The following is a 43,419-nucleotide window of genomic DNA, read 5'->3' on the forward strand; positions in this document are numbered from 1 at the left end:
ATCCATCTCTCCTCGTTGTGAAACGAGGGGGCAGTTCTTTATTTCGTTAGGGGGTCAGTTTCTCATTTCGCCTGACAGGCGGAAAGTAGGAGCCTTTCCTAAGCTTTGGAATGCGAAGCTCAACCGTTCCTGCCCGCGTTTCCCAATCGCGGTCGCGGTAGCCATTGCGTTGGACACGTCGCAGCGGGTTCTTCTCACCATGAGCCGCCCCAGTCGCCGCCCCTACCTCCAACTCCATCAGCCGTTCAGCGGCAAAGCCGATCATCTCACGTAGAATTATCGGCGTCAGGGGTCATCTCCACGAGCGTGCGCAGGTCCATTATGTCGTTGGTCATCGATGTTTCCTTCGTATTAGGTTGTGTGTAAGCAACCCAACCATACCGGAGATTATCGATGACCGCCCGCAAAGCCGCTCACTCGCTACAGCGCTATTGTCGGCGCGCTCGCGAGCGGCTTCGCTACCGCAGAGCTACACCATCTCCCGGGACACGATCACGGGGTCTGCATGATGTCGCGGTTTTGAACCGATTCACATCGCCCAGTCGCCGACCGCTGAAAGATCATGGAAGCGAAGCGGTGCCTTGATTTTGCCAGTCTTTACAAACGTCACCGTCGTGAGTGGAGCAGGAGGCTGAAGGCTCTGAGGTTACCAAGGTATTTATCTCCTATCATTGATCGCAGGAACCATCTCGGCGGCGCCAAGTTTGACTGCTGGAGCCGCCGGATCGCTCTTGCTCTGCCCCCCTCCCCAAGGCTTTGACTTTGCTAAACTGGCAGCGCCACCTGCCTGCGTGCCTAAACGCGCGATAGTCCTCCAGCCGCCAAGCGGGCCTCGAGGAACCCTTGAACGTAAAGATCCGCTTTACTAGATGAATTTCAGCCGGGTGCACAATGGTGATCCGGTAATGCTGAGCTGGCGTCAAGGACGCTTCGAACTTGGCGCTTGTCTTGTATCCATGTTGCTTCAAAGGAGGATGTGGCTATGAGAACCACGACTTTTGACTTCTCTCCCCTGTTCCGGTCGAGCGTTGGCTTCGATCGGCTGCTTGGCGCTCTCGAGGCGGCAAGCCGTATCGAAACGATCGACAACTGGCCGCCCTATGACATCGTCAAGACCGGCGATGACGACTATCGCATCACAATGGCGGTCGCCGGCTTCTCTCAGGACCAGTTGAGCATCACGCAGGAGCAGAATATGCTTCTTGTGTCGGGCCAGAAGGCGAACGACCAGGACGGCGAGTATCTGCACCGCGGGATCGCGGGGCGATCGTTCCAACGTCGCTTTGAACTCGCTGACCATGTGAAGGTGACTGGTGCCAACCTCGCCGAAGGTCTGCTCACCGTCGGTCTCAAGCGTGAGGTTCCCGAAGAAATGAAGCCTCGCTTGATCGAGATCAAGAGCGATCTGGCTCTTCCTGGGAACGACGACACCAAGCAGATCGAAGGCGACAAGGTCGCAGCCTGACCAACAACATCAGAGACGACGGCAGGCGCCGGGCGGCACCCGGCGCCCACTTCGGCGTTTGGCTTAGGAACAGAAAGGAGGAACATATGACCATTCGCGATCTGATCCCTTGGGGCCGCAACAACGGCCACTGGACACCCACGGCCTTCAATGAAAACCGCGAGCCGTTGCTCTCCCTGCACAGAGAGGTTAACCGGCTGTTCGACGACGTTTTCCGCGGCTTCGGTGTAGGCCTTCCCTCACTGAATGGCGGTGTCAGTTTCGGTAACGTATGGCCGAGCGTCGAGATCTCCGACCAGGACAATGAGATCAAGGTGACGGCCGAAGTGCCCGGCCTGGACGAGAAGGACATAGAGGTCCTGCTCAATGACGGTGTCCTGACACTGAGAGGCGAGAAACGCTCAGAAACCGAGGACAAGGAACGGCAGCTTTCCGAGCGCTATTATGGGCGCTTTGAGCGGAGAATTCCTCTCGCCTACGAGGTCGAGGAGGACAAGGTTGACGCTCAGTTCAAGAACGGCCTTCTGACCGTCGTGCTGCCGAAGACGGAGAAGGCGCAGTCGAGGGTGAAACGCATCGCCATCAGGCACTGAACCTACGTGGGCGGCTGCGCATCAGGCGGCCGTCCAGGTCCTTCGCCATCGCGGGAGGGATGAAGCATGGAGAAAATCGTAAGAGAATACGCTACCCCTACTGACTTATTCACCGGGCTGGGCCACTCAAATGATAACTGCCGGCGCAGCACCGCACGGTCCACCTTTCCAGGCGACGCAGTAGCGCGCATTTATAAGCCGGCGCGCTCGTTAACGACATCTGGTACAGCTCTCACCAATGGCTGGCGGCTTGCCTTCGAACGTCGCAGCCGCCCGTTCCTCGATCCTCTCATCGGCTATACCGGATGCAGGGATCCGCTGCCACAGGTGGAGCTGAGCTTCCCGACGCTCCGATCCGCCGTCAGCTATGCGCAGCGGCATGGGCTGACCTATGTGGTACAGCGCAGACCTGACAAGCGTCCTGCCGGGGCAAAGGGAGAGGCAACCCGCCGAGGACACAAGCCATCTGTGGCATTCACCGAAGCCACCTTGGATCGGCTGGAGCTTGGTTCCCTTCAGCAAGATTACGGGAAAGTCCTGGACGATGCGGATGATGACCGCAAGGCGGCTCGGCCGGCGACATGTTGCTCGCCAATGGAAGTGGTCAACGACCCGACACTGTCCTTGTCGGAGAAGCGGTCGATCCTGATGAACTGGGCGTGGGCCGGGTATCTCGTCGATCAGGCGACAAGCGAGGGTATACCGGAATACAGGCGGCCGTCCCGGCTGGATGAGGTCGAGCAGGCACTGCTCTCATTGGAACGACAGGCGGGCCGCAAAGAGGACGCTGTGGAGCGAGAAGCTGCGTGAGGTTGGCCATGGATCCTCATGTCGTCTTCATGTGTCAGAAAGTGCTGCCAAACCCCTTTGTGCTGACAATTGCCGCCGCCGCACGCGCTCACGCGCTGAATGCGGGTGCGGAACCACGAGTAACGGCAGCCAACGCAAGTACCGCCGAGATCGCCTTGCAGGAGATCGCCAACGGCGCGTTCGCCAATCACGAACTGGCGCCTTTTCTGACTGATCAAATGCTCGCGGCAAAGCTGGCGGCGCCTGCGGTCCCACGAACGAATTCAGTTAACGTCGGGGTATCGGGTCCCACCGGGGGCTCTTTGGCGGATGCGCCCGTCCATTGAACTTGCAACGGAGAAGGCTGGAAAAAATCGAAGGAGCAGACGATGGTGCTGACAACCAAAAGAGCTTGCAAGGATGCCGCCGTGATGACACTCGCTTTAGCGACCGCCGCGTTCACGCCCGGCAGCATACCTGCGCAGTTGGGGGCGACGGCATCGTCTTCCACCTCCCTGCCGACACTCGCGCCAATGCTGGAAGATGTGACGCCGGCAGTGGTCAACATCTCGGTCCTGACGCGGACACCGATCCAGGACAATCCCCTATATGCCGACCCGAACTTTCGACGCTTCTTCAGCCTGCCTGAACAGCGGCCGCAGACAAAAATGAGCGCCGGCTCTGGTGTCATCGTCGACGCCACCAGAGGTTATGTTATCACCAACCACCACGTCATCGAGGGTGGAAGTGAGATCTCAGTAACGCTCAAGGATGGTCGTCAGCTTGCATCCGAACTGATCGGCAGTGACGAGGAAACCGACATTGCTCTCTTGAGGGTAGAACCTGACAATCTGAGCGCCATCGTGATCGGAGACTCAGACAATCTCAAGGTCGGAGACTATGTAGTCGCGATCGGAAATCCCTTCGGTCTTGGCCAGACCGTCACCTCCGGCATTGTCAGCGCCCTGGGGCGCGGCGGACTCAACATCGAGTCCTATGAGGACTTCATCCAGACGGACGCCTCCATCAATCCCGGCAATTCGGGAGGAGCCTTGGTGACCTTGGATGGCAAGCTGATCGGTATCAATACCGCGATTATTAGTCCGGCCGGCGCCAATGTCGGCATCGGCTTTGCTGTTCCGAGCAATATTGCGGTGTCCGTCATGCAGCAACTGGCAGCCCATGGGGAGGTGAGGCGCGGCAGGCTGGGCATTGGCATTCAGGACCTAACACCTGATCTTGCCGGGGCCCTGCAGGTAAGTGGATTGCGGGGTGCACTTGTCGCTAATGTTGAGGCTGGATCATCCGCCGAACAGGCTGGCTTGCGGCCTGGAGACGTGGTGACTGCTGTTGACGGGCGCGACGTTCAAAGTGCGCGGGATCTCAGAAATCACATCGGCCTGATGCCCGTGGACAGCAAAGTGGTTCTATCTGTAAGGCGCGGCGATGAGGAGCTTGCTATAGAAGTTGTCATAACGGCTGACAATCTGGCTTCCATAGACGCAGCCGGGACGCCGCTGGACGGCGTCACCTTCAGCCGGGCGGCAGACGGGGCCGGATTGATGATCGAGCGAATCGATTCAGGCAGCCCGGCAGACCGTGCCGGATTGCGGCAGGGAGACATCCTCGTAAGCGTCAATCGCAGCCGCGTGGAGTCGGTAGAGGCGCTGCAGAAAGCAATTGCTGCCCGGCCATCCACGCTTGTTTTAGAGATCATCCGAGATGGGAGGCACCTGCTCCTGATCGCCAAATGATGTCTGACGGGCGGCCTAGCGGGCGGGAAGAGGCCGCACCGGATCAGATTGCGCACCGGCTGGCGCCATTTACTAGATAAACTCATCCAGTTGATTTGCCGCTTCAAGAAATGGAGGTGATGGCATGTTGCTGTTCAACCAACCGATCTTTCTCGACAGGGGCCGATATGTTCAGGAGATCGCGACCCTTGAAGATGCACTCGATTACCTGGAGGAATGGCCGGAAAACAAGCGCGACCTTGCCTACGAGACAGTAGCAAGCGCTTGCCTGAAGGCCTACGCCGGCGTCTTTCCGCAAGACGCAGCCGAGGCGGCATTCCGAAAGTTCGCGCGAAGGAATGGCATTCTCACCAGTGGTGATCTCCTGCCCCTCCTTTCCCGCCGTAGCCACGGGCACAATGTCGGGGGACGTTGACTGGTGCGACTTGGGAGGTGGCGAGGCATCAACATCTTGATGCTTCGCACCCGCTTTCCTAAATCAAAACTGCTTCCGCATCCCGGCAAGCTTGATGGCATCTTGGTCCTGCTGAACAGGTGAAGGCATATGTCTTTGTCTCCTTGGCGCGACATGTCGTGCGTCTCTTCTTCCTCATGCCGCGCCAGCCCCGCGGCATTCAACAGCGACCAGTGCTTCAGACACGGCCGGTGCGGGTTTCGATCTACCTTGCTTGTTGAAGGAGGTTGTTCATCATGAAGATTGCACAAATCGCTCCGCTCGCTGAACGTGTTCCGCCCAAGCTCTACGGGGGGACTGAGCGGATTGTGTCGTACTTGACCGAGGAGCTTGTTCGGCAGGGCCATGAGGTGACGCTCTTTGCCAGCGGTGACTCGATTACCGAGGCTGAACTTGTTGCCACTTCTCCCACTGCGCTCAGGCTTGATCCCGCTGTAAAGGATCCACTGCCTCATCACATGATCATGCTGGAGGAAGTCCGCAGACGGGCGTCGAAGTTCGACGTCCTGCACTTCCACATCGACCTCCTTCATTACCCGATGCTGGCTCAGATCGACATTCCGGCTCTCACGACGCTCCACGGGCGTCTCGACCTGCCTGATCTGCAGCCGTTCTACGCTTACTTCCCCGACCGACCGCTGGTTTCGATTTCCGACGATCAGCGCAAGCCAATGCCGCCTGTAAACTGGGCAGGCACAGTCTATCACGGGCTACGGCGCGACGTACTGCCGTTCACAGAGAATCCGGTAGGCGACTACGTGGCCTTCCTGGGCAGGATCTCTCCCGAAAAACGGCCCGACCGAGCCATCGAGATTGCCAAAAGAGCCGGCGTGAAGCTCAAGATGGCGGCCAAGGTGGACGACGCCGACCGCGACTACTGGACTTCAGTGATCGAGCCAATGGTGCGCCAGAGCCCAAACGTCGAATTCATTGGGGAAATCGGCGAGCACGATAAAGCGAGCTTCCTCGGCAATGCCAGGGCTCTGCTCTTTCCGATCGACTGGCCAGAGCCGTTTGGACTGGTGATGATTGAGGCAATGGCATGCGGCACGCCGGTCATCGCATTCCGCAACGGCTCGGTACCGGAAATCGTCGACCACGGCATGTCGGGAATGATTGTAAGCGACATCCAGTCGGCGGTCTCTGCTGTGGAGCTGGTTGATGAACTTCCGAGACGGGATGTTCGTGAGGCGTTTGAGCGACGGTTCACGGTGGAGCGGATGGCGAAAGACTACCTCTCGATCTACGAGCGCCTGGCGTCGGAGACCCGCTCGCCTCAGGCCCCGACGAACGATAACGTCGACCTGCAAGGTGTTGCCTGAGGAAAGAGGTGGCTCCATGGACGTCGCAAACATTCAGCCCGATGCGGTGAACCTTCCCGGACTTCAGCTCAGCTCTATTGGCCAGTTCTTCATTCCTGCTTCGGCATCCCTGCAGGAGCGCCGACCTCGCACCCTCAAACACGGCGATACCTTCGCCGTGTTTGATCACAACGGCGACGTGATATCCGGCCCCGGAAGTCCAGAGGGCATTTTCCACCGTGACACGCGCTACCTCTCGCACTTCTACATGACGATCGGCGGCGCGCGGCCTATGCTGCTGAGCTCCACCTTGAGAGATGACAACGCCACGCTGACATGTGACCTGACAAACCCTGATCTGTTCGATGGCACCGGCAAAATGGTTCTTGAGCATGATCTGCTTCACATCAGGCGGACTCGCTTTCTGTGGCAAGGCCATTGCCTAGAACGTCTGGTGGTGAGGAACTTCAACGATCAGCCTCGCGAGATCTCGATCGAACTGGCCGTTGACGCCGACTTCGCGGATCTTTTCGAGGTGCGTGGAACGGAGCGTGGGAAGCGGGGGACACGGAATCCAACGATCACGACCAATGATGGGGTAGAGCTTTCATACACGGGACTCGATGGATGCCGGCGAACCACATCGATCCGCTTCGAACCTGCACCAGAGTTGGTGACCGCCCAACAGGCTGTCTTCCGTCTGCAACTCCAGCCCAGGCAAGCCCGCTCGATCTTTATCAAGATCGCCTGCAACTGCGAACCCGACAGTTCGCCCACCGCCGCCTTCTTCAAGGGCCTGCGGGATGCCCGCAGGGCCCTGCGCCTATCTTCGTCGAGAGCGGCAGCAGTTGAAACATCCAACGACATCTTCAACGAAGCGCTGCGCAGGAGCGTGTCCGACGTCTACATGCTTTTGACGGATACCCCCGAAGGACCGTACCCTTATGCTGGCATCCCATGGTTCAGCACGGTGTTCGGCAGGGACGCCATCATCACTGCACTACAGACGTTGTGGCTCGACCCTACCATCGCGAAAGGCGTGCTGGGTCACCTGGCCGCCAATCAGGCGATCGGCGTCGATCCCGTGGCGGATGCCGAGCCGGGAAAAATCCTTCACGAGGTGCGTTATGGAGAGATGGCGGAACTGGGCGAAGTACCCTTCCGCCGCTACTACGGCAGTGTCGACTCCACGCCGCTTTTCGTGATGCTTGCAGGAGCCTATCTCGAACGCACAGGCGACCTAGAGACGCTAAGGGGGCTCTGGCCAAACATCGAAGCTGCGCTCACCTGGATCGAGGACTATGGCGACCGCGACGGAGACGGGTTTGTGGAATATGGGCGGATGACCGAGGAGGGTTTGGCCAATCAGGGCTGGAAGGACAGCTATGATTCCGTCTTTCACGCCGACGGCACCCTGGCCAAGGGACCGATCGCGCTGGCCGAGGTACAGGCATATGCTTATGCGGCCTTCAGTGCTGCAGCTATGATCTGCCGTCGCTTGGACCGTCGAGAGATCGCCTCGCGCTATTCCGCGCGGGCCGCATCACTTCAGTTCGCCTTTGATGCGGCTTTCTTCGACGAGAGGCTCGGGACGTACGTCCTCGCACTGGATGGGGACAAGCGACCGTGCCGCGTCAGGGCGTCCAACGCCGGTCACGCCCTACTGACAGGCATCACCTACCCCGAACGGGCGGAAGCTGTTGTGAAGACACTCATGGAGCCATCGTCCTTCTGTGGCTGGGGCATTCGCACGGTCCCATCGACCGAGGCGCGATACAACCCGATGAGCTACCACAACGGTTCTATTTGGCCGCATGACAACTCGCTCATCGCATCTGGTCTTGGTCGCTATGGCTACAGGAAGGAAGCCTCGAGGGTGTTCCAAGGCCTCTTCGCAGCATCGACCTACATCGACCTGCGTCGCCTACCGGAACTCTTCTGCGGATTCACCCGTCGTCGAGCTCAGGGGCCGACGTTCTACCCAGTCGCTTGCGCACCTCAAGCGTGGGCGGCCGCAGCGCCGTTGTCTCTGCTCCAGTCGAGCCTGGGACTGACTTTCGAGCCTGAGAACACCCAGATCACTTTCGAGCGGCCAGTCCTGCCGGCGTTCCTGGACGAGGTCGTCATCCGAAACCTCACTGTCGCCAGCGGCGCCGTCAGTGTCGCTCTTCGCCGCTCAGGCAGGCAGGTAACGGTTGAGGTACTTGATCGACGAGGAGGCGTGAACGTGGTTTCCCTGAACTGAGCACCGCCGTTGAAGCTAGCTCGTCGGCGTGGCCGCTCGCATGAAGAGAGCGGCCACCTTCAGTTTAGGCTCAACGAGCATGCCCGCTTTTGGTAACGGCGTCGCTGCTACCCTTCTGTCGTCGCGCAGTCACTGATGAGGCCGCAGGTTGCTCTGCCTGCAGGGCCCGAGCCGAGTGAAGGTTGTGTGCGTCAAGTTCTGAAAATTTTGGCGGCCCGTGAAGCTGGTCATGCGGCTTTGCGGAGTTCGAGCTTCATGTGCTCAATGAGGTCGTTCATATTGAGGTAGCGGTTTGCCTCTATCCAGTTTCGTTGGTTTCGACGGCGAGTACCCTAACGGGGCGCAGGCAGCTCTCAGCATTGGGGAAGATGCGAACGACGTAGGTTCCTCGGCGGATTTCCTCGTCGAGGCGCTCGAGCATGTTGGTCGACTTGAGGTGCTTGTGGTGCTGTCTCGGCAGTCGGAAGAAGGTAAGCGTCTGCTCGATGTTCTCCTCGGCCCAATCTGTCATGCGCGGATACTTGCCCGACCATTTGGCTAGCCATGCGCCCAGATCGGTCTTGGCCTCTGCGAGATCGCGCCGGTCGCAGAGCCAGCGCAGCTCCTGCAGACAATCGTCGCCGTGCTTTCTCGGCAGATAGTCGAGCGCGTTTCTGAGGAAGTGCACGTAGGGGCTGTTGAAGAAGTCGCCGATGGCTGATCAGGCAGCACCTCGCGCGTTAATGAACGTCTGCGGGAGTAGAATGCGGCTGAAAGCGTTCCTCAGCTCGCAAATGGTTGCCTGGGGTGAAGTCACGAGCAAGAACAGTCGCAAAAAGGCTACCGCGAGCCGCTTCAGGTTGATGGCGGCGGCCGTGAGGTAGGATTGGATCTTCATGTTGGAAAGTCCGCGCCGAACGGCGCGGGCGAGTCCGTGCCAGCTCTTCGCCTCGCCATGGAACCCCTCTGAGCGCCAGCGATGCCGCTGGTACAGACGCCGGTCTTCCTCGGTCCATTTCTCACGGCGTCTTCGGGCTCGCAGGAGCGCCGGGTAATCGTCCCCTACAACGACGGCCTTGTTTGCCCGCCCCTTCGAGAGGCACAGCCTTGCCAGATCGCATCCCCGGCAGTCCGCTGCCTTGGAATAGAAGAACCGACCGTGCTTGACCGGTCGGGTCGGTCTGAGGGTCTTTCCACGCGGGCACTTTAGGGTGTCGTTCTTTGCGTCGTAGCGAAATCGGCGCATCGGCACTGGGCTGCGGATCGGCTCCGCCTTCGTTGGGATGACGGCGCTGATGCCCCGCCGCTCGAACCCGCCGAAGACCCTCGCATAGGCATAGCCTGCATCGGCCGTGACGATCTCGACATCTACGCCCGTGGTCTCAATGGTCGCGTCGATGCGCTCGATGATGACCTGACCTTCGTTGATTTCGCCGGTGGTTACCTCGACGTCGAGAACCACGCCACAGACGTCATCGACGACGGCGTGCTGCTTGAAGGAGGGTTCGAGCCGACGGTTGCGCCCGCTCGTCGCCATCGTCGCATCGGGATCGGTGACGCAGACCTTCTTGAACTTCCCAGTCTTGCGGCTATCGCGTTCAGCGACGGAAGCATCTTCGTTCGCTTCGGCAACCGCCTCAACGTGGCGCATCGCAAGGCTTTCCCAGCTCACATCCGCGCGAATGAGTGAGGCATCGACATGCACCACATCCCCCTTCGCGATCTTTGCTGCGATGCAGGCCTCCACCGTGCGTTCGAAAATCCTTCGAAAGCGCTCCACCCCCCATCTCTGCCGTATCCGCGTCAGAAAGGAATGATCAGGCAGTGCCTCGTGCAGGCCATAGCCAATAAACCACCTGATCCCGAGGTTGACCTGTGCCTCCCGCATCAGGCGACGATCGTGAACGATCCCGAGCAGGAAGCCCGCAAGCATTAGCCGGACGGCGACCTCCGGATCGATCCCAGGTCGTCCGTTATGCTCACAGTAGAGATCCGAAACCTCTGCCCTGAGCCACGTGAGGTCGAGGACACGATCCACTTTGGCGAGAATGTAGTCGTCGGGGATGAGCTGTCGAAGCGAACCCGTCATGAACAGCTCGAGCTGACCGCGTTCCTTATGTCCCAACATCCCGGTGCACCCAGAGAACCAATCCCAAATGAATCGAATCACGTGAGGCTGACTTCTTCAACAGCCCCACGTAGCAGCGCTGCCATGCGGCTTGCGGGATCGCTTCGCCGATTGCCTTGACCAGGCCGGCATGGTCGTCGGACACGACCAGTTCGACGCCCCTGAGGCCGCGCGCCTTCAGGCCGACGAGGAAGTCCCGCCAGGCCGAGCGGCTCTCGCGATAGGCCATTTCGACGGCCAGGATCTGGCGTCGGCCGTCCCAGTCGATGCCCAAGGCGGCCAGCACCGCCTGGCTCATGACGACACCGGCTTCGCGGACCTTCTCGTAGCGCACATCAAGGATGAGGTAGGGGAACGGCTCGTGGAGCGGGCGTTCGGCGAAAGCTTTCAGGCTCTCGTCCAGCCGCTTGCTCCGATCGCTGGTAGCGTTCGAACAACTCGGTCGAGAAGCGGCCCTGCCGGTCCTGCGGAACTCTCAGCTCAAGCTTGCCGACCCGCGTCACCAGCGGGCGGCCATATCACCCTGAGCGATAGCCGAGCCGCTCCGGCGTCCTTTCGCCCTTCCCGGCGCCAAGCGCCTCGTCCATCTCCGCCTACAGCACTTCCTGCACTCAGAGGTAATCAAATGCGCGGACCGAGCCCTGCTTCGGCGGTCGCGGAACCCGCTCCACTGCCGTTGCGGTGGAAGCGACGTCAGTATCGGACTAATCGGCTGTAGCGCGTGCCGACGCACGCGTCACATGAAGGGCCGGAGTATCATCTCCAGGCCAACTAACATCAAGCTGACCGAAAATCCTCGCCGGAAATTGGCGGCGCTTATTCTGTTGCGCAGGATTTGGCCGAGCCACATACCCGCAAGCGCCGGAATTACGGCCAGTGTAGACAGCGCGAACTCCTCAAGCTGCAAGGAACCGTGGACGGCGAGACCGGCCGCAAGAGCCGCAGTCGAAACTGTAAAAGAGAGGCCCAGGGCCTGAACCAGATCGTCCTTATCAAGCCCAAGTGACTGTAGGTAAGGCACAGCGGGAATAACGAGGACGCCTGTACCTCCGGTAATCAAGCCAGTTGCGGCACCTGCTAAAGGCGTCATCCATGACTCAAAGCGAGCCGGCACGCGAAGTTGTGCGGAAAAAAGCGCGTAGCAGGAATAGGCCATCAACGCTGTCCCAAGTGCTGCAGTCGTAAATCGTGTTTCGCCGCTGCTGAGCCATGCCGTTCCAATGACCGTTGCTAAAACGATCATGACCATCATGGGCCAGAGTCTTGAGATGAGCCTGCCGAGTGCGGGACCGTGCAGACATTGCCATAGGTTCGTTAGGAGCGATGGCACGAGGAGTAAGCTTGCCGCTGTCAAGGGAGACAAGACAGCGCCGAGGATGGCCATCGCGACCGTGGGCAAGCCCATCCCCGTCACCCCCTTGACCGTCCCCGCGACAAGGAAGGTGGCGATGAGCAAGAGGAATGACGAGAAATCGAACATCCCATAACCTACGACTGCCTGAAGTTAGCGCAATGCGGAAGAGACGAAGCATGACTTCAGCTAGCCCGAAGGCTGTTCTTGCTGTAGCGTCGGAAGATGCGCTTCGACCTGGCAGACTTGAGGTTATTTCTTGCTGTTGCGGATGCAGGCAGCATCACGCGGGGCGCGGCCAATGTCGGCCTTTCATTGGCGGCAGCGAGTGAAAGGCTCCGCAAAATGGAGACTTCGGGAAAGGTTCTTCTGTTGGAGCGCGGCCGACGTGGAGTAACGCCGACGCAAGCAGGTACGGCCTTGGTCCATCATGCCCGTGCCGTCTTCCAGCAAATTGCGCAACTGCAAAGCGAGATTGGCACCTATGCGAAGGGGCTTCGCGCGACGATTGGTGTCTGGGGCAATACTGCCGCCGTAAGCGAGTTCCTGCCCGAGCGCCTGGCGCCGTGGATGGCGGCTCATCCCCAAGTGGACGTCGACATCAAGGAGAGGCAGAGCATCGATATCGCCAGCGGCGTCTCCTCGGGGTTCGCCGACATTGGAATTCTGTCGGATGCCGTCGACACGGGCGATCTTGCCTTGCTCCCGTTTGCTATTGATCGCCTTGTCGTGGTCACCGCCAAGGAGAGCCCGTTGGCTCGCCAAGAGCGGGTTTTCTTCTCCCACATCTCTGAACGCCCGATAATTGGGCTGACGGTTGGAGCGCTGCAGGATCACATTGATAGCCAAGCGTCACGCCTCGGTGTCAGGCTCAACATCCGAACAAGGCTGCGCTCCTTCGATGGCATCTGTCACCTGGCTGCGGAGGGCGTCGGTATAGGTATCGTTCCCGAAACCGCTGCGCATCGATGCAGACGATCTGCCAGCATTGCCATCGTCCCGCTGGCCGATGTGTGGGCGACCCGTCGATTGTTCATATGTATTCGACCCGATAGCAAGAATTTGCCGGGTTTGACGCGAAATCTTGTCGAACATCTGGCTTCTAGTGATGTTGATGTGACCAATGCCTAGCTGAAGGGTCAGAAGCCAGGCGAAGATCGCTACCGCTCAATTGGCGTCACTCCGTAGGCGCTATAAGCACTCTGCATCCGCTCCTGCTCTGTGCGTTCAGGAAAGAGCGAATAGCTGGGAGCCCATATTCGAGACACCCGCTCGATTCCTATCGAGATGACATGACGGATAGGGAAGTCGCCTCCCGCCATTCGCAGCAGCTCCGCCCCCAGCTGCGCGAATTCCACTTCCTCCGGCGCCACGATCGATGCTGACCCGACAATCTTGAATCCGCGTTGACGAAAGACATCGACGAAGCTCACGCACACCTTCGGATGATTGATAATGTTTCGGACGGAAATGGTCGAGGCGATGTCGGCAACAACGATCCTGTCGTCACCGTGACAGCAGAAAAGCTCCTTCGGGGTCACATTTGGAGTGCCATCCGCACCGACCGTCGCCAGCCAGCACAGGACCGAATTTTGAACATCAGTCCTGAATGCTGGGTTGATCTTCGGGCGTTTGCTGCCGAGCTCGTTCATTCTACTTCTCCATCTGACTGTACTGGCATCGAGGACCCAGCATCACCGCCTCTTCGGCCACTGAACCTCCGGTGGCGCTCTACCTTGGCAACGGCTGGCCTTTGACGGTGGCAGCTGGGGCATATTGCACCACCGGGGGCCTTCACGCGGTGGGTCGGACGTCCCCGCCGCTTTAAAGGCCACCCCCGACGCGCAGCACCGTCGCCGTCACATAGGATGCCTCTGCCGATAAAAGCCACAGAACGCAGCGTGCTATCTCTTCCGGATCAGCGCAACGCCCAAGCGGTATGTTGGCAGCAACGCGTTGCGGACGATCCGGATCGCCGCCGGCAGCATGAATGTCGGTCAGCGTCGTTCCCGGAGCCACGGTATTGACCCTGATCCCGCTGGCGGCGACCTCCTTGCCGAGGCCAATGGTGAAACCTTCAATGGCCGCCTTGCTGGCTGCATAGTGCACGTATTCAGAGGGCGCTCCCAATGTGCTTGCGACCGAAGAAATGTTGACGATGTTTCCGGTCTGTCCGATCGCTTCCCAACGACGAACCGCCATCTGTGATAGAAGCATGGTGCCAATGACGTTTACCTCCAGCGTCTGGCGAAGCACCTCGACCGGCAGATCGGCAAAGCGGCCGATCCTTCCGGTGATGCCGGCATTGTTGACGACAGCTGTCGGCTCTCCAAAATGGCCTGTAGCCTCTTCGAAGAAGGCGCGGGCAAAGCCAGGGTCGGCGACATCGCCCCGAACCGCATGCGCCCGCCCCGCCCCCGTCGGGAATGACGCAGCCAGCGTCTCCGCCGCCTCTCTGTCGCTGCGAAAACTGAAGCAAACGTCATATCCGGCAGCGACGGCCTCCCGAACAATCGCCGCGCCGATCCCGCGCGATCCCCCAGTGACCAGCAATACCTGCCGCGTTCCAGATCCCTTGCCCGCTGCCATCGTCTCCTCCTTACAATTGCCAGATCTCTGTCTCATCCTTCTGCGATGCGTTTCAAGGTTTGGGAGAGCCAGTCCAACGCTAGACGGACGGATCGAAATCGACTCCAATGTCGTCGAACGCGCCATCCGGCCCCAAACAATCACGAGAAAGAATAATGGAAGAGATCTCCTCCCCCATTGCACCTGGCAGTGCGGCCATCGCGCGCGGGTGCAAAGATCGCATTGGCATCCGCCGACGGTAACGCGAGATCGCTCGCTAGCCGGAACGGCCTCCCCTTCGGCAGAAGGAAACAGTCGCCGGTCTTGAGATGCACGGGGCCGGAGACACCTTCTATTGCCAACCAGCATTGGCTGGAAATTTCCGCGTTGCACTTAATACCCTCGTAGCTGGGAAACTGGATCACCCAATTACCGCCGGCCTCGAAGCCGGCGGACACGTAGCTGCGGGGCTTCAGCAGGGCGAGAATATCGGAAAGCGGGGTCCATCTAGTCTCCCGTCTGAACGACCGCGATAAAAACGCGAACTGTATAGCATGGATCGTTCCCGGCCCACGGCGTATCTGCACTAAAGCATGCGCGGGTCGGCTTGCAACGGATCTGCACGCACAGGAAGCACCAGGAGATGTTCCATGATTGTCGTTACTGCGCCCACCGGAAATATATCGGTAGCCAGGTTCTTGCAAACATTCTCGACAGCGGCGAGCCTATTCGCATGATTGCGCGTGAGTCGAGGTGATCGAAGGCGAAGGATCCCACAGCGAAGCCGCGGTCGTCACAAAGGCCTTGAGGGCGCCGACGTGTCTTCTGGCTGGTGCCGGGCGACCCGCGCGCAAAGCGCCGAGGCGGCTTATATGGACTTCGTGCGCCCGGGCTGCGAGGCGTTCAGGACATACGGCGTCAAGCAGGTAGTTGGGATCTCGGCACTCGGTCGTGGATGGGCGAAGGACGCCGGCCATGTTTGACGGCGACGTTGAAGATGGACGCGCTGATCGCGAGACCGGCGTGAGCTATCGCGCCTTGGCCTGTGCCAGCCTGATCGAGAATGCCCTTCGCCAGGCTGCGCTGATCCGCGATCAGGGCGCGTTCTATTGGCCCACGCCCGGGGATCTCAAAGAGCCGGCTTGCGCGACTCGGGACGTGGCCGCCGTGGTGGCGCGCCTGCTGCTCGATCCATCCTGGAGCGGCGTCGACAGCATACCCATGCTCGGCCCGGAGGACATTTCGTTCGATGAGATGATGGCAATCATCTCGGACGTGATTGGGAAACCTGTGCAATATCACCTCATGAGCATGGACGATCTGAAGGCGATGATGATCAAGCGTGGTGCCTCGGAAGGCATGGCACAAGCCATGGTCAACGTGATGACCGCCAAGAACGAGGGCATGGATCATCTGGTGGAGAGATCGGCATCTGCGTCCTCCGATACAGGCAAGCTCATCACGGGCAACGGCTTTGACGAGGGCGTGATCCTGGGACCAGTGATCGACCAGGCAGCGCTCGAAAAGGTCGAAGAACACGTAGCTGACGCGCTCGAGAAGGGGCTAGGACCGTTACCGGAGGTAGGCGGCTTTCGATTGGCAAAACTTTCTTCGAAGCCACCGTACTTGCCGATGTCACAGCCGAGATGGCGGTCGCGCGGGAAGAAACCTTCGGTCCCGTCGAGCCGCTGTTCAAATTCAAGGATGAGGCAGATGTCATTCGAAAGGCCAATGATACGGAGTTCGGCTTGGCATCTTGCTTCTACGCGAAGGTTATGGCGCAGGTCTTCCGGGTCGCGGAAGCTCTCGAATACGGGATGGTAGGCGTCAACACCGGCCTAATTTCAACAGCCGAAGCGCCTTTTGGAGGTGTCAAGCTCTCCGGTCTCGGACGTGAGGGATCACGCTACGGAACCGAGGAGTTTCCCGAAATCAAGTGCGTCTTCTTAGGGGGTATCGAGTAGGAAATATATTGAGTTTTCGTCCCCTTCGAGACACGGCAGGGCTTGATCGCAATCCTCAGCCGCATAGCTTGATCTCAGTCCACGGCCAAATTCACGGGTCGCCCCTGCTGCATCACAAAAGCGGGCCGTCGAACCGATGTGATATCCTTCAACGGATTGCCACCAACGGCAACGATATCGGCCCGCTTGCCAACCTCTATTGATCCAGTGACCTGTGCAAGTCCGAGAACGTCTGCCGCGGTGACAGTGCCGGCCACGAGCGCGTCGCCTTCCGACATGCCTAGCTCAACAGCGAGCAGAAATTCCATGGCCGCCTCATGGAGCGGATGCGTCGGCCCACCAATGAGGTCGGTGCCAAACGCGAAGCGAATTCCAGCCTCGAGCCCAAGGCGGAAGTCGTTGGACATTGCATTCCAATGCCGCTCGTAAACCGCCCGCTCCCAATCCGGATAGCGGTATTCATCGAAGGCCTGACGGTGGAAATGGACCTGCGACAAAGTCGTGACAACTGTCTTTCCTTCCCCGACCAGCCGCTGCCGGGTCTCAGCCGAAATTCCGTAGCCGTGCTCGATGATATCGACGCCGCCGTCCAGCGCAAGACGCACGGACTCCTCGCCGATTGCATGCGCGCTGACCTTCAGATCGTTGCGATGCGCCTCCTCGACGGCGGCCGACACCTCTTCTAAACCATAAGTGACACTCTGCTTTAGCGGATCGTCACCCCAGGCGTGGTATCGATCGTGCACGCGGCCCTTGGAGAGGCCGAGCTTGATGAAATCCGCCCCCTGGCGAGCCCGCTCACGCACGGCGCGGCGAAGCGCGTCCGGCCCGTCGGCAAGCTCGCCGCCTGCGCGCGCTGCCGAAAGCGGCATGCTGGCCGTATCCCACGTGCCTGACGTAGACGAGATGAATGCGCCCGCTGCCTTGAGATCCGGCCCCTGCGCGAAGCCCTCCTCGATCGCACGTCGAACCTGTGGACCTATAGTGGATCCGAGGCAACGAGCAGCAGTGAAACCTGCTCGTAACATGGCAGACAGTTCCGAAAGGGCGCGTGCCACACGATAGCCTTCATGCTCCGTTGCAAGAGTGTGCAACATGGTGCTGTTGACACCGAAAGTGTGCATATGCGCATCGATCAGTCCGGGCATAATCGTCGCGCCGTCAAGAGCGATTGACTTGCAACCGTCCGGGGTTGGCACGCTCTCCTCTGTCCCCGCGGCGACAATCCGCCCATCGCTGACGAGGACGGCACCTCGCGCTACGGCTTGCAGTTTCGGCCCGACAAGTACGCGTTCGCCGGAAAGGCGAAACAGACTCTCCATCGCCCTCTCCACATTTGTTCTAATTCGTACAAATCACGTTACGTTATTGTCTATGATTTGACATATTGCACCTGACGTGTCAAACCGGGCCAAGAGGAGAAACCACCGCATGAAACCGGCCCAAACGCGACTGCGAACAGGTGTTCTCGATCTGCTGGCCACGGGTGGACCCCATTCTCGCGCCGAACTCGCGCGCAAGCTCGGCGTGTCACGCTCCACGATGTCGCTGGCCATCGCCACACTGATGGCCGACAATGTCATCAAAGAAACCGATGGGAACAATGACGGCTCGAAGTCTGCCGGCCGACCCGGTACTCGTCTCGCGCTCTGCGAACCCAAGGGCTACTATGTCGGCATCGACTTCGGCCGGATTTTCATCAAGGCGGCGATCTCCGACGCCAATTACCGTGTTCTCGAACAGACCGAGGGCGACTTCGACATTGACATGCCGGCCGAGGCCGCGCTCGACCTCGCCACCGTCAAAGTGGAGCAGATCATTGCGGCCGCCGGCGTTGATCGCTCGCAGATCCGCGCCGTCGGGATCGGCGTTCCCGGTCCCGTCGACGCCGCATCCGGCGAACTCCATGCCGGTTCTATCCTCGCCGGCTGGGTCGGAACTGACGTCACGGGAGGACTTTCGAGGCGGCTCGGTCTACCGGTTTACATGGACAACGATGCCAATCTCGGCATGCTCGCCGAAAGCGTCTTCGGGGCGGCGAGGCAAGCGAACGTTGCTCTGTATGTCCTGCTGTCGGTGGGCGTCGGGCTTGGCATCGCCATCAACGGCAAGGTGTTTCGGGGTGCAACCGGCATCGCCGGTGAACTGGGACATGTCGTCATCGATGAGCATGGCGACGTCTGCCGTTGCGGCAGTCGCGGCTGCCTTGAGGCCAAGATCTCCGTCAACGCGCTGTCAAGGGCGCTCAGCATCTCGCACGGCAACATCAGTTCCAACGAAATGCTACGCCTTGCCGTCAAGGGCGACGTCGGCGCAAACCGCATCGTCGCTGATGCAGGCGCCCTCGTCGGCCGATCGGTCGGCGCGCTTTGCAGCTATTTCAACCCGGAAGTTGTGATCGTCGGGGGCGACCTAATGCGAGCTGGCGACAGCCTTCTCAACCCGCTAAAGGACGCCATGCGACGCTTTTCGATTGCACGCGCCACGGAAAACGTGCGCGTGATACCGGCAGGCCTGGGCGAGCAGGCAGAACTGATGGGCACCTTGCTCTTTGCCGGCGAAAGGGCCCGGACGGCCGCGACGGCTTCGGAAATCTTCGGGACATCTCCACAATGACGACATCCAACGACACTGCGACCGACAGAGTTACATCCCGCCATGGCTGGCAATGGTCGTCGCTGGCGGCCTATGCTTTGCCCATCATATTCGTCCTGCTGCTGATCATCTTCAGCTTGGCAGTGCCCTATTTCGCAACCTGGGCAAACTTCGGCAACGTGCTGCAGCGCAACTCGATCATCGGTATCGTCGCCTGCGGCATGCTCTTGATGATCATCACCGGCGGCTTCGACTTGTCGGTGGGTGCTGTGGGCGCCATGTCTTCCGTGGTTGCGGCCGTCGTCATCGTGCAATTTTCCATGCCGCTCGGAATCTTGACTGCGCTGGCGCTTGGCCTTCTCGTGGGTGCCGCCAATGGCTTTTTCATTGCCAAGATCGGCATCAGTCCTTTTGTCACGACGCTCGCCACGCAGGTGCTGGTGACAGGTTTCCTTTTTGTCGGGACCTCGGCGCAACCAGTTTACGGCGTCCCCGAGTCCTTTACCGTGCTCGGCCTTGGTCGCGTGGGCCCCGTTCCGATACCGACCATCATCTTCGCGGCCGTAGCTCTGATTACCTGGGGCATCCTGCGCTTCACGACGCTCGGCCACTACATCTATATCGTCGGCGGAAACAAGGCGGCCGCGCGCCTTGCCGGCATCAACGTGGAGCGGGTCCTGATGACCACCTATGCTCTTGGCGGTTTCTTTGCCGCCGTCGCTGGGATCGTTCTGCTCGGCCAGACCAATATTGGCCAGCCAGCCAGCGCCACGGACTGGCCGCTCACAGCAATCGCCGCCGTCGTGGTCGGCGGTGTGCCACTGTCGGGCGGCGTTGGCCAGGTCTGGAGCGCTGTGCTCGGCACACTGCTTCTCGGTATCATCGCAAATGCGCTGAATCTTCTGGGGGTTTCACCCTTCTGGCAGCCGGCCGTCACAGGCGCCGTCATTCTCGTGGCCGTAGGCCTCGACAGCTATCAACGCAAGCAGCGCGAGAGGCGCTGAATTTCAAGGAGGAGAAGACCATGACAAGCATGACACGCAGACAGGCGCTGGTCGGCGCATCGACCCTTGCACTCTTGACGAGCTCGGGACTTGGGCGTGCACAGGAGGGTAAGAGGATTGGGTTCATGATCTGGAACACGTCCGTGCCTTTCTACTCCAACCTCATCAAGATGGCCAACGAGACCGCTCAAAAGAACGGCATTTCACTTGACATCCAGAGTGGCAACGGTGATCTCGCGACGCAGATTTCCATCGTGCAGCAGTTCATCGCGCAGCAGGTTGACATGATCATGATTGCACCGAGCGACCCGAAGGGCATCGTGCCGGTCATCCGACAGGCGAATGCCGCAAATATTCCCGTGATGGCCGTCAACACCAAGGCGGACGTCAGTTCGGGCGCGAAGGTGCTGACCTATGTCGGTGTCGACGACTTCGTCTTTGGTCAGCGGCAGGGCGAACTGGTTGTCCAGGCTGTCGGCGAGAACGCTAAGATCGCCTACATCCTTGGCAAGCTCGGTACGTCGGCCCAGCTCGACCGCGAGGCAGGTCTCCTCGACACGCTGAAGAAACATCCTGGCATTGAAATTGTGGAAAGGCAGGCGGCCGACTGGGACAATTCGAAGGCGCTCGCAATCACCCAGGACTATCTGAGCAAGTATCAAAACGGCGCCATCGCCGCTATCGTCGATCAGGGCCCCGAGGGCGTGAACGGCGCTAATTTTGCCACCGAGCAGGGCCGAACGGACGTCAAGTTCATCATGGGCGACTATCCCGAAGATGTGCGCAATGCCATCATTAAGGGCACTGTCTTCGGCACGGTGAACCAGGACCCGGCGCCGCAGGGCACCACAGCCATCGAGGATGCCGTACTCCACTTCGCCGGCAAGCAGGCCGAAATCCCCACACCGAACCACTATCTCGACCTGCCCATCATCACGAAGGACAATGTCGAGCAATATAAAGCTGCCTGGGGCGGCTGATGCCCAAGGGTGAAGCAATGCTCCTGGAAATGCGGAACATTCGCAAGAGCTTTTCCGGAGTCGAAGTTCTCCGGGGCGTCGACTTCTCCCTAAAGCCGGGCGAAATCCATGCTCTTGTTGGCCACAATGGCGCCGGCAAGAGCACGCTCATGAAGGTTCTGGGCGGCAACTATGCCGATTATGAAGGTGAGATATCGCTCCACGGGGACAAGATCAGACTGCTATCGCCCCGAAAAGCGATCGATCGCGGTATCGCCATCATCTATCAGGACTTCTCGCTGGTGCCGGACCTCTCGGTCGCCCACAACATTGCGCTCGGCCGCGAACCGCGCGGCCGCCTTCGCGGCACCATCGGCCATGCAATCCTGCGCCGACGGTCCGCCAAGGAGGCCGAACGGCTTGGGATCCGGCTTCCGATGGACGCGTCCGTCCGCAGCCTTGGTGTCGGCACCCAACAACTGACGGAAATCGTGCGTGCATGCTCACGCGAGGTGCGGGTCCTTGTCATGGACGAACCGACAGCGCGACTGGCCCCGGCCGAACGCGAACTCCTGTTTTCGACCATGCGGCGCATGGCTGACGAACAAGGCGTCGGCATCGTCTATATCAGCCATTTTCTCGACGAGGTTTGCGACCTGTCCGATCGCATCACCGTCATGCGCGACGGCCTCGTCGTCGCCACGCGGCCCGGTGCGGATTACACTCTCGATACGCTGGCAGAACTCTTGGTCGGTCACGAGATCACCGGACGCGAGGCGTCGAGGGCCGCGGCACCGACATCAGACGCAAGCGAGGCGCTCGGTGCCACGCAATTGTCCGTTGCCGATCGGCCTCCATTGGATCTTGCCGTGGCAAAAGGACAAATTGTCGGTCTGGCCGGCCTTGTAGGTTCGGGCCGCACGCGCCTTGCCCGCGCGCTGATTGGCGACGTGAAAGCCGATGGCGAAATTCGCGTCGGCGGCAGACGCGTTGCTCATGTCGACCCCGAACGCGCAACCAAGGCAGGCCTTTCGATGGTGCCTGAGGATCGCAAAACTTTGGGTCTGGCGCTTGGCGCAACAGTCGAGGCGAACATTGTCGTCAGCGCGCTTGGCAAGCTTCTGTCGGTATTGGGGTTCGTGAAGCCCGGAAGCCGCCCGCGCCTGGCTGAGGAGATGATCGAACGCTTCGTCATCCGCCCTCCGGATCGCCGCAAGATCGTCGGCAACCTGTCGGGCGGCAATGCTCAGAAGGTATTGCTCGCTCGCGCACTCGGCTCAAGGCCGGTCGCCATGATCCTAGACCAGCCGACAGCCGGCGTGGACATCGGCGCCAAAGTCGAACTTCACAATCAGATCCTCGCCGCGGCCAAGGAGGGAGCCGGAATCGTGGTCATCTCCGACGATCTCGACGAGTTGCTCGACCTCAGCGACCAGGTGCTCGTGATGAATGGGGGCCGCCTGACCGGCAGCTATGCCCGGAGCGACCTGACACGCGCCAGCCTGCTTGCCGCGATTAGCCGCTCTTAGGTGTGAGGACTATCGCCGGAACGAGCTGAGTGCGGCGACCATCGCCTTCCCACGCGGCGTGTCGCGCATGTCGAGAAGATCGGTAAAGGTAAAGACGCAAACACCCTCCACCGGCGAAGTCTCAAGCGCGGCGAGCGCGGTGGCGAACTCCTGCTCGGGAATATCGATACTACGCCCGCGGCCTGCATGCATCCCCTTGAGGTAAAGTGCCCTCGCCTGCAGCGTACAGACCGCGCGCTGACCGCTGCGAGCGATGATGTCGGACGCCACGGCAGCAGGCCAAGTTTCGGGCTTTGCCATGATCTGGTGGTATGCCATGACCTCGAAGACATCCACCACTTCGGCCAGCATTTCGACGTTTTGTCCGAAGACCTCTTCAACGGCATTGGCGAAATCAGTCCTGTAGAAGGGCAAGGTGTTGATCGAATACTCAAGCCCGGACTTCAGCGGCGCCAGCGCCTCTCGGATGCGTGCGATGGCGTTTACGACCTGCTGGCATTTCCAAGTCGTCCACTCGTCACGATGTTCGACGGTGATTGTTTGCGCGGCTTCGACTGGGCTGGCCGTTCGTACAGCAAGACCTGTCTCGCGGTTGAAGCGATCGACGGTCGCCGCCGAGAAACAATATTCCGGCTTGGACGCCCGCGCGTCGCCATCAAGCCAAGTCTCCCAGAACCCGGGCCAGCGAATGAAGCCCAGATGGATTGCATCTGGCTGGAGTGCCTCTACGGCGTGTTTAAGCAGACCGATCTTGTGGACCAGATTTTCCTCGCGGTCCGGCGGGAGGCCGACATACCAGTCCTGCTGTACCCCGGGTTGGCCGTGCTGGTCGATGCCGAGCAGGTGCGGATGCCGGTCGGCAAAGGCCGGATCGAAACAGATGTTTAGACAGGCGACGTAGCTGATGTTGCGCTCAGCGAGGCGTTCGCGGAACGCGACGTCGTCGAGCGCTTCGTAAGCACTTCGATCGTCGTGGGACACGGCACTGGCGACCGCCGAATTCGGCATAGGCAGAAACTTGCTCTGCGCAATGACATAGGTAACCTCCCATTCCGCCAGGAGATCAGCCGTCTGCTCCGGGCTCATGCCATGACGCAGGAACCAATCATTATCGTAAATCTTGACGCCGTTTCGAAGGTCCATATGCGATGTCCGGTGGCTGTCCGCCTATCTTCTCCCTCAACTAATCGGCCTGGTACCCGGAAAGCAAGAGGCTGCGGCTGGGCAAGCAGGTATGCCTGGAAAAACCCGGCAAGGATTATTTAGTTGGTTTTAGGTCTCTGATGCCTCGCTGCGGCGCCGCGGGCCAAGCCATAGATAGAGCAGGCCCGCAGTTACCAGCAAAGCTCCCGCGCTGATCGGGCGCAGCACGAACACACTCGGATCCATGTCGCTGACCGTCAGCGCGTTGCGCAGGTTCTTTTCAAGGATCGGGCCAAGAACGATACCAAGAACCGCTGGCGCGGGTGGAAAACCGAGCCTTAGCATCGCATAGCCGACGAGGCCGAAGATCAGCAGGAGCCGGACATCGAAGGCGTTGTTCGACACCGAAAAGGCGCCGATGGCTGCGGTCAGGCAGATCGCCGGCACGAGGAAGGCTGCCGGCAGGTTCAGCACTCTTGCCATCAGTCCGCGGCCGGAAAGCCCGACAACGACCATCAGCACGTTCGACAGGAACAGCAAGAACAAGATAGAGACGAAAAGCCCGCCATCCTGCTGGATCAGGAACGGTCCGGTATGAACGCCCTGGATCATCAGCGCCCCGATTAACACTGCCGTCACCGGATCACCGGGAATACCCAGCGTTAGCAAGGGTACCATTGCCCCGCCGGTCACGGCATTGTTCGACACCTCGCATGCGACCACCCCTTTGGCTTCCCCGTTGCCGAAACGATCGCCGGCTCGCGCCGTACGGATCGCATCGCTATAGCTCAGCCAGGAGGCGATAGCCGGTCCCGTTCCCGGCAGCACACCCACCATGCTGCCGATCACTGCCGAGCGAAGCGACAGCCAGCGGTGACGCCATAGCTCGCCCAGAACGGCAAGCTGGCTGACCCGCTGCTGTGTGGGTAATATGGCATGATGCTGCTCTCCCTGCTTGGACAGGAGCAACATCTGCGAGATTGCGAAAAGGCCTATCAGGGCCACGGTCTGCGATATGCCGCCCATCAGGTTCGGCTGGCCCATCATGAACCGGCCCACGCCGCTGACCGGATCGAGCCCGACCGTGCTGACTAGGATGCCGAAGAGGGCCGCGGCCAGCCCTTTAGTCATCGAGCCCTGCGATATGCCGGCCACGCAAACGATGCCCGCGAGCGCGAACGAGAAATACTCGACCGATGTGAACTTGAGCGCGACCTTTGCTAGGAGCGGCGCCACGGTCATCAGCAACATCAGCGAGAACAGCCCGCCCACAAACGAGCCCCAGATTGCCAGGCTGAGGGCGCGGTCGCCCTGACCTTCGCGCGCCATCGCATAGCCGTCGAGCGCGGTTGCGGCCGAACTTGGTGTGCCCGGCGTGTTGATCAGGATTGCAGGGATCGAGCCTGCGAAATAGCCCGAGCAATAGATCCCAAGAAGCAGTGCCATTGAGGTGGTCGGTCCCATGGCGTAGGTGACTGGCAGGAAGAGTGCGATGGCTGCCGGCGCCGTCAGACCGGGTGCCGCGCCAAAGATCATGCCGATGATGACGCCGATGAACAGGAAGAGTATAACCCAAGGGCTGGCGACATTGCCAAGGCCCGTCGAGATGTCCGAAAAACTGATCAGATCCATGTGGGCAGCACCATGTCGAAACCGTAGGCAAAAGCGAGATACAACGCTGCCGATAGCGCCAGCGGGTATAGAGCGAGCAACACGGATCTGCGCACGCCGAATGCGATCAGCGTGACGAGCGTGACCAGCCACATGCCGAAGCGGACGTCGATCTGCCCAAAAAACCACATGAAGGGTATCAGCACCGCAAGCACCATCCCAACGCGACGGTCAAGCAGGGCAGGCAACCGCCCCGTCTGGTGCAATCCGCGCAGTGTCAGAACCACGCCGCAAGCACCCAGGCCTGCGGCGCAGATCAGCGGCACAACGTTGGGACTGAGCGTCTCGGCGCCCGCGCCGGTACCCATGTCCAGCGACAGCCAAGAGACTGCCAGTGCCAGCGCGACCAGCACCAGCCCCGACACGGCATCCTGATGTGTGACGTTCATTCTCTCCTCCTGCGCCTTTCGTTCCTGCCGGATCCGAGGCTACTTTTTCAGGAGGCCGAGTTCCATCAGAACCGGCCGCACCGCCTCAGAATCCGCAATCACACGGGCAAGCATGTCTTTGGAATCGAGATAGGCCGGGTTGAAGAAGAATTCCTTCATCCGCTCCTTGAATGCGTCAGAGCCGACCACCTCGGCAACAGCGGCGGAAAGCCTATCCACCACTTCCGGCGGTACACCGGCAGGCGCAACGATACCGAACCATTGCGAGTTGACATAATCGAACCCCTGCTCGCGATAGGTGGGGACGTCTGGCATAAACGGCCAACGTTCTTCCGCGGCAAGGCCAAGCACCCGGATGTCGCTTTCGCCAGATTCCGAGAAGAGTGCCGGGAAGTTCGAGCCGCCGCCTGTCAGGAAATGGACCTCGCCCGACAGGAGCTTGACGAGCCCGTCCTGATTGGAATCGGAGTTGACGAAGGTGGCAGTAACCCCCTGCTGGGCAAGGAACGCCGCCATGGCTAGATGCGGCCCCGATGCGATGCCCGATCCTGAATAGGTCAGCCGCTCGGTCTTCAGCGCTTCGACCAGGTCCGCCAGCGTCTTGTACGGGGAATCGGCCCGCACCGCCACGCCCGAGGGGATTTCCACCAGTCGGGCGATCATCGTCAGGCTGTTCAGATCATATCCCGTATCCGACATCATCGGCCGGGCACCCAGCGTAGAGTCCGAGCCGATGGCGACTGAGTAGCCGTCCGGTCGGGCCATGGCAAGGTTGGCAAGACCGATCGCACCGCCCGCGCCAGGCTGGTTCACAATGACGACCGGCTCTCCCAGCGCCGCTTCTAGCGGTTGCGCCATCAAGCGGGCGACCTGATCCGTAGCTCCGCCTTGGGAGAACGGCACGATCATCTGGACCGGCTTCGTCGGATAATCCTGTGCGACGGCTTGGGTCGGTCCCGTCACGCCCGCGAGCGCCAGTGCGGCGCACGTGCCAAAGGCACCCACAATTCTACGAAAAGTCAGCATATGCTCCTCCTTCCTGAGCTATTCGTTCCAGTTGCGCCCAGACAGGCGTTCTGTCAGTTCCTCCGCGCCGACTTGGGCAGGCAGGCGGCCCGCTATGTGCCGCCTGCCTCGTTGATGCCCGGGCCCTGTCGCGACCCGGAAAGATCTGCACCCTACCTTCGCCGTCGATCAGGCGCGGGCGCAACGAGCGATGCGACATCCAGTAGCGCTGTCGCCACGGCATCGGGGCATTCCACCAAGGTCAGGTGTCGCGCACCGGGCAGAACAGCAAGTGTGGCCCCAGGAATGCGGCGTACCAGATCCTCGGAGGCTGAGACCGGCGTTGCATAATCCTCTTCGCCGACAATGACGTTGGTCGGCACGGTGACATGCTCAAGTCCCTCCCGCAGGTCGGCGTTTCCGAGCATGCCACAGGATGCTGCATAGCAAGCAAGGTCATTCGCAACGAAAATCTCGGTGACGTTGGCGACGATCCCTGGATTGGCCGCGCGCCAGGCATCACTGAACCAGCGGGTCGCTTGGAAGCCGCTCATTGCCGCGAGGCCTTCGGTGCGGGCCTTGTCGGCACGCTCGCCCCAATTCCTTGGCGCTTCCGGCCCGTACCACGCCGTGGTATCGACGAGAACCAGCCCAGCCAGCCGGCGCGGGGCAGCCAAGGCAAGCGCCTGCGCCACGCAGCCGCCCATCGAGCAGCCGGCCACGATCGCATCTTCCCAGCCGAGATGATCGAGGAGCGCCTCCATGTCGCTGCCGAACTGCTGCACACTGTAAGGCCCCGGCGCCTTGCCTGACTGTCCGTGACCCCGGCAATCCGGCGCGACGACATCGAACCCCTTTTCGGCCAGCCGCTCCGCCACCGGAGCCCAAAGGCTGCCATCCAGCGCCAGCGGATGTATGAGCAGCGCCTGACCGGCAGCTTGGCCGGTGCCCCAGCGGCGGTAGGCGAGTTGCAGACCGTCTGGCAAAACGGTTTTTGAAATACTGTCTGGCATCGGCCTGCCCCTAGCCAACCGAAGCCGTGGCATGGGAAGCGTCGGCCACAGCCAGCGGAACGTTCCATGCGTCGTAGCCGTAGAGCCAGCTCGGATCATCGTTGCCGCCCGACATCCAGGTATTGGCGCTGGAGATGGCCTGAATTCGCGAAGTTCTAGGCTTCCGGTTTGCCTCATAGTCGCGGAATGCGCGGTCCAAATCTTCGCCGTCGGTTGCTTCGACGCAGCGGGCGAGAACTGCGGCATCCTCAATCGATGTCGCGGCGCCCTGCGCCATATAAGGTGTCATTGGGTGGCAGGCATCGCCCAACAGCACCACACGCCCGTCACTCCAATGAGGCAAGGGTTCCCGCTCGAGGATCGCCCATTTGTGGCAGTCGGGGCAGGCATCCAGCACCATTTGCACCTCGGGGTGGAAGCCTTCATAGGCGGCTCGCAGCTCTTTCACATCGCCCTTGGACGACCAGGATTCAGCAGTCACCCAGTCGGCCGGCTCGGGAACGCTGGTAACGAAATACAGATGGCTGCGATCTGGCGTGGTGTAGTAGATGACGATATGACGGTCGATGCCCCACCACTTCGTTCGCGAGGGCGCGATCTCGCCGGGCATCCGGCTGGCCTCGAACACCGCACGATAGGCGATGCGTCCCTTGTGCAGCGGTGCGTCCTTGCCCACGATGATCGAACGGACAAGCGAATGCACGCCGTCGGCACCGACGACAGCGTCGTGGGTCGCCCTCGTGCCGTCGGCAAAACTCACATCGACCTGGCTGCCGTCATGGTCCAGACCGGTGAGCTTCTTGTTCAGCTTTATCACCTCCGGCGGAAGCGCAGAACACAGCGCCTCGTGAAGATCTGCACGGTGCATGCACAGGAACGGCGCACCGTAGAGATCTTCCGGCATGGGCAATTCGCGCTTGACCTCGCCCGTGTCCCAGACGCGATTGAGGTGTGAATAGGGCTCGAACGAGACATTGCGCAGCCTATCTAGGATGCCCATGCCGCGCAGAACGCGCGACGAGTTGGGCAACATCTGGATCCCTGCTCCGACTCGAAGGAACTGCGGCGCCTGTTCATACACCGTAACGTCGATGCCAACCTTGCGCAGGGTGATGGCGGCGGCCAGCCCGCCCATTCCCGCGCCAATGATTGCGATAGATGGTTTCTTTTTTGTCATGAGACACCCCGGTAATCTGTGATCTTGCTCCGACCGTATCGGGGCCGCAAATGTATGTAAAATATTTTTATTATCTGAGTTTAGTACCTTATAAGTTTTAGCAAGGCTTCGGAAAAATCTACACAAGATGGGAGATATCCCTGCTTGTGAACTACTTTTCTGGGAGGCCGAAACGGCAGCGGAACACCTCCTACGCACTGCTCGTGATACCACCGCAACGTACACGTAAATGCTGCGACGCAGCGTTCGGCAAGGCTTCCGGCAATCAGATGGATGGGCTCTCCGACGCCGTCCACTCATCGCTTGCGATCAAGCACGTCATCTCGACAAACCTGCGCACCAATTGCAGCCGCTCTTCGCCGCGATAGGCAATGTAGAGTGGCAGGGGCGGGAGGACGTCTCCGGACAGGGGCCGATAGACCACGCGCCCCGGATGGAGGATCGTCATGGAGACGGGAACGATGCTGACGCCTCGCCCGGCAGCCACCAGGTTGATCGCCGCAATCATTCGCGTAACTTCGTCAATGATCTCGGTGCCAATGCCGGAATCGTGGAGCTGGCGCAGGATGCCTTCAAAAATGCCATACCCCTCTGGGCGTCGGTAGACGACAAGGCGTTCACCTGCCAGGCGATGAATGTCGAGCGGCCCGTCGCCCTCCTGCGCGAACGGATGCTGCACTGGCATTGCGAGAACCATGCCTTCCTTGGCAAGAACCCTGCTGGCCAAATCGCCGGGTCCCTTGGTCGCGACGTGGGAAAAGGAAACGTCGATTCGCCCCGATTGCAGCGCAAGGGCCAGCTCGTAGGTCTCACTTTCCTCGACGGCGATGCCAACACCGGGATAGGTCTGGCGGAACCGCCCCAGTACATGCGGCGTCAGGCTATGCAGCGATGCGGAACTGGTGAAGCCTACCCGTAGCGTGCCGGTCTCACCCTGGTCGAAACGCTGAACGTGCTCGATCGCCTTCTGCGCCCGCGCCAGAACCTCCCGCGCTTCTTTGAGAAAAACCATGCCTGTCGCATTGAGCGTGATCCGCTTGGGCGCCCTGTCAAAAAGCTGAACGCCCAGCTCGGCCTCAAGCAACCGCAACTGCTGGCCCAGCGGGGGCTGCTGAATGTTCAGCCGCTCGGCCGCGCGGGTAATGCTGCCCTCTTCTGCAACGGCAACGAAATATCGCAGATGCCTGAGCTCCATCGCTTCACCGTTCGCTGAGTAATATTGGTGTCTCCCAGTTCTATTCGGAGGCCAAAATGAAAGGTTCTATACGAAGGCATTTGCTTGATAGCAACAAGTCGAGCCGCGGCACTTTGAGATCAGGCGCCCGTCCCCCTAAGCGGGAAGGGCAAATCAATGTCGCGCCTTCGGGATTTCTCAACTCATGGCCAGGTGCCTGCCCTACCGCAGCAGCCGATTACAAGTTTGGCTGTGAGGAGGCGCTTGCAAACAACGCCTCTGTCTCGTCAAAAGCTGGGATGCTGCGAAGAACTGAACTACGTTTTCCTGTAGAGTTCGCAAAGACGATTTCGAGGCGCCGTGCGCGCCTTTAATCAGGCACGCCATGGGTCCACGAGGATAACGCCGGTGCCCTGGAAATCTTGAATGTTGCGTGTAACGACCACAAGCCCGTGCACGACCGCCGTGGCAGCGATGGTTGCATCAGCTTCGTTGCGGCGATCCGGAATATGCAAGTGGGCACATCGCGTCGCAATCGCTTCATCGATAGCAATGATGCGCTGAGCGAACTCCGGGCGTACTCGGCTATCCATCCAGGCTCGTAAGCGAGCGCCCTGCTCAATGTCACGCCGCTGGATGCTGAGTATCCCGCGCTCAAGTTCTAGAATTGTTATGGCAGAGATATACAGATCGCGGGAATCCTGCGCGCTTAACCAAGCCGTCACATTCGGATCAGCTTTACCGTCACCAACCTTACGGAGCTCGGAGACAACGTTTGTGTCGAGCAGATATTTCAAGACAGATCAACTTCGCGAGTTGCAATAACCGATCGAGGCGGATCGAAATCGATATTCGACAATCCAGGCATGGAAAGCGCATCGACAAGATTGTGACGCTTACCTGTCAGACGCTCAAACTCACCGTACGTCATCAACACGTGCGAAGGTCTACCTCGATCAGTGATAACGACAGGTCCCGCTTCAGCAGCTTTTTTTGCTCTGCCAACATCATGATTCAATTCGCGGCTGGTCAAGCTGATAGTGGCCATATACGCCTCCGTGTAGCAACATACCTACATATAGCGCCTTCACCCTCCCTGCGCAATGCCCTCCTGGCACGGCGTAGCTGCCCAGGCTTTTACGCCTTGGGCGGAATCGCGGAAGGTTCTCAGCTTTGCTCCGCCGGAACACGCCGAAGGTGAGCCGTGTAAAACATACAGAGGATGACAAAATCGCGCGACGACTTCCTGTGTTACAGGCTCGAGTTGGCCCGCTTCACGCATTATTAACGGCCCGCCTCTAATTCCGCACGCCCTCGGCTTGAGGTCCCGAGAAGAGACGGAACGCACACATGCCCAAAGAAGAGTTTGGGAGGCAGCAGCTTAGCTGTTGCGTTTATCGCCTATTCAGATCCAGACAGAAGCGGAAAGTCTCCGCGTCCGTCTGGACGATACCGGTTGTCTCCGCCTTGAAGGGATGTGAACCTATGGCGCCCTGCAAATCAGAACAGAAAGTGGTAGCTGTCGAATAGCATCTTGGTGGATGTGATGGTGAGGAAGACGCCAAAGAGGATGCGAAGAGTGCGTGGCTCAATGGAGTGCGCAGTGCGGGCACCAAGTGGAGCAAACCACATACTCGTGACGACGATCGCGATCATCCCTCCGAGGTTCACATAGCCCAGAGAGAAGGCCGGCAAGCCAGTTTTGCCCCAGCCATTGATGATGTAGCCAGCAGTCCCAGGCACGGCGATGATCAGCCCAATTACCGACGCGGTGCCGACGGCGCATCTGACAGGGTAGCTGAAGATGCTCAACGTAGGGACTGTCAGGGTACCGCCACCGATACCCATAAGTGTGGAGATCGTTCCAATGGCTGTCGCCATGCCCGCCTGACCTGGACGCCCAGGCAGTCCTTTCACCGGATGCCACCCCTCACGCGTGAACAGCATGTAGAGCGCGACGAATGCGGCAACCAAGCCGAAGATCCCCGTAAGTACTGATCCTGATGCATATGATGCAACCACAACACCGCAGAGAACGCCGAGCGCAACGAACGGTCCCCATAGCTTCAACAGCTCGGTGTCGACTGCCCCCTTGGCCTTGTGTGCGCGGATGGACTGGACTGATGTGGGGATGATGGTCGCGAGTGATGTCCCGACCGCGATATGGGCTCGTAACGCAACATCGACGTCAAAGGAAGCGAGCACGTGGTACAGAACTGGCACGACGACGATTCCTCCGCCGACGCCCAAGAGCCCGGCCAGAAAGCCAGACACACAGCCCACCGATCCCAGAACGAGCGCAAACGAGGTCAACAGCATGATCGATGCAGGCATGGCGAGTCCCGGTGATAAGTGATGGAGGTGCCGGAATGGGCGCAGGTTGCGGACAGGGCACGAGACACGCCCTGTCCGGTTATCAATGGCGCTGTGCGCCCAATCGTCTCGGATCAGCTCACCCGGAATCTGATTTCGCCGACGCCGGCTATATAGCCTACCATCTCATCGCCTTTCACGACAGCGCCAACTCCGGCCGGTGTTCCTGCAAAGATCAGGTCGCCCGCCTTCAGTTCAAACAAGCGCGACAGGTATGCGATCATTTCCGGCACCTTCCAGATCATCTGGTTAAGGTCGCCGCTCTGGCGCGTCTCTCCGTTGATCTTGAGCCAAACTTCCCCTTCCGCCGGGTGCCCCACTTCACTGACAGGATGCAGAGGTCCGCATGGAGCCGATGCTTCGAATGCCTTGCCGGTTTCCCAAGGGCGCCCGAGCTTCTTGGCTTCCGCCTGAAGATCGCGGCGCGTCATATCGAGGCCAACGGCATAGCCATAGACATGGTCTAGAGCGCTCTCTACCGGAATGTTAATGCCGCCCTTGCTCAGCGCCACGACCAGTTCGACTTCGTGGTGAACGTCCTTGGTTTCTGCCGGGTAAGGGAAGTCCTGGCCAAGCGGAACGATCGTGTCGGGGTTCTTCTGGAAGAAGAAGGGCGGCTCCTTGTTTGGGTCATGGCCCATTTCGATCGCATGATCCGCAAAATTGCGCCCGACGCAATAGATGCGGTGGATCGGGAACAGTGCATCGCTTCCGGCCACTGCCAGTGTCGGTACCGGCGCCGGCTTGATGACGTAGTTCTTGAGTTGGGGCATTTCGTTCATTATCGCGCTCCTGCGTAGTATTCTATGCGTTTTTCAAAGTGCTCCACCCCGGCTGACAACAGCATGGCTGCCACGAAGAGAAGCATGGTGAGGGCCCAGAAACGCTCCATGTCGAAGCTTCTGGAATAGAGTTCAAAAAGCTCTCCATAGCCGATGATGGAGACCAGGATCTGCCCAATGACGACCCCTTTCACTCCCCGGATAAGGCCTATCCGTATGCCGGCCAGTATTTCCGGCAACGCGGAGAGTAGGATGATCTTGCTGAAGATCGTCCAGCGCGACGCGCCGTAGCTGCGTCCCATTTCGACGAGCGATGTCGGCACCTGCATGACGCCTGCCCGCGCATCCAGGACGATGATCCAGACCGCAAACAGGAAGACGGTGACGATCACGGTCGTCTCGCCCATGCCGAACAGGATCATCAGGATAGGCACCAGTGCAGACAAGGGCGCACTGACGAACATATTCACCCAGAGGCCGAAGATGTTGTCGATGACCTTTACCCGCCCCATGAGAACTCCGAGCGGCACGCCGACGACGATGGCAAGCGACATCCCGTAGAGAAAGGAGCGCAGCGTTATCATCGAAGCGTCTTGCCAGGAGCCAGTCTGCACGAGGTCGAAGCCAGCGCTTACGATCGACGTGATCGGCGGGATGAGGAACATGACGTCAAGCTGTCCGACGATCTCCCAGACAAGCAACCAGAACACCAGCGACGCCATCATGGGAATGCGTGTACCGAATAAGGTCATGACGCACTACTCCGCATACTGCCGCAGCCCCTGCCAGATCTCCTCGACCACGTCGAGGTAACCGGCATCGCGGCGAATGTCGTCAGGAGAAGCGGACCGGTCAATCATCGGATCTATGATCTGGGAAACCCGGCCCGGGCGTGGAGACAGAAGGACGATCCGGTCCGATACATAGACCGCCTCCTCGATCGAGTGCGTCACGAAGATGAACGTTTTCTTCTCGAGCTCGACCAGCCGCAGCAGATCCTCCTGGAACTTGCGGCGGTTCTGCTCATCAACGGCCGAGAACGGCTCGTCCAATAGAAGAACGTCGGCATTCACGGCGAAGGCACGGGCAATGCCCACACGCTGGCGCATGCCGCCGGATAGTTCATGCGGGTACTTCTGCTCGAAGCCCGCAAGTCCCACCTGCTCGATATAGCGGCGGGCCGTCCGGTCCCGCTCCGCTGCGGGCATACCTTTCAATTCGAGGCCGAAGCCGACATTGCGGAGTACCGTCGCCCAAGGCATCAGCGCGAAGTCTTGGAAGACGAAGGCGCGTTCCGGTCCCGGTCCGGTGACGGCACGTCCGTTGACGCGGATTTCCCCAGAGGTCGCAGGCACGAGACCTGCGATGATCTTCAGGAGCGTCGTCTTTCCGCACCCCGAGGGGCCCAGGAGCGTCGTCAGCTTTCCGCGCTCGAATTCAAGGTTGATCCCGCGCAAAGCCTCCACGTCGCCGTAGTTCTTAAAGATGTCGCGCACCTGGACGACTGCATCGTTGCCGGTGGCGAACTTTAAGTTGTCGCCACGTGCCAAAGCAGAATTGGCCATGTCACTTTCTCCTCTTTTCAGGACGCAGCAGGTGCGCTTCGACATATTGCAGACCCGCGAGCGTCAGTGTTGACACGGCGATGATCGAGGCGACTGCAGCGTACATGTGCGCGTAGTTGGCAACCGAGCGGTGATAGGTGATGAGGTCGCCGATGCCGGTTGGCGTGATCAGCAGTTCAGCCAGCATGACCCCAATGAAGCCCGCGGCGATGCCGAGGCGCAGGCCAGCGAACAGGACCGGAGACGCGTCGGGGATGATGATCTTGAAGATCTGCTGCATGCGCGATCCCTGGAAGGAGCGGCACATGTCCACCAGCGACGGGTTGACGTGTCGCACCGCCTTGTAAGAGTTCAGCACGATCACGGGCAGCGCCAACATGATGACCGCAAGCGTCTTGGCAGTTAGGCCAATGCCATAGACGAACGTCACCAGCGGCACCAGCGCAGCCATCGGGGCGGCCTGCAGAACAATGAAGACAGGCGCAAGCAGCCACTCCGCCTTGTCGGAAAGCCCCATCGCGACGCCGAGGCCAATCCCGACGGCGGCGGAGATCACGACACCGAGCACCAAGGGCTGCAACGTCAGGAAGTAGGCGTTGTGCATGCTCCCGTCTGCCACCAACTCGCCGAAGGCAGAGACGGTTTCGAGGAAGGTCGGAAAGGCAAAGCTGATTGGGATTCGTCCGGCAATCTCCCATGCAACGAAGAGAACTAGGAGGGAGACGACGATCCAGAAGGACCGTCTCTCGTCGGCGAAGGTTCGGATCGCCTCAAGGACGGTGGGTGGAGCCTCTTTCGAGGCTCCGATCCCATTGTCGAGCTTGGCAGGAGACACGGACATCTGCATCTTACTTTGTACCGATGCGTGAGGTCACGTTGTTAAGGGCCGTCAGATCCCAGAAGTCCTCGACCTTGAGATCCTTTGCCTCGCCTTCGAGCGCGCCGGAGATCGTGTAGAAATCGAAGTCGTCCCGGGCAGCATCTTCTCCGCCGCCGTTGAGCGGCATGTTAGGCGCAGCTTCGATGAAGTAAGGTTCGATGTCGGCGACCATTTCAGGCGTGACGTCCGGAAGGAGCCCGTACTTTTCCTTCATAGCCAGGACCGACTTGGGATCTGCAGCCACCTCGCGCCATGTGGTCAGGATTGCCTCAATGAGGATCTCGACATCCTTCGTATTGGCGGAAAGATAATCCGTGTTGGCGAAGAGAGCTTCATCGGTCGCAGCAACTTCACCTAGCGGTAAGAAGGCGAACTTGCCGGGTGCCTTGTCTTCCAGGATGCGCTTTCCGGACGAGTCCACGATCGTCGCCTTCACATTTCCCTGTAACAGTGCGCCTGTGCGCACTTCCGCGCCCGGGACGTAAGCGATGCTGGAATAGCTAATGCCGTTCTTGTCTGCCATCAACTGCATAATGGCTTCGGTACCGGAACCGCGGGAATGCACGGCGATCTCCTGACCGTCGAGATCTTTCCATTCCTTATAGAACTCGGTATTGACGACCGGATAGAACTGCAGCTTGCTCAACTGCATAAAGATACGGATCGGTGCCTTTACCTTCTGTAGTAGAGCGTAAGGAGCGCCAACACCGATATCAGCCTGTCCACTGACCACTGCTTGGGCCGCGATATCTTCGCTCTTCAGGTAGGTGATCTGGACGTCTACTCCCTTTTCCTTGGCCCGCTCGAACGCCGCAAGGAGATGAAGCGATTCCACCGTAGCGATGTCGCCGAAGGCAACACGCATCGGATCTGCCCAAGCTAAACCTGGGACAGCGACAGCAAAGCAGATGGCGGCGGCAGAGACCGACGCCCGGATCTTCCTGGCAAACATATTCATAATTTCCTCCCGTTATTGGGTACTCCCCATAACCCAATTAGTAACCAATCATCTATTAAACGCATTCTCTGTCAACCAATTTCTTCCCTAAATCTCCGCCGCATCGGCATATAAGACCTTGAAGGTCGCGACAACCTCCCCAAAAACGACCAGAAATCAGTCTGTTGCCAAGTCGGCCCGACCTGTTGACAGTGCGCAACTCACTAGCTATTGCTTAAACCAATTCAATATTGGTGTGCCTATGGATCAAAATATGGAAATGGATGTGCTGGCGAAGCTGAAGGGCTTTCTTGCCAGCGCAGAACTACCAGACGACGGGCGGCTACCCCCTGAACGGGAGTTGGCTCAATCGCTCGATGTTGGCCGCGCGGTGCTGCGCAAGGCGCTTGCAACCCTGCAGGCGGAAGGCACAGTTTGGCGGCATGTCGGAAAAGGAACCTTCGTTGGCGACCGGCCGATCGACACCTTCGCGGATATCAATGCCATGGTCCAGCGTACTAATCCGCTGGAGGTCATGGGAGCACGCATTGCATTTGAGCCGGAGGTGACGCGCTGCGCCGCCCTCAATGCGACCGGCGCCCAGATCGCGGAGATCCGCAATTGCATGATCAAAGCACAGCAGGCACCGACATGGCGGCAATATGAGCAGTGGGACAACCGTCTGCACCGCACGATTGGCGAGGCCTCTCAGAACTCGCTGCTTCTGGGGCTCCTTGACACGCTGAACGCCGTACGCCGTGCAGTCACCTGGGGAAGGTTGCGTCAGACGCCTGTTCGCCCACCCGCGGACCATCATAGCTTTGCAGAACACGAACAGATCGTCGAAGCGATTGCGGACCGCGATGGCGCAGCTGCGGCCGACGCCATGCGGCGTCACCTTCGCAGCGTCGAAAGCCATATGCGCGACATGCGCTAAACAGCAGGCGGCTAACGGCCGTCACCATTGGGAGGAACATATGCATAAAATCAAGGTCGCTAATCCGGTCGTCGAACTCGATGGTGATGAGATGACTCGTATCATCTGGCAGTTCATCAAGGACAAGCTAATCCACCCCTATCTGGACATCGATCTCAAATATTACGATCTGAGTATCCAGAAGCGCGATGAGACAGACGATCAGATCACAATCGACGCCGCACACGCGATCAAGAAGTATGGGGTCGGTGTCAAATGCGCGACAATCACCGCAGACGAAGGTCGCGTTGAGGAGTTTGCGCTCAAGAAGATGTGGAAGAGCCCGAACGGGACGATCCGTAACATCCTCGGCGGCGTCATCTTCCGTGAGCCGATCATCTGCAAGAACGTGCCGCGGCTCGTACCCGGCTGGACCCAGCCGATCATCGTCGGCCGCCACGCCTTCGGCGATCAATACCGCGCAACCGACTTCAAGTTCCCTGGCAAGGGCAAGCTGACGATGAAATTTGTTGGTGACGATGGCCAGGTCATCGAGCACGAGGTCTACAGCGCACCGGCTGCCGGCGTTGCACTCGGCATGTACAACCTCGACGAATCAATCACAGATTTTGCCCGCGCCTCGCTCAATTACGGGCTGCAGCGCAAGGTGCCTGTCTATCTTTCGACAAAGAACACGATTCTCAAGATCTATGATGGCCGGTTCAAGGATATCTTCCAGACTATCTACGACGAGGAGTTCGCAGAGCGTTTCAAGGAGGCTGGCATCTGGTACGAGCACCGACTGATCGACGACATGGTCGCCTCTGCACTTAAATGGCCCGGGGGCTATGTCTGGGCCTGCAAGAATTACGACGGCGACGTTCAGTCCGATACTGTAGCTCAGGGTTTTGGTTCACTGGGGCTGATGACCTCCGTTCTTATGACGCCAGACGGTAAGACTGTTGAAGCGGAGGCTGCGCATGGCACGGTAACGCGCCACTACCGGCAGCACCAGAAAGGACAGGAGACGTCAACCAACGCGATCGCCTCGATCTTCGCTTGGACGCGTGGGCTCGCTCACCGGGCAAAGCTGGACGAAAATGCTGATCTCGCAAACTTCGCGTCTGCTCTCGAGCGAGTCTGCATTGAGACCGTAGAATCAGGTCACATGACGAAGGACCTGGCGCTTCTCATCGGCCCAGATCAACCCTGGCTCACAACTAACGGCTTCCTGGAGAAGATCGACAAGAACCTGCGGGCGACCTTCCTCCGCGCGGCCGCATGAATTGGCTGAAACGGTAGGAATAACATAGGCCCAGACCGACCAGTCAGCGTGCTGCTTCCTACGCATCAATAACTGAAGCAGCATGCCGATTGGCGACCGCGATCGTTCGCCGTCATGTCAGGCCTTGATGGATTAGGACCGGCGATCTGCATTCCTATCATGCGGTTGAAGGGATTCAGACCAAAAACCTCGCTCTTGGAAGAGCTAGCGCGTTGCCGGAACCTCCTTCGGCGGGGAGGCCCTATCTCAGGCTTCGGCCTCGGCCGGTTCTTCCAGAAGTCCGTCAAAGACTTCCATCAGCGCGTTGGTGATCGCCTGCCAAGGTGTTGCCGGCGAACCGCCCATCATCCTCGGTACCATCGCGCGCTGCCCTGCAAGTTCGAAGCCATGTTTTTACTGACGATCCGCTTGGCAGCTTCGATTGCGCACAGACCGAAGTCGCCGCGATAGATGAGGGCTCGCCATACAAATGACTTTGCGGAATACCAAGCGGATGAAGACCGTGGCGGTACTTATCACCGTTATGATCGTTCCGGGCTAGAGGATTGAAAACTGTCGTTGGAGCATCGTGCAAATGCCGGCACCGATCCTGACGACCGGTGCCTGATGAGCGCAGGAAGCGGGATGCCGCTAATGGCTGGATGGGAAGCGTCTGCTCCTTGTGCACAGGCTTTGTGACGCGACCGCGGAGGCAATTTCTGTTTCTAGTGAGGTACTACTGTGGTGTTTACGACCCGTAGGTGGAGGAATTGTGCCGCAGCCTCCGCCTTGAGATCCCATCAGGGGGTGAGTAGCGGCCTGCACCGTGGCAGAGTGAGGTCGCTAGAAAACTCTCTGGAGGCCAATCATGCCGATAACAGCAGATCAAACTCAAGCGCAGACCACTACCCCCATCGATCTTGGCGCAATATTCGTCTCGTTGGAATTGAGTAATCGACGTGGCTGGTGACAGCTTTGTCACCTGGCAGCGAGAAGATGTCCCGCCACACGGCTACTGGAGGGGACATTGCTGGCTTGTTCGCATGCTTCGCAGCGCTTCGTCAGAAAGCCACTCGGCGAAAGAACATACTTTACCCACTGGTAGTGATCCAAGAGGCCGGGCTGGATGGCTTCTAGCTGGGGCGAGTGCTTAGCAAAGAAGCTTGGATCGAGAGCCACATTGGAGAAGCCGCATCAATTGACATGCCGCGCCGGCATCGCCGGGCGAAGACCGAGCTTCAGCCGGGATTCTCATGGGAACGGGCCAGATTGGCTGATAGGCCAAGCTAAATGAGTCTTTAGCAAATTCCTGATCGAATACATGCAGCGCTTTTAGAGAATGACGCGCATCAGGGGGACAAGATGCTTTTCAAATCGGCAACTAGCAAAAATATCTTCGCAATCGCGGCATCTGGATTATTGGCCACAGTTACAGCGTCTGGAGTCCTGTTTTACCTGACCTATCAGAACATCAAGGAAAACAGTCTAAACGAGATGCGGCAGATCGCAAGATCAGCGGCACTTGGCCAGGAAAGGGCCATGAGCGAGGCCTATGGTATCGTGGATGGCCTTGCCACAACCTTATCTACATTGAAGGAGAGCGGTCAGCCCAGCCGGACACAAGCCGACTTGATCCTTCATAACTTGGTGCGCGACAATCCCCTTGCGCTTGGAGTGTGGACTGGGTGGGAGCCAAATGCTTTTGATGGCAATGATGCGGAGTTCACCAATGCAATCGGCCATGACCGCAGTGGCCGTTACGTCCCCTATATGGTGCGAAATGGTGGCAAGATCGAACACTCTCCGCTCATAGACTACTCCATTGTTGGCGCAGGCGATTATTACCAGCGTCCTTTCCGTGAAAAGAAACCTGTCATCGTTGAACCCTACCTCTATCCAGTCGGCGGTCAAAACGTCCTGATGACCTCTGTCGGGAAGCCTATCATCATCAGTGGAGAGGTCGTGGGAGTCGCTGGACTGGATCTCTCGCTTGACGCAACGAATCAGGCAATCTCAGCTGTTCGACCCATGGGTGAGGGACGCCTTAGCCTTATCACTTCTGAAGGCGCCATCATCAGTCATCCACGATCCGACCTGATTGGGAAGAACATCAAGGACGCTGGCGCATCCACAGCCGGCTGGCAGGCGTTGATAACAAATCCCGGAAGCGTCTCAACAATCGCGGATGAATCCGGTGCGGAAACGCTCGCAGTTGCCAATCCGGTCGCCCTGATAGGCGGACAGAACTGGCATGCCGTCGTAACAGTGCCAACGTCTACCGTTTTCGCCAAACTCCATCAGATGGCATGGGTTGCCCTCTGGATCATCTGCGCTGCGTGCGCCACGCTTGCCGTCTTCGGCTGGATGATCGCAAGGCGATTTGTTAGGCGTATCGACAATGTCATCCAAGAGACGACTCTCATCGCAGCCGGGAACCTAGACGTCGATATCAAGGAGCGTGAGAGCCGCGACGAAATAGGAAACTTGTCCCGTTCGCTTGGCATTCTGCTTGAGAACAACCGGAAGAAGGTCGAGCTAGAGAAGAGCGCTGAGGAGCAGCGCTCGCAGTCGGAAGAACAGCGCCACCGCACGGCAGAGCAGGAGCGCGTGCGCGCCGAAGCCATGGCACAGGCAACCGCGGGCTTGGCCGAGGGCCTGAAGCAGCTTTCCGCCGGCAACCTCGGCGTCCAGCTGACGCAGTCCTTTGCCGAGGAATTCGAAGGCCTGCGCGAGGACTTCAACCGCTCCGTCATGCAGCTTCGCGAAACCATGACAGCGGTGGCGGAATCCACCAGTTCCATCGACAGCGGCTCGCGCGAGATCAGCCAGAGCGCCGAGGACCTGTCGAAGCGCACCGAACAGCAGGCCGCCTCGCTGGAAGAGACCGCCGCAGCACTCGACCAGATCACCACCAATGTCGCCAATTCTTCCAAGCGGGCGGAAGAGGCCCGCACGGTGGCCATCCAGGCGAACGAGAGTGCGCGCCAGTCAGGGGCGGTCGTTGCCAATGCGGTCGATGCCATGGGCAAGATCGAGCAGTCGTCGAACCAGATCTCCTCGATCATCGGCGTGATCGACGACATCGCCTTTCAGACCAACCTCTTGGCCCTCAATGCCGGTGTGGAAGCCGCCCGCGCAGGCGAGGCCGGCAAGGGCTTTGCGGTCGTTGCCCAGGAGGTGCGCGAGCTCGCCCAACGGTCGGCGACCGCTGCCAAAGAGATCAAGGACCTGATCCGCAACTCTTCCGTCGAGGTGGAGAACGGCGTCCATCTCGTCAGCCAGACGGGCGAGGCCTTGAAGACGATCGAGACCTATATCGTCTCGATCAACCAGCACATGGATGCAATCGCCACCTCCGCGCGCGAACAGTCGGTCGGCCTGTCGGAGGTGAACACCGCCGTCAACCAAATGGACCAGGTGACGCAGCAGAATGCGGCGATGGTGGAAGAAGCCAATGCGGCCGGTGCGACGCTCGCGAACGAGGCCAGCCGACTGCGCGGCCTGATCGGCCAGTTCCAGCTCGGCGGCGCGGCCTCCTACCAGCCGGCATCGCAGCGGGCCCAGGCTCCGGTCCCCCGGGCAGGCGCCAAGTCGGCCCCGGTCGCCTCGCCCACCCGCAGCATGATGGGCAAGATCGCCAATGCCTTCTCCAGCAAGGGTTCTGCTGCCGTCGCGGCCAGCAACAAAAGCTGGGAAGAGTTCTGATCTTCACTATGGAAAACTGTCGTTGAAGGCCGGGTCCTGTGCCCGAAGCCGGAGCCCGAGAATTCGCGAATGCAGCAGCCTCGCCACCAGCAAGAGTAGGCGCGCCGGTCGACGTAACCAGACGCTCCTCGCCATCCACGACCCAGAATGGCCAGGTCTGCGGCAGCCCACCGGCGAAGAGAAGATCAGTGACGATAGCGGGACGAATAACCGTGGACAGAACGGCGCATCCCAAGCTTATGTGCGAGGTCGCGGAGGTTAATCACTCCGATCACTTCCGGAGGTGAGTGCGGCAGGGGCGTAGCAGGACCCCATCCGCGAATTTCGCGGATGGTTGGCCATTCCTGCGCGCCGTGGAGGCCCCGAAGATTACTGCTCCTTGCGCCCGTTATCTGACCACTCCTGCGCAATTAAGGACGCGGAATGCCCTGCGTAGGTAAATGCGCACCAACTCGTAGAATACGTTCGAAAGCAATCTCAGCAGTGTCTGCAGGTGCGGAGCTGCATTCATATGTTGAGCGCGCATGACGATCTACCTCTCTCTGCAACATCCTGAATCTGGCTTTCTCTCCTTGCTTACCGCGCCCATAGCTGCTCTCCTCAACCACCATTCTTTGTTCGCATGGTAGACCTGCTGGCAGCTTAGTCCTTACGGAAGATTATGCTAGCTCCCCAGCCGGTGAACAGGGCCATCAGCACGCAGCCCATGCCGTAGAGAACGGGCCGGTTATGCGCCGCATCCGTGAT

General features: G+C 59.5%; 39 protein-coding genes and 7 pseudogenes. 20 read left to right on the forward strand and 26 right to left on the reverse strand.

The window, feature by feature from the left end; genetic code table 11:
• Window positions 1–58: 58 nt before the first annotated feature.
• Window positions 59–335, reverse strand: a pseudogene (locus tag MUU54_RS22885) (transposase); the annotation flags it as partial.
• A gap of 647 nt (window positions 336–982) precedes the next feature.
• Between MUU54_RS22885 and MUU54_RS22890 the strand changes: the two are divergent.
• The 8 genes from MUU54_RS22890 to MUU54_RS22925 all read left to right on the forward strand — a co-directional run bounded on the left by MUU54_RS22890 (window position 983) and on the right by MUU54_RS22925 (window position 8,601).
• Window positions 983–1,465 (forward strand): Hsp20 family protein, encoded by a 483-nt coding sequence (locus MUU54_RS22890; protein ID WP_247246267.1) that lies wholly within the window; start codon window positions 983–985, stop codon window positions 1,463–1,465.
• Window positions 1,466–1,551: 86 nt separating this feature from the next.
• Complete coding sequence (locus MUU54_RS22895; protein ID WP_247246268.1) at window positions 1,552–2,058, forward strand: Hsp20/alpha crystallin family protein; 507 nt, start codon at window positions 1,552–1,554, stop codon at window positions 2,056–2,058.
• Window positions 2,059–2,124: 66 nt separating this feature from the next.
• Window positions 2,125–2,868, forward strand: coding sequence for an NADH dehydrogenase ubiquinone Fe-S protein 4 (locus tag MUU54_RS22900; RefSeq protein WP_247246269.1), 744 nt, complete (start codon window positions 2,125–2,127; stop codon window positions 2,866–2,868).
• An 8-nt stretch (window positions 2,869–2,876) separates the two neighbouring features.
• On the forward strand, window positions 2,877–3,194 hold the full coding sequence (locus tag MUU54_RS22905; protein ID WP_247246270.1) for a DNA-directed RNA polymerase subunit omega: 318 nt from the start codon (window positions 2,877–2,879) through the stop codon (window positions 3,192–3,194).
• Between the two features lie 84 nt (window positions 3,195–3,278).
• Window positions 3,279–4,601 (forward strand): Do family serine endopeptidase, encoded by a 1,323-nt coding sequence (locus tag MUU54_RS22910; RefSeq protein WP_247246271.1) that lies wholly within the window; start codon window positions 3,279–3,281, stop codon window positions 4,599–4,601.
• 124 nt (window positions 4,602–4,725) lie between these two features.
• A complete protein-coding gene (locus MUU54_RS22915) occupies window positions 4,726–5,016 on the forward strand; it encodes a DUF982 domain-containing protein (protein WP_247246272.1) in 291 nt (96 codons plus the stop codon).
• 275 nt (window positions 5,017–5,291) lie between these two features.
• Window positions 5,292–6,377: a glycosyltransferase family 4 protein gene (locus MUU54_RS22920; protein WP_247246273.1), complete on the forward strand. Its 1,086-nt coding sequence runs from the start codon at window positions 5,292–5,294 to the stop codon at window positions 6,375–6,377.
• Window positions 6,378–6,393: 16 nt separating this feature from the next.
• Window positions 6,394–8,601, forward strand: a complete 2,208-nt coding sequence (locus tag MUU54_RS22925; protein WP_247246274.1) for an amylo-alpha-1,6-glucosidase — start codon at window positions 6,394–6,396, stop codon at window positions 8,599–8,601.
• 227 nt (window positions 8,602–8,828) lie between these two features.
• Here MUU54_RS22925 and MUU54_RS22930 read toward each other — a convergent pair.
• The 4 genes and pseudogenes from MUU54_RS22930 to MUU54_RS22945 all read right to left on the reverse strand — a co-directional run.
• A pseudogene (locus MUU54_RS22930) lies at window positions 8,829–9,271 on the reverse strand (transposase); the annotation flags it as partial.
• Window positions 9,272–9,301: 30 nt separating this feature from the next.
• Window positions 9,302–10,708 (reverse strand): transposase, encoded by a 1,407-nt coding sequence (locus tag MUU54_RS22935; protein ID WP_247246275.1) that lies wholly within the window; start codon window positions 10,706–10,708, stop codon window positions 9,302–9,304.
• Between the two features lie 49 nt (window positions 10,709–10,757).
• Window positions 10,758–11,301 (reverse strand): annotated as a pseudogene (locus MUU54_RS22940) (transposase); the annotation flags it as partial.
• A 143-nt stretch (window positions 11,302–11,444) separates the two neighbouring features.
• Window positions 11,445–12,188 carry a sulfite exporter TauE/SafE family protein gene (locus tag MUU54_RS22945; protein WP_247246276.1) on the reverse strand — a complete coding sequence of 248 codons (744 nt, stop codon included), beginning with the start codon at window positions 12,186–12,188 and terminating at the stop codon, window positions 11,445–11,447.
• A gap of 96 nt (window positions 12,189–12,284) precedes the next feature.
• Between MUU54_RS22945 and MUU54_RS22950 the strand changes: the two genes are divergently transcribed.
• On the forward strand, window positions 12,285–13,190 hold the full coding sequence (locus tag MUU54_RS22950; protein WP_247246277.1) for a LysR family transcriptional regulator: 906 nt from the start codon (window positions 12,285–12,287) through the stop codon (window positions 13,188–13,190).
• A 29-nt stretch (window positions 13,191–13,219) separates the two neighbouring features.
• On the opposite strand, the gene MUU54_RS22955 is transcribed toward MUU54_RS22950, so the two are convergent.
• On the reverse strand, window positions 13,220–13,711 hold the full coding sequence (locus MUU54_RS22955; protein WP_247246278.1) for a pyridoxamine 5'-phosphate oxidase family protein: 492 nt from the start codon (window positions 13,709–13,711) through the stop codon (window positions 13,220–13,222).
• Window positions 13,712–13,883: 172 nt separating this feature from the next.
• Window positions 13,884–14,648 (reverse strand): SDR family oxidoreductase, encoded by a 765-nt coding sequence (locus MUU54_RS22960; protein ID WP_247246279.1) that lies wholly within the window; start codon window positions 14,646–14,648, stop codon window positions 13,884–13,886.
• A gap of 82 nt (window positions 14,649–14,730) precedes the next feature.
• On the opposite strand from MUU54_RS22960, the pseudogene MUU54_RS25135 reads away from it, so the two are divergent.
• Window positions 14,731–14,805: pseudogene (locus MUU54_RS25135) on the forward strand (IS66 family transposase); the annotation flags it as partial.
• Here the strand turns inward: MUU54_RS25135 and MUU54_RS22970 are convergent.
• Entirely contained in the window at window positions 14,789–15,214 is a 426-nt protein-coding gene (locus MUU54_RS22970; protein ID WP_376742257.1) for a cupin domain-containing protein, read from the reverse strand. The pseudogene MUU54_RS25135 and the gene MUU54_RS22970 sit on opposite strands and share 17 nt — an antisense overlap.
• A gap of 388 nt (window positions 15,215–15,602) precedes the next feature.
• On the opposite strand from MUU54_RS22970, the pseudogene MUU54_RS22975 reads away from it, so the two are divergent.
• Window positions 15,603–15,998: pseudogene (locus MUU54_RS22975) on the forward strand (Rossmann-fold NAD(P)-binding domain-containing protein); the annotation flags it as partial.
• 75 nt (window positions 15,999–16,073) lie between these two features.
• Window positions 16,074–16,591, forward strand: a pseudogene (locus MUU54_RS22980) (aldehyde dehydrogenase family protein); the annotation flags it as partial.
• Window positions 16,592–16,665: 74 nt separating this feature from the next.
• On the opposite strand, the gene MUU54_RS22985 reads toward MUU54_RS22980, so the two are convergent.
• A complete protein-coding gene (locus MUU54_RS22985; protein WP_247246280.1) occupies window positions 16,666–17,913 on the reverse strand; it encodes an amidohydrolase family protein in 1,248 nt (415 codons plus the stop codon).
• 109 nt (window positions 17,914–18,022) lie between these two features.
• On the opposite strand from MUU54_RS22985, the gene MUU54_RS22990 reads away from it, so the two are divergent.
• From MUU54_RS22990 to MUU54_RS23005, 4 genes are read left to right on the forward strand one after another with little or no spacing between them, the layout of a single operon-like run.
• On the forward strand, window positions 18,023–19,207 hold the full coding sequence (locus MUU54_RS22990) for an ROK family protein (protein ID WP_247246281.1): 1,185 nt from the start codon (window positions 18,023–18,025) through the stop codon (window positions 19,205–19,207).
• The gene (locus MUU54_RS22995; protein ID WP_247246282.1) at window positions 19,204–20,190 is read left to right on the forward strand and encodes an ABC transporter permease; all 987 of its coding nucleotides are present in this window, start codon (window positions 19,204–19,206) and stop codon (window positions 20,188–20,190) included. The genes MUU54_RS22990 and MUU54_RS22995 overlap by 4 nt, the downstream gene beginning before the upstream one ends.
• A 20-nt stretch (window positions 20,191–20,210) precedes the next feature.
• A complete protein-coding gene (locus tag MUU54_RS23000; protein WP_247246283.1) occupies window positions 20,211–21,170 on the forward strand; it encodes a sugar ABC transporter substrate-binding protein in 960 nt (319 codons plus the stop codon).
• Window positions 21,170–22,678, forward strand: coding sequence for a sugar ABC transporter ATP-binding protein (locus tag MUU54_RS23005; RefSeq protein WP_247246284.1), 1,509 nt, complete (start codon window positions 21,170–21,172; stop codon window positions 22,676–22,678). The genes MUU54_RS23000 and MUU54_RS23005 overlap by 1 nt, the downstream gene beginning before the upstream one ends.
• A 9-nt stretch (window positions 22,679–22,687) precedes the next feature.
• Here MUU54_RS23005 and MUU54_RS23010 read toward each other — a convergent pair whose 3' ends face one another.
• From MUU54_RS23010 to MUU54_RS23080, 15 genes are all read right to left on the reverse strand, one after another.
• The gene (locus tag MUU54_RS23010) at window positions 22,688–23,821 is read right to left on the reverse strand and encodes a glycoside hydrolase family protein (RefSeq protein WP_247246285.1); all 1,134 of its coding nucleotides are present in this window, start codon (window positions 23,819–23,821) and stop codon (window positions 22,688–22,690) included.
• Between the two features lie 129 nt (window positions 23,822–23,950).
• Complete coding sequence (locus MUU54_RS23015; protein WP_247246286.1) at window positions 23,951–25,453, reverse strand: tripartite tricarboxylate transporter permease; 1,503 nt, start codon at window positions 25,451–25,453, stop codon at window positions 23,951–23,953.
• Window positions 25,444–25,881 (reverse strand): tripartite tricarboxylate transporter TctB family protein, encoded by a 438-nt coding sequence (locus MUU54_RS23020; protein ID WP_247246287.1) that lies wholly within the window; start codon window positions 25,879–25,881, stop codon window positions 25,444–25,446. The genes MUU54_RS23015 and MUU54_RS23020 overlap by 10 nt, the downstream gene beginning before the upstream one ends.
• 39 nt (window positions 25,882–25,920) lie before the next feature.
• Complete coding sequence (locus MUU54_RS23025; protein ID WP_247246288.1) at window positions 25,921–26,907, reverse strand: Bug family tripartite tricarboxylate transporter substrate binding protein; 987 nt, start codon at window positions 26,905–26,907, stop codon at window positions 25,921–25,923.
• Between the two features lie 152 nt (window positions 26,908–27,059).
• Window positions 27,060–27,899: an alpha/beta fold hydrolase gene (locus MUU54_RS23030; RefSeq protein ID WP_247246289.1), complete on the reverse strand. Its 840-nt coding sequence runs from the start codon at window positions 27,897–27,899 to the stop codon at window positions 27,060–27,062.
• 10 nt (window positions 27,900–27,909) lie between these two features.
• Window positions 27,910–29,076, reverse strand: coding sequence for an FAD-dependent monooxygenase (locus tag MUU54_RS23035; RefSeq protein WP_281433447.1), 1,167 nt, complete (start codon window positions 29,074–29,076; stop codon window positions 27,910–27,912).
• Between the two features lie 265 nt (window positions 29,077–29,341).
• On the reverse strand, window positions 29,342–30,271 hold the full coding sequence (locus tag MUU54_RS23040) for a LysR family transcriptional regulator (protein WP_247246291.1): 930 nt from the start codon (window positions 30,269–30,271) through the stop codon (window positions 29,342–29,344).
• A 353-nt stretch (window positions 30,272–30,624) separates the two neighbouring features.
• The gene (locus MUU54_RS23045; protein ID WP_247246292.1) at window positions 30,625–31,047 is read right to left on the reverse strand and encodes a type II toxin-antitoxin system VapC family toxin; all 423 of its coding nucleotides are present in this window, start codon (window positions 31,045–31,047) and stop codon (window positions 30,625–30,627) included.
• Window positions 31,044–31,298 (reverse strand): type II toxin-antitoxin system Phd/YefM family antitoxin, encoded by a 255-nt coding sequence (locus MUU54_RS23050; RefSeq protein ID WP_247246293.1) that lies wholly within the window; start codon window positions 31,296–31,298, stop codon window positions 31,044–31,046. The genes MUU54_RS23045 and MUU54_RS23050 overlap by 4 nt, the downstream gene beginning before the upstream one ends.
• Before the next feature lie 452 nt (window positions 31,299–31,750).
• Window positions 31,751–32,584 (reverse strand): sulfite exporter TauE/SafE family protein, encoded by an 834-nt coding sequence (locus tag MUU54_RS23055; protein WP_247246294.1) that lies wholly within the window; start codon window positions 32,582–32,584, stop codon window positions 31,751–31,753.
• Window positions 32,585–32,697: 113 nt separating this feature from the next.
• Window positions 32,698–33,405 carry a fumarylacetoacetate hydrolase family protein gene (locus tag MUU54_RS23060; protein WP_247246295.1) on the reverse strand — a complete coding sequence of 236 codons (708 nt, stop codon included), beginning with the start codon at window positions 33,403–33,405 and terminating at the stop codon, window positions 32,698–32,700.
• A complete protein-coding gene (locus MUU54_RS23065; protein ID WP_247246296.1) occupies window positions 33,405–34,157 on the reverse strand; it encodes an ABC transporter permease in 753 nt (250 codons plus the stop codon). Before MUU54_RS23065 ends, MUU54_RS23060 begins: the two co-directional genes overlap by 1 nt.
• Before the next feature lie 6 nt (window positions 34,158–34,163).
• A complete protein-coding gene (locus tag MUU54_RS23070; protein WP_247246297.1) occupies window positions 34,164–34,970 on the reverse strand; it encodes an ABC transporter ATP-binding protein in 807 nt (268 codons plus the stop codon).
• A gap of 1 nt (window position 34,971) precedes the next feature.
• Window positions 34,972–35,811: an ABC transporter permease gene (locus MUU54_RS23075; RefSeq protein WP_247246298.1), complete on the reverse strand. Its 840-nt coding sequence runs from the start codon at window positions 35,809–35,811 to the stop codon at window positions 34,972–34,974.
• A 7-nt stretch (window positions 35,812–35,818) separates the two neighbouring features.
• Window positions 35,819–36,808, reverse strand: a complete 990-nt coding sequence (locus tag MUU54_RS23080) for an ABC transporter substrate-binding protein (RefSeq protein WP_247246299.1) — start codon at window positions 36,806–36,808, stop codon at window positions 35,819–35,821.
• A gap of 241 nt (window positions 36,809–37,049) precedes the next feature.
• On the opposite strand from MUU54_RS23080, the gene MUU54_RS23085 reads away from it, so the two are divergent.
• From MUU54_RS23085 to MUU54_RS23100, 4 genes and pseudogenes are all read left to right on the forward strand, one after another.
• Window positions 37,050–37,724 (forward strand): FadR/GntR family transcriptional regulator, encoded by a 675-nt coding sequence (locus MUU54_RS23085; RefSeq protein WP_247246302.1) that lies wholly within the window; start codon window positions 37,050–37,052, stop codon window positions 37,722–37,724.
• 40 nt (window positions 37,725–37,764) lie between these two features.
• Window positions 37,765–38,988 (forward strand): NADP-dependent isocitrate dehydrogenase, encoded by a 1,224-nt coding sequence (locus MUU54_RS23090; RefSeq protein ID WP_247246300.1) that lies wholly within the window; start codon window positions 37,765–37,767, stop codon window positions 38,986–38,988.
• Between the two features lie 847 nt (window positions 38,989–39,835).
• Window positions 39,836–40,242: pseudogene (locus MUU54_RS25225) on the forward strand (IS110 family transposase); the annotation flags it as partial.
• A gap of 87 nt (window positions 40,243–40,329) precedes the next feature.
• The gene (locus MUU54_RS23100) at window positions 40,330–42,672 is read left to right on the forward strand and encodes a methyl-accepting chemotaxis protein (RefSeq protein WP_247246301.1); all 2,343 of its coding nucleotides are present in this window, start codon (window positions 40,330–40,332) and stop codon (window positions 42,670–42,672) included.
• A 185-nt stretch (window positions 42,673–42,857) separates the two neighbouring features.
• Here the strand turns inward: MUU54_RS23100 and MUU54_RS25140 are convergent, their stop codons facing one another.
• Together MUU54_RS25140 and MUU54_RS23110 are read right to left on the reverse strand one after the other, a co-directional pair.
• Window positions 42,858–43,082 carry a chemotaxis protein CheW gene (locus MUU54_RS25140; protein WP_376742258.1) on the reverse strand — a complete coding sequence of 75 codons (225 nt, stop codon included), beginning with the start codon at window positions 43,080–43,082 and terminating at the stop codon, window positions 42,858–42,860.
• A 232-nt stretch (window positions 43,083–43,314) separates the two neighbouring features.
• The coding region (locus tag MUU54_RS23110; RefSeq protein ID WP_247246303.1) for a TIGR02186 family protein at window positions 43,315–43,419 on the reverse strand (105 nt) is incomplete at its 5' end.

Origin of the sequence: Pseudorhizobium tarimense, assembly GCF_022968135.1 — a bacterium.
Classification (GTDB): Bacteria; Pseudomonadota; Alphaproteobacteria; order Rhizobiales; family Rhizobiaceae; genus Neorhizobium; species Neorhizobium tarimense.

Excerpts from the sequence above, each read along its gene's own strand:
- MUU54_RS22890 (WP_247246267.1), top strand. The coding sequence starts at position 983 with ATGAGAACCACGACTTTTGACTTCTCTCCCCTGTTCCGGTCGAGCGTT.
- MUU54_RS22895 (WP_247246268.1), top strand. The coding sequence starts at position 1,552 with ATGACCATTCGCGATCTGATCCCTTGGGGCCGCAACAACGGCCACTGG.
- MUU54_RS22900 (WP_247246269.1), top strand. The coding sequence starts at position 2,125 with ATGGAGAAAATCGTAAGAGAATACGCTACCCCTACTGACTTATTCACC.
- MUU54_RS22905 (WP_247246270.1), top strand. The coding sequence starts at position 2,877 with ATGGATCCTCATGTCGTCTTCATGTGTCAGAAAGTGCTGCCAAACCCC.
- MUU54_RS22910 (WP_247246271.1), top strand. The coding sequence starts at position 3,279 with ATGACACTCGCTTTAGCGACCGCCGCGTTCACGCCCGGCAGCATACCT.
- MUU54_RS22915 (WP_247246272.1), top strand. The coding sequence starts at position 4,726 with ATGTTGCTGTTCAACCAACCGATCTTTCTCGACAGGGGCCGATATGTT.
- MUU54_RS22920 (WP_247246273.1), top strand. The coding sequence starts at position 5,292 with ATGAAGATTGCACAAATCGCTCCGCTCGCTGAACGTGTTCCGCCCAAG.
- MUU54_RS22925 (WP_247246274.1), top strand. The coding sequence starts at position 6,394 with ATGGACGTCGCAAACATTCAGCCCGATGCGGTGAACCTTCCCGGACTT.
- MUU54_RS22935 (WP_247246275.1), bottom strand. The coding sequence starts at position 10,708 with ATGTTGGGACATAAGGAACGCGGTCAGCTCGAGCTGTTCATGACGGGT.
- MUU54_RS22945 (WP_247246276.1), bottom strand. The coding sequence starts at position 12,188 with ATGTTCGATTTCTCGTCATTCCTCTTGCTCATCGCCACCTTCCTTGTC.
- MUU54_RS22950 (WP_247246277.1), top strand. The coding sequence starts at position 12,285 with ATGCGCTTCGACCTGGCAGACTTGAGGTTATTTCTTGCTGTTGCGGAT.
- MUU54_RS22955 (WP_247246278.1), bottom strand. The coding sequence starts at position 13,711 with ATGAACGAGCTCGGCAGCAAACGCCCGAAGATCAACCCAGCATTCAGG.
- MUU54_RS22960 (WP_247246279.1), bottom strand. The coding sequence starts at position 14,648 with ATGGCAGCGGGCAAGGGATCTGGAACGCGGCAGGTATTGCTGGTCACT.
- MUU54_RS22985 (WP_247246280.1), bottom strand. The coding sequence starts at position 17,913 with ATGGAGAGTCTGTTTCGCCTTTCCGGCGAACGCGTACTTGTCGGGCCG.
- MUU54_RS22990 (WP_247246281.1), top strand. The coding sequence starts at position 18,023 with ATGAAACCGGCCCAAACGCGACTGCGAACAGGTGTTCTCGATCTGCTG.
- MUU54_RS22995 (WP_247246282.1), top strand. The coding sequence starts at position 19,204 with ATGACGACATCCAACGACACTGCGACCGACAGAGTTACATCCCGCCAT.
- MUU54_RS23000 (WP_247246283.1), top strand. The coding sequence starts at position 20,211 with ATGACAAGCATGACACGCAGACAGGCGCTGGTCGGCGCATCGACCCTT.
- MUU54_RS23005 (WP_247246284.1), top strand. The coding sequence starts at position 21,170 with ATGCCCAAGGGTGAAGCAATGCTCCTGGAAATGCGGAACATTCGCAAG.
- MUU54_RS23010 (WP_247246285.1), bottom strand. The coding sequence starts at position 23,821 with ATGGACCTTCGAAACGGCGTCAAGATTTACGATAATGATTGGTTCCTG.
- MUU54_RS23015 (WP_247246286.1), bottom strand. The coding sequence starts at position 25,453 with ATGGATCTGATCAGTTTTTCGGACATCTCGACGGGCCTTGGCAATGTC.
- MUU54_RS23020 (WP_247246287.1), bottom strand. The coding sequence starts at position 25,881 with ATGAACGTCACACATCAGGATGCCGTGTCGGGGCTGGTGCTGGTCGCG.
- MUU54_RS23025 (WP_247246288.1), bottom strand. The coding sequence starts at position 26,907 with ATGCTGACTTTTCGTAGAATTGTGGGTGCCTTTGGCACGTGCGCCGCA.
- MUU54_RS23030 (WP_247246289.1), bottom strand. The coding sequence starts at position 27,899 with ATGCCAGACAGTATTTCAAAAACCGTTTTGCCAGACGGTCTGCAACTC.
- MUU54_RS23035 (WP_281433447.1), bottom strand. The coding sequence starts at position 29,076 with ATGACAAAAAAGAAACCATCTATCGCAATCATTGGCGCGGGAATGGGC.
- MUU54_RS23040 (WP_247246291.1), bottom strand. The coding sequence starts at position 30,271 with ATGGAGCTCAGGCATCTGCGATATTTCGTTGCCGTTGCAGAAGAGGGC.
- MUU54_RS23050 (WP_247246293.1), bottom strand. The coding sequence starts at position 31,298 with ATGGCCACTATCAGCTTGACCAGCCGCGAATTGAATCATGATGTTGGC.
- MUU54_RS23055 (WP_247246294.1), bottom strand. The coding sequence starts at position 32,584 with ATGCCTGCATCGATCATGCTGTTGACCTCGTTTGCGCTCGTTCTGGGA.
- MUU54_RS23060 (WP_247246295.1), bottom strand. The coding sequence starts at position 33,405 with ATGAACGAAATGCCCCAACTCAAGAACTACGTCATCAAGCCGGCGCCG.
- MUU54_RS23065 (WP_247246296.1), bottom strand. The coding sequence starts at position 34,157 with ATGACCTTATTCGGTACACGCATTCCCATGATGGCGTCGCTGGTGTTC.
- MUU54_RS23070 (WP_247246297.1), bottom strand. The coding sequence starts at position 34,970 with ATGGCCAATTCTGCTTTGGCACGTGGCGACAACTTAAAGTTCGCCACC.
- MUU54_RS23075 (WP_247246298.1), bottom strand. The coding sequence starts at position 35,811 with ATGTCCGTGTCTCCTGCCAAGCTCGACAATGGGATCGGAGCCTCGAAA.
- MUU54_RS23080 (WP_247246299.1), bottom strand. The coding sequence starts at position 36,808 with ATGAATATGTTTGCCAGGAAGATCCGGGCGTCGGTCTCTGCCGCCGCC.
- MUU54_RS23085 (WP_247246302.1), top strand. The coding sequence starts at position 37,050 with ATGGATCAAAATATGGAAATGGATGTGCTGGCGAAGCTGAAGGGCTTT.
- MUU54_RS23090 (WP_247246300.1), top strand. The coding sequence starts at position 37,765 with ATGCATAAAATCAAGGTCGCTAATCCGGTCGTCGAACTCGATGGTGAT.
- MUU54_RS23100 (WP_247246301.1), top strand. The coding sequence starts at position 40,330 with ATGCTTTTCAAATCGGCAACTAGCAAAAATATCTTCGCAATCGCGGCA.